This window comes from Pseudovibrio sp. W74 (genome assembly GCF_001623085.1).
Classification (GTDB): domain Bacteria; phylum Pseudomonadota; class Alphaproteobacteria; order Rhizobiales; family Stappiaceae; genus Pseudovibrio.
Genome location: NZ_LMCJ01000003.1, coordinates 105,077 through 154,149, shown reverse-complemented (window position 1 = coordinate 154,149; position 49,073 = coordinate 105,077). Strand labels below are relative to the sequence as shown.

Below are 49,073 nucleotides of genomic sequence, written 5' to 3'. Positions count from 1 at the left end.
CGGCTCGCAGTCCATACAAGGTACGGCGGCGAGCTAAGCCTCGCCTGCCGCTCTTACGATTTCACCAGTGCCTGCGCTGCAAGTTGCTGCATCATGTCTATGTAGCGAGTTTGCGTCCAGTTGCAGTCGATGCGCAGCTGTTCCCAATTGCGGACGGAGAGGATTGTGAGGAGCATATCGGTCGCTTCCACCTCGCTCATGCTGTCTGTTAGTGCGCCATCTACTTTGAGCGCCTGAACCGCCTTTTCGCAGCCATCACGGATGGCGCAGATTCGGTCATTCCAAGCAGCAGCTGCCTCTTCATCGGTCTCCTGCATGGCCATCAAAGCTTTGGCCACACCAAAAATCGTTGGGATGTAATTGCCCCAGGTTTCGACCCAGGCCTCCAGCCTTTGCGTACCGGATGCAGCGCTTCGGCTTTTAGCCAGCTTTGCGTCTATGTCGTGCACCTCATCCAGATAACGCGTTGTAGCGGTGAGTAAATCTGCCCGGTTGGGAAAGTGCAGATAGAGCGCTTGGCGGCTGATTTTTGCCGCCTTTGCGATGTCTGACATGCGCACAGCACTGCCGTTTCCGGCCTCCAGCAACTGCCATGTGGATTTTAGGATGCGATCACGAGTGGGATTATTCTGACTTGACATGATGTCAATATAGGTGCGATTGACACGATGTCAACTTGACATCATGTAAAGCAAGAAAGAATAGAGCCATGAAAGTTATCGTATTTGGTGCAACGGGCACTGTTGGCAGGCTTGCCACGGAGAAGATGCTGGCAGATGGGCATGAGGTGACCGCCTTTGCCCGCAGCCCGAGCAAACTGCAGATCGAGCATGAAAACCTGACGCTCCGGGCTGGTGATGCAGCGTCCCGCGATGTTGTCGCAGCCGCAATTCAGGGCCACGATGCCGTGGTGATTACGCTTGGCGCCGGCATGTCGCGCAACAGCACCATCCGGTCTGTTGGTACGCGCAATGTCATTTTGGGGATGCAACAACATGGGGTGGAGCGGCTGATTTGTCAGTCCACACTTGGAGCACATGAGAGTTGGTCCAATCTCAACTTCTTCTGGAAGCGGATCATGTTTGGCGCGTTGTTGCGACCTGTGTTCAAGGACCATGAACTGCAGGAAGAGCTGGTGCGGGTGAGCGGTCTAGACTGGACTATCGTGCGGCCCAGCGCGTTTGCTCCAGAGCTTGCAACTGGCAGCTATAAAGAGGACTTTCCAGCCACAGACCGACGTCTTTCTTTGAAGATTGCGCCTTCAGATATTGCCGGATTTCTCAGCCGTCAGCTCTCAGAGGTGCAGTACCTTCACCGTGCTGTGGGGATCTCCACTTGAGGTCTTATAGCGAGGGGCAACCGGAGTTAGATCAGAGATTTCTTGCATAAGCCGCTGCTTGTGTAGACCTCTTCAGCTGCCAAAACAGCTTCTTCTTTGCTGGCGCGTTGTCCGTCTTCGATGAACTCTGAGCCATCGCTTACAAGGAAGTACCAGACAATCTGACCTCCCTCCTCTGTGTATCTGTTCACCTGCATGAGTGCTTTGGGGTCGTCTGGTACACGGCCCACGCCTTTCCCGTCCCCAACCTTTGCTCCTTCGGCGGGACCCCAGATGTATTTCAGTTTTCCCACTTTCTCTCCCTCTGATACCTTTGCCATGAGAGCACCAACATAACGAGAATAAGCAATCTGAGAGGCTATTGTGCCAAGCGCCTTTGTTGCTTCCCCTCCGGATGCTCTCACAAGAGCTTCATGCAAAATCTGCCATTGCCACATAAGGGATGGGGGCATCGCCAACTCTTCCCAAAGCAAGATTGCCACTTCAAGGGACTGAAAGGAGCCGCCGATGAAAGTGTTTCTTTTGCCGTCTTTCTCTTTCCAGTAGAAGCCAGGTAGCCATTGCATGCTTCCGCTCCATATGTTCACTTTATGTTCTACATCAGCAAATACGTTTAAACAAGCCAGTAGAATGTACTGAGCGAGGGAAGGTTTCACCCTGTACGATGCCTGTGTTTTGCCCGGATTGAGCTCTGCAGTAAAAATGCAGCTTGCAAGACTCTTCTATTTTTCCGAGAGTTACGGGAAGACTCAAGGAACAGACCCATCATGAAAACAGAACGCGAAAAGATGGAAGCGGGTGAATGGTACACCTGCATCGATGACGAGCTGGAAACGCTGCGGCAAGCGGCCTACCACGCTATACATGAGCATCGTACACTGCACCCAAGCAAGCGTGGCTGGATAAGCCCTGCCCTGCGTGCGCTGCTTGGCAGTTCCACCGACAGCACAATCATCGAAGCGCCGTTTCATTGCGCTTATGGCATCAACATTCATTTGGGAGAACGGGTTTTCCTCAATGCGGGCTGCACCATTTTAGATACCGCGCCTGTGCGAATTGGTGACCAGACCATGCTTGGGCCGAATGTGCAGATCTATTGCGCCCAACACCACAAAGATGCAGAGAAGCGCTGTGCGGGACTGGAAATCGCAAAGCCGGTGACCATTGGCAAGCGGGCGTGGATTGGCGGGGCTGCGATCATCATGCCGGGCGTGACCATTGGCGATGAGGCCATTGTTGGCGCAGGCAGCGTGGTGACCAAAGATGTACCCGCCGGAGCCACCGTGGTAGGTAACCCCGCGCGGGTGAGAGGCTAACTCTCCAAAGAGAGAAACTGGCTGCCGGTTTTCCCATGCAGCCAGTTTGGATCGGGTCAGGCTTCCAGCGTTTGGTGCCCGGCCTCTGTCTTTGGGGCTGCTTGTCTCTTTCCAAACCACATTCTGCTGATGAGGCGATCTCGCAGGATAAACTGGTGAAACGCCCATCCAACAACATGCAGCACAAGCAAAGCGGTCAGCACGTTCGCGATGACACCATGGGCGACACGTGCCGGATACACTGTGAGGTCTGCGGGGAGTGGGGCTCCGGAACCGCCCAGCGTTATTGCAAAGAGATCTGCGTTATAGGCCATGACGAGACCAGAGAGCACCATACCTGCAACCAGCGCATACATGGCCCAGTGGGTCAGCCCAGCGGCAGTGTTGAGTGCGGCTTTTCCCGTGTCTGCTTTTGCAGGCTTTGTTGTTACAAAACGGGTGATGAGGCGCAGAAGGATGAGCACGCCGATGGTCATGCCCCAGATGATATGTCCAGTCATACCGGTGAGTTTTTGCGGGTCGGTGCTTTCCATAGCTGCCATCATGGGCCCTCCCACCACCAGCGCCATAAATATCATCAGGGCGAGGATCCAGTGCAGGGCTACTAAGGCCGGGTGATAGCGTGTTGTCATCGGGTGTTCCAATCATCAATCTTCAACGGAACCGGCAGTGGGTTCCTGATTATGTCTGGAGTGCATTTTACGTTACCTAATGAGAACAAGAATGATATAATAAGAAACAAGGCATTACTCTGATGTAACAAGAGAGACACCATGAGGTCACTGGATTGGGAGCTGTTGCCGTCTTTTCTTGCTGTTGCGCGGGCGGGCAGTTTGAGAGCGGGCGCTGAGTTGCTTCATACCAACTATGGCACTGTGAACCGCAATATTCAGGCTCTTGAAGCCAGTTATGGCGTGGCATTGTTTAGTCGCTCCACCAAAGGCTTCAAACTGACTGATGCCGGTGAAACTGTGCTTCCGTTTGCCGAGCAGGCAGAACAGGTGATCATCAATGCGCGCAAACGTGTTGAGGGGCTGGACAAAAGCGAAGCGGGGACGCTCCGCTTTTCTGTCACGCCCACGTTTGCCTATGATGTGATTTCTCCAATCATCAGCAGGTTTCAGGAGGCATATCCCGATATTCAGGTGGAGCTGAGGCTCACTTCTGCCGTTGAGGAGATCAACAAGGACGAGACAGATGTCTCTCTGCGTGCGGCCTATGAAGTGAGCGAGGATGTGGTTGCCCGCAAACTCTACCCCATAGCCATCGGCATCTATGCAAGCCAGGCCTACATTGACGCCGCGTTTGCGCAGTCCGGGTCGCAAGGCTCTGGTCTTTCCTGGATCGGTTGGCCAGGTGACGCACACACGACCAACTGGGTCGCTCAAAGCCCCTTCCCTCATGCTGACATCCGGCACATGGTGTCCGATGGATATATGCGCCTCCGATTGTTGAGAGAGAACTGCGGTCTCTCTTACCTCCCTGTGGTTTTTGAACGGTTCTTTCCTGACTTGTGCCGCGTGCCCGGCACCAAGACAGAGTTGGGGCAGTCGCTTTGGATTGTGCTTCATGCAGACCTGCGCAAAACCGTACGCATCCGCCGCTTTGTGGATTTTTTGGCTGAGGAACTCATGGCCCTGCGAGAGGACATGCAAGGCGAACTTTACAGGCGCTAAAGCAGTTCGCTTGAGTGCTGGTCACAATAAGCTCAATTGCAGGTTGGTAAAGCTGCGTATAGGCTGTGGGCATCTGATCATTCCAGCAAACATAAGTGACCTATGAAACTGTTTTACGCTCCCGGCACCATTTCAATTGCCGTTGCCATTGCCCTTGAAGAATCCGGTGTCCCTTACACCACGCACAAGATCGACTTTAAGAACCCGGAGGTCAGCCGTCCGCAGCTGTTAGAGGTGAACCCGAAGGGCCGTGTTCCTGTTCTGGTGACAGACCATGGCGTTTTGACAGAAGCCGGTGCGCTGCTCGATTACGTTGCTGATCTTGCCCCGGATGACAGTCTGAAGCCTTCGGATCCTTACAAGGCCGCCAAGATGCGGGAGGCCATGTACTATCTGGCTTCCACCATGCATGTGAACCATGCCCACAAACTGCGCGGTGCCCGTTGGGCAGACAAGGAAGCCAGCTGGGACGACATGCGCGCCAAAGTGCCGGAAACCATGACTGCCTGCTGCGCCTATGTGGAAGAGAACATCATCACCGGCCCTTACGTGCTTGGCGACACCTTCAGCATTGCTGATGCCTACCTTTACGTGGTCAGCACCTGGCTTAAAGGCGATGGTGTGGACATCACGCCGTTTCCAAAGTTCCACGCCTTCCAGAAGCTGATGGAAGAGCGGGATTGCGTGAAAGCGGTGAAAGCTGCGGGGATGCTGGGTTAGGTTCCTGACCCAAACAGGGCAGCTGCCGCTTTACATCCGAGGCAGCTGCTTTGCATTGGCTCAATACCAATTAGGCGTTTTAGTTGACCACCTCAAATGCAATTTCTCCGTTATGGAGAAAACAACATTTGGTGAAAACCGCCAGATCAACCGGATTGGGAAGACGAATATCAGACAGGTCCGGCAAGGGTTTCATTGCCAGATCAAAGTCCCTTTGAACCTGCGATATCAAGGTGATGATAATCCCTGTTTTCCTTGCAAACTCTTTGAGCTCATTCAGCTGCAAGGAGAGTTCGGGGTTTTGCCGTTTCTGATCAAGCAGCTGCAGGTAATCAATGACAACAAGCGTCTTTGAAGGCACATGCCGAAGTTCATTGATGATGTAGCGGGCACAAATCTCATCCGAGCAATCCAGATGGAAAGCCTCCCTCATCTGAGCAGGATTATAGCCGAGCTGGGACACACGCTTCAAAACATCTGCAGGCGTATACTCGAGGGTAAAAAGTAACTCTCGCCCCCTGCTCTACTGGCTTGAATAGCCAGTTCCAATCCAAACAGAGTTTTGCCTTGGCCCGGACGTGCAGCAATTAAAACAAGGTCTCCGCAGTCTAACTGGCGAAGGCATTTTTGAGCGCGGCCAGACCGTGAGCCAGAAACCGACAGATGGCTCCAGCTGCTATAGCCTTCTTTTTGCGCGAGCTGATCCAGCGCCGCATGCAGCGGCATGCCACTTTCGCGTGCGGTTAACTTCGCTTGTCTTTTCAGCTGGTGAACAGGACTGGACAGTTTCATTGAAGAACCCTCTCTTCAGAGCATACATTGCAGTCCCTCCTTATGCGCTTGCTCGAACAGTATGGTTCTGATCCTGACGTCCTACATGTGCAATGCTTCCCGGATTGGAGGGCGGAGGCTTGGACTTAGCCTTGCTGCAAGGATAGAAATCTGGCCTACCGCAATCAAGGGCCAGTTGTGCTTTTCAACATGCTGCTGAAAAGACCCGGCCTCTGCCGGTTGCTCAAAGATCAAGCCGATAGACAACTTGCTGCTCGTTAAATCGTTCAAGTTGCCGGGTTTGTTGCATGCCCAGCTTTTGTAACAGGCGGATGGAGCGGGTGTTTTGAAGTTGGGTTTCAGCGAGAAGGGATGCCAGGTTCTGCTCCTGCATAGCGAATGGCAGGAACGCTTTGAGGGCTTCCTCGGCATATCCCTGCCCCCAATGTTCCGGCAGGAATTCGTAGGAGACTTCCATGTCGTCTCCTTGATGATAAGGAGCTAGACTGAGCAGGCCGAGGAACTCGTTGGCTCTGCTGGATCGCACTACAGCATGATACACCCCTGCTTCAGCAACCACCCTTGCACATCGAGTTTCGATAGCTTCTGGGCTTTGCTTTCCTCCCAGAAACATTCTTGTTTGCTCATTGGCGAACAGTCGTCGGAGTGCGGGTTTATCTGAATGCGTTGGCTGGGAGAGCAAGCAACGTTTGGTGGCAAGATACATAGTCCCCTCCCCTACACCCCCAGCTTCACGACCACGTTGAGGAGGGTGTCGCGGAGGGATTGGACTTCTTCTTTGGTGAGGTTCTGGTAGATCACGCGGCGGTCGCCGGCCATGACGCTATCCATGGCTTTTTCGACGGTGGTTTTGCCTTTGTTGGTCAGGCGTACGATCTTGCTGCGTTTGTCGGTATCGTGATCAATGCGCGTGACGAGGCCGTCGGATTCCAGCTGCTTAAGGATTTTCGTCATGCCGCCTGAAGTCATCAGCAGAGCGCGGTACAAATCACTGGGGGACATTTCCCATGGCTCAGGACGGCCTCGCAGTGCCACCAGCACCTCAAAAGCGCCGTTGGTCAGGCCATAGACCTCCAGCTCTTTTGTGCAGTTCTGATCGAGGATTTCGCTGAACCGGTTCATACTCAGAAACAGCTCGGTTTCTACAGAGACAGCTTCTGGCCAGTTCTGGCGCATCTGTTCCAGGGCTTTGCCCATTGGGTAGGCTTTCGACATGAGATCCTCATCACAACTCTATCGGTTTTCTAAATTAAACCTTGCCAGAAAGATAGTTTGAATATATCTATCTAGAAAGCTACTTAGATAGATAGGTGTGACATGAGAAGTTTCTGGGACAGAGTTCGACACTCCGTGCTGTTTGAAGGGATCGCCCTTTCCATCGTCGCGGTGTTTGGAAGCTGGATTACTGGTCATTCCATTTCAGAGATTGGTGTTCTTGGACTGGTCATGTCCCTGATCGCCATGGGCTGGAACTTTCTTTACAACTGGCTCTTCGATAAATGGTATGTGGCCAACCGTGGTACCAAGCCAAGGACTGTTGCCTTGCGTATTGTGCACGCCCTGTTGTTTGAAGGCGGACTGCTTGGATTTGGTATTGTCGCAATCATGTGGTTTCTACAGATGAATTTTGCTCAGGCATTACTGCTTGATATCGGCTTTGCGGTGTTCTTTCTGGTTTACGCCTTTGTCTACAACTGGGTTTACGATCTGGTGTTCCCCGTTCCGATTGCAAAAGCCGTTTGAACGTGTGGTGCTGACATAAGAACGCAAGAAAAGCCGGAATAACGCAAATTCCGGCTTTTCCTTTCAAACCAACGCAAACTGGCTGTTTGATAGATCAGATGTCGTCGTAATCGACTGTTACATCATCTGTTTTCGGTCTGGACTGGCAAGTGAGCACGTAGCCGGCCTCAATCTCCCAAGGTTCCAGCGAGTAATTGACGGCCATGTCGACTTTACCGGAGACCACCTTGGCGCGGCAGGTGCAGCACATTCCACCTTTACAGGAGAACGGTGCTTCTATGCCCAACCGCAGGGCACCATCAATGATGGTTTCACCCGGCTCCAGAGTGACGTCGTGGCGTGCACCATCAACGATCATGGAGACCTTTGCTTTGTGGTCTACAGCGCTGGAATCCTTGGCTTTATGGGCTGCGTGCGGATCACCGCCATCAGCAGGCACAAAGAGCTCGTTATGGATGTGTTCCAGCGGAATGCCATGGCTTTGACAGGCGTGTTTGGCTGCCTCAATCATATCACCCGGGCCACAAAGGAAGACGTGGTCGATGCTGTTCTCACCAACGGCCTTGGTGATGAATTCCTCAATCTTTTCAGATGTTAAACGACCATTGAAGAGGCTCAGCTCCTGCTCTTCACGAGACAGAACATGGTAGACACTCAAGCGATCGAGGAAGCGATCCTTCAGGTCATCCAGCTGATCCTTGAAGATCACACTCTGGGAATTCTTGTTGCCGTAGAACAGGAAGAAATGGCTGTTCGGCTCATCTTCCAGTACAGCCTGCACCATGGACATGATCGGCGTGATGCCGGATCCTGCTGCAAATGCGGCGTAAACCCTTGCTTCTTCAGTGATTCCTCTTGGCAGATTGAAGCGGCCCATCGGGGTCATCACATCAATCTCATTGCCAACAGAGACATGATCCAGAGCGAAGCTTGAGAAGCGGCCACCCTCCACTTTCTTGATCGCAACGCGGATGTCATCATCCTTGGGAGACGAGCAAATGGAGTAGGACCGGCGGGTGTCTTCGCCATTAATAAATTCGCGCAGGGTGAGATACTGCCCTGGAATAAAAGAATAATCTGACTTCAAGTCCGCAGGAATTTCAAAGGCGATAGAGACAGCTTCCTCTGTTTCCTGATGGACTGACTTGATTTTCAATCTATGAAACCGTGGTGACATGGTTTCCTCCCTTACATCTACCGGAGCCTTTCAGCCGAGCGGGTCAGATGCACTTGAAATAATCAAAAGGCTCGGAGCAATCGTTGCAGCGGTAAAGCGCTTTGCAAGCAGTAGAGCCAAACTCGGAAATGCGACTGGTGTTGGCAGAGCTGCACTTGGGGCAACGGACTTGCTCCTCACCAAACAAGGCCCGGCGCGAGGCCTTGCCGTTTGGAGGTGCAATGCCGTAAACCCTTAGCTTTTCACGCGCTTTTTCTGAGAGCCAATCGGTGGTCCAGGCTGGAGTGAGGACCGTTTTAACGTCCACCCTCTCAAAACCAGCGGTGAGCAGAGCCGCTTCAATATCGAAAGCGATCATGCTCATGGCCGGGCAACCGGTGTAGGTTGGTGTGATGGTCACCTCTACAGAACCATCTGCCTGCACGTGCACATCGCGCAAGACACCAAGGTCCTCAATGGTGAGCACCGGCACCTCAGGATCGGGTACATCGCACACCGCATCCCAGGCCTTTTGATCTAACTCAAATCTCAGAATTTTCGCTGCAACTGCCATGGGTTAGCTCCCGATCACCACTGAGCTTGCGGGAACGAGCGCTGCAGGTACTGCATTGGCGACAGGATATGTCCCAGATGCTCACTGTGCTCGCCTTTACGGCCACCTGTCTGCATCCAGCTTTCAGTTGGACGTTCCAGATTGGCGCGTGCCAGAACCGTGTTCACCGTCTCGTCCCATAAGTGCTTGATAGACAGAGGGTCTATGGCAACTTCTTTGGCAACCAATGATGATACAACTTCGTCACACTCAAACATCTCGCCGGTGTACATCCAGAGGAACTCCAACGCATCACTGATGCGATTGTGGCTCTCCTCGGTGCCGTCTCCCAGACGGATCACCCACTCTGCAGAATGGCGCAGATGGTAAGCTGCTTCTTTCTCTGCTTTCGCTGCCAGTCCGGCCAGTTGTTCGTCTTTCGAGTTCATCATCGCCTCCCAGAACGGGTGCATGAACGCGGAGAAGAGGAACTGGCGCATGATGGCATATGCGAAGTCATCATTGGGTTGTTCGACCAGCAGAAGATTGTTGAACTCCCGCTCAACCCTATGGAAACACAGGGCATCTTCGTCGCGGCCTTTGCCTTCGATTTGCCCTGCATAGGTATAGAGCTCACGGGCATGGCCTATGAGATCAAGCGCAATATTGGTGAGTGCAATGTCTTCTTCCAGGTGAGAAGCGTGACCACACCATTCGCCCAGTCGCTGGCTCAGAATTGCGGAGTCATCAGCCAGCCGCATGCAATATGTAAATAGTGCCGTATCTGTCATCATGGCCTCCTTACATGTTCGCGACTTCGTCAGGCAACTCATAGAACGTCGGGTGGCGATAGATCTTTGAAGCTGTTGGCTCAAACATCTCGCCCTTCTCGTCCGGATCGTTCGCGATGATTGCTGCAGACGGGACAACCCAGATAGACAGCCCTTCTCCGCGGCGTGTGTAAACGTCTCGCGCTGCCTGCAGAGCCATCTCCGCATCAGCTGCATGGACAGAACCTGCATGTCTATGAGACATGCCATTGCGCGCTCTGATGAATACTTCCCAAAGTGGTGTTGCTTGTTCGCTCATGTTCTGCCCTCCCTTAAGCAGCTGATTTCTTTGCGGCTTGCTTTGCAGCGTACGCCTGCGCAGCCTCGCGCACCCAGGCACCGTCTTCATGTGCCTTGATGCGGTCTTTCATCCGCTGCTTGTTGCAGATGCCATTGCCTTGAATGGTGTTGTAAAACTCGTCCCAGTCCGGTTCACCATGCTCCCAGTGCCCCGTTTTCTCGTTAAGTTTGAGGTCAGGATCCGGCAGAGAAATGCCGAGAACCTTTGCCTGAGGCACAGTGGCATCGACGAACTTTTGACGGAGCTCATCGTTGGTAAAACGCTTGATCTTCCACTTCATGCTAGCGGCTGAGTGCTTGCTGTCCTTGTCAGAGGGACCAAACATCATCAATGCAGGCCACCAGAGGCGATTGACGGCGTCCTGAACCATCTCCTGCTGCTCTGCCGTGCCTTTCATCATGGCAACGAGAAGATCGTAGCCCTGACGTTGATGGAAGCTCTCTTCCTTACAGATGCGGATCATCGCGCGGGAATAAGGTCCGAAGGAACAGCGACATAGCGGGATCTGGTTCATGATCGCGGCACCATCAACCAACCAGCCAACAGCACCAACATCCGCCCAGTTGAGCGTTGGGTAGTTGAAGATGGAAGAGTATTTGGCTTTGCCGGTCAGCAACTGATCCACCAGTTCCTCGCGAGAAACACCCAGGGTTTCTGCGGCGGAATAGAGGTAGAGGCCGTGACCACCTTCATCCTGAATCTTGGCAAGCAAGATGGCTTTGCGCTTCAAAGACGGAGCCCGTGTCACCCAGTTTCCTTCTGGCAACATGCCGACCACTTCTGAGTGCGCATGCTGCGAGATCTGCCGGACCAACGTTTTGCGATAGGCTGCTGGCATCCAGTCGTTGGGCTCAATCTTCTCTTCACGATCAATGCGAGCTTGAAAAGCTGCAAGCTTCTCTTCGTCCTCAACACCAGCCTCAACTGCCGGGTTGTTCAATGCTTGCGTGTACATAGGTAAGGTCCCTCCCAAGAGCACACCAATGTTCGTTTCCGCTTCAATATGTCACAGAATATCATTCTAACAAGTATTTTCTGTAACATTTAAGGGTGCATTTTAGGACAATTCTAAATTCGCTAATGATTACAAAGGTTGGAACCGTTCAAAAAAAGCAGGTTCAGGAGATGGCAAAGCGCCCTCTGCATTCTTGGCGTTAGAATCAAGCCAGACCTCACCGTGATCTCTCAGGGTGTTGTAGATGCCCGCTGCAAGTTCTCGTGCGACGCTTCCCTCCCACTTATCTGGCAGGGCTTGTAAAGGCAGCTCAGGATCTCTGAGAACCAATCGCCGGAGGTCATGGATCAGTATGATGCGGATGATCAGGGCTGTTTCTGGCGCAACAGGAGCGCGGCCTCCACACTCAAGAAGCGCTTGCAAGCCGCTGTAATTCTCAATGAACTCGCGGTATCCCTGTTGCAGGCTCTCCAGGTTCCAAGCTTGCCGGGCAAGCTGCACGGCTTTGTCAGATGGCGCCGTGGATTGCATAAACACGATCTTTTCTGAGGATTTGGGCAGTTGCTGGCCGATGTCCGGTTTAATCAGCACGTTCGGCGCGATCACGCCAAAGCCCTGATCTGTCAGGCGTTCCCGGCGTTCAGCCCGCCCCTCCCCTTCACTCAGGATTGCCGTGATCCAGCTGCCATTCCCGTTCGCCGGACCGCGGGCATAAATGCGCGGCGTTGCCTGATCAAAAGCCTCGCGGCCCATTTTGGTAAGGCGATAGAACGAGTTGCGACCGATGCGTGTGCGCTCCAACCAGCCATCGGTGGCCAGACGAGACATGGCGGTGCGGACCACTCCGGAATTGATCCCAACCATCTGCATGATCTCGGTGATGTTTCCCATCCAGAGCTCGCCACCACGCGGAGCAACGCAGTCTCCAAAGATCGAGATGATCATGGACCATGAGCGGATTGGCTTTTGCGCGTGAAAGCGATCAATGAGCTTTTGTTGTTCCGTTTCGAGAATGCTCACGTTCACACGCCTTTTGAAGTTCAGAAGCTGCATATTTGTAAGGGGTCAATGCGCTTTTGTGCAAGTTTCTGTTTGAAAAGAGCAATAATGAGCAAGGCAAAGAAAAAGCCGGAGGCGTGTACCTCCGGCTTTAATTCATCTACTCAACAAGACCAGCTTATTTTGCAGTTGCGTCAGTGATGCGACCAGCCAGTTTAGGCTCGTATGCACCGCCCTGCGCTTTCAGGAAGTCAGCAAGTACGAACTCAAGGCCTGGGCCGTAGTCGTATGCGTTTTTACCTTCTGCTGCAAAGATCTTGTAGCCGTCACCACCGTTACGAACGTAGTTGTTGGTTGCAAGCTTGTAGACTTTGTCTGCTTCAATTGCAGAACCGTCTTCCAAGGTTACTTCAACAACACGCTCACCAGCAGGCTTGGATGCATCGAAGGTGAACTTCAGACCAGCAACCTGTGGGAAGCGTCCGCCGCCTTCTTCGATCTTGGACAGACCGTTTTCCAGAGCAGTTTTGATGAACTTACCCTGAAGCTCGAAGGTCGCCAGGGTGTTCTGGAAAGGAAGAACTGCCAGAGCTTCGCCCATGGTTACTTCGCCAGCGTCGATAGAAGCACGCAGACCACCACCGTTGGTGATTGCGATTTCAACGCCTTTGTCTTTGGTTGCTGCAATCATAGCGTCAGCTACGAGAACACCCATTTCACACTCACGTGCGCGGCAAGACTTGCGGTCACCATCTACTGGCGCTGCAGTTGCGCCGATAACTTCGGTGCGAATTTCGTCAAGCGGACCAGCAAGTTCTGCGATACGTGCTTTGGTTACTTCGTTTTCGGCAACCTTCGCGTCCATGATGATTGGCTCGCCAACAGCTTCGATCACGTCGCCGTTGTCGTCGAACTTCACGTTCAGCTCACCAAGGAATTTGCCGTAAGCGTATGCAGATACGATCGCAGCTTTCTTACCGTTTGGAGCTTCAACCCAAGTTGGGTATGGGCCTTCAGCACGGTCAGAAGTGTTGGACAGATACGTGTTGGTGTGACCGCCAACAATCACATCAATACCGTCTACAGCAGCAGCGATTTTCTTATCAACGTCATAACCGGAGTGAGACAGAACGATGATCTTGTTCACACCCTGCGCCTGAAGCTCAGCAACGTGTTTGTTAGCTGCTTCGATTGGGTCGTAGAATGTAACATGATCGCCAGGGCTGGACAGCTCATGAGTGTCATCTGGCGTCAGGCCGATGAAACCGATTTTTTCGCCGTCACGCTCAACGATAGAGGTAGGCTTCAGAACGCCGATCAGCTTGCCTTCTTTGGAGAAGTCAGCGTTTGCAAGAAGAACCGGGAAGTTCACGATATCCATGAAGCCACGCAGAACTTCTGGGCCATCGTCAAACTCATGGTTGCCGACAGTCATTGCGTCGTAACCAAGAGTGTTCATGAACTCAGCAGCAGCCTTACCTTTGTAGTAAGTGTAGAACAGAGAACCCTGGAACTGGTCACCACCATCCACGAGGATAGAGTTTTTAGCAGCCGCACGGCGCTCTTTGATTGCTGTTTCCAAACGGGCAGTGCCACCCAAACACTTGCCTTTTGCATCATCCTTTGCGGAACAATTCGAGTCGTACTTGTTGATTGGCTCAATGCGGGAATGGAAATCATTCGTATGCAAAATGGTCAGATCAAATTCTGCCATAGCCGGCGCGGAAACGCCAAAAGACAACAAAAGCGCAGTTGCGCCCAAGAGATGCTTTTTCATAGGTCTTGCCTTTATTCAATTGCCCCAAGCAATTTAACGAGACGGCTACGCGAGAATCTCTATATCCGCGCAAACCTCCCAAGAACACGCTCGGTACAATTGCCCATAACTGTGACAGGCACAAGACTAAAGGAGATATATTTCGCCATCTAACTGAAAAAAAATTCAGAGCCTGACTTTTTAATCGCGAGCCTTATTAGTACCTATTACAAGGGGTAGGATTGTTGAGAATCCTTATAATATATCAACTTGTTGGCTCAATAAATCAGAGGTAGAAAACACCCGAATTTGGTAAAATTTATCGAAAAAACCCTTAGGTTCTCGAAATATTTATCCCCAAATGCTCAGTGCAGAATACGTGAATTTTCTAGGTCAGTGATATCAGATTCAGAGAACTCTTCCTCAACCGCGGGTACGGAATAATAACCACTCAACCACTTGTTGAGATCCACCTGTTTACACCTGTCTGAGCAAAACGGCTTTGTTGCCTCTTGCGCTGGTTTCTCGCAGATCGGGCATTTTACTGATGGCTTCTTCATCATCTCTCTCAACTGCTAGTTTTGATCTTCGCAGATAAGGCTGTTCACCTATCCGGCTCAGCAGAGCATCTGCCAGTGCCTCTAGCCAGAAATCTTCAGGACATCAAGAGATAAAATCAGATCATTTTGATGGTTTTGTTGAATTTGGAGTAACGGAGCGTCGCCCCCCCCTTCACAACTGCAAATTATCTCCTAAATTTAAGGCGTTAAGCAGTTTAGGTGCAAACAACTTTGCAGCAATTAGAGTTCAGACTAAGATTAGCCATAGGCAGGCACTTTTGAACATGCTCGTATCCTTATCCGAATACCAGAACCACGTTTCAGGGATACACAATGAGTTCTGTATGGATTTGAAAGTATCTCGCGAACACCGGGGAAGCGTATAATGAACAATGAAGTTTCTTGGATCCTGACAGCGCACCTGGCCACCGCAGAACCGAAAGTCTTTGAAGGACTAATGGTGGAGATGGTGAAAGCAGTCCAGCAAATGCAGGGTGATACCACAGCTTATGTCTGGTACCTGAGCGAAGACGGGCAATCCTGCGAGATTTTTACGAGCTTCAAGGACAGCAACTCAGCAATGTTGCACCTGACGTGGTTCTCCAACACCTATGCCAAGCAGTTTATGGACACATTACACCCAACAGGCATGACAGTTTATGGCAAACCAACTCAGGAGCTGCGCAATGCTCTTGCAAGCCTGTCACCACGATATGTGCAAACTGTAGGTGGGTTTGCGCGTTAGCCTTCTCCTGCTTACGCAGCAGGTACGGCATCTTCGTCCCATGTTTTTTGGGTTGGATAGCCAGCTGACTGTAAGAGGCTTGCGGTCTCCAGCAGAGGCAAACCGACAACGCTTGGGTAAGATCCAATCACACGCGCAATGAACGCGCCAGCAAGGCCCTGAATAGCGTAGCCACCTGCTTTACCACGCCACTCCCCTGAGGCGAGGTACTTTTCTGTGTCATGAGAAGACAGACGACGGAAACGTACGCGGGTTTCAACCAGTTTTGTGCGAACCACGCCATCAGGCATGTTCACGCAAACGCCGGTGTAAACCTTGTGCATGCGACCGGAAAGCAGTTGAAGGCAGACGCTGGCCTGCTCCTTACTCTCGGCCTTCGGCAGGATGCGGCGTCCTACTGCAACAACTGTGTCAGACCCCAGGATGATGGAATGCGCTTTTTCGTCATCCCGGTCGATCAGAACACGTGCAGCGGCTGCTTTGCCGCGTGCAAGTCTTTGAGCCAGCGCGCGCGGGCTTTCCCCACGCACAGGCGTCTCATCAATGTCTGCAGGCAGGAGGAATTCCGGTTCTATACCAATCTGCTGAAGCAACGCCAGACGACGTGGTGACCCGGAGGCCAATACTAACGGCAGTTCTTTGGTCATATGCCAGTTCCCCGATGAATTACAGACCAGAGCTCAACTAAGGCAGGCTCATCATGAACCCGCGCTCAGTGGATCGCTTATTTGTAGCGATAGGTGATACGACCCTTTGTCAGGTCATATGGCGTCATTTCCACGAGCACTTTATCGCCAGCCAGAACGCGAATACGGTTTTTACGCATACGACCAGCAGTGTGAGCGATAATTTCGTGATCGTTTTCAAGTTTCACACGAAAAGTCGCATTAGGAAGGAGTTCGACGACGACGCCTGGAAACTCCAGCATTTCTTCTTTAGCCATTAGGATTCCTGATTAGTTAAATGGAATTTTCGCGGAACCTACCGGATAACTCGCCAAAAGTGAACAGGCTACCTCCATTTCTTGGAGGGCAGTTTGACGAGTTTTACCGCTTATTCCTTGTTTTGGGGTGGAAAACACATGCAAAGGCCACGCGTAGAGTATTTTCAGCAGCTTATTGCATACGTTGTTCTATCTTTCTCTTAAGCGTATCACGCACCGCTCTGTACGCATCCATGATCTGTGAACGGCTTCCTGTTGCCACTGTCGGGTCAATCGTCGGCCAGTACTCAACATCGACGTGCTGTGCGCGTGTCAGCTCCAATGCCATGTGGTGGGCCTCCGGAGCAAGCGTAACAATGAGGTCGAACCCGTCTTCGGCCAGATCCTCAAATGTTTTTGGATGGTGATTGCTCAGGTCCATCCCAAGCTCATCCATAACAGAGTCGACAAACGGATCACGTTCGCCTGCAAAGACGCCACAGGAGCGCGTATAGACCTGTTTGGGGTAGAGCAGTTGGGTCAAGCCCTCTGCCATCGGAGAGCGTACGGCGTTCATTCTGCAGATAAACAGGATGGAACTTGGCCGTGACATAAACTCGGCCATACTTACCCCCGGTGCTGCAAGGCGCAAATGAGCGTAAACAGTCGTCGGGCGGTTTGATGGTCGATGGTGATTTTCCCTTTCAGGCGCTCTTCCAATATGCAGGCGCCGTCGTCGTGTAGTCCACGACGCCCCATATCGATTGCTTCAATCTGTTTTGGTGAGGCACTGCGAATTGCATCGTAGTAGCTCTCACAGATCATGAAGTAGTCTTTAATGATCTTCCTGAAAGGGGTGAGCGAGAGGATGTGGGTTGCTATTTCGCTGCCCATTTCATCCCGAACTCCCAGCACAAGCTTACGCTTGATCATAGCCAGGTCCAACCGGTACGGGCCCTGATCGGGCCCGACCGGAGAAAACATGTTTTCCTCTACCAGATCAAAGATCGCAATTTTTCGCTCCCGCTCGACGTCTTTGTCGGCGCGCACAATAGAATCCGGATCAAGGACCACCTCAAAAAGGCGTTCTATTCCTTGTTGTCTCTGTTCTTCGTTTACAGGGACTTCCTTATTCATCAAGCGATCTTTTCCGTCCTGGATCAATTAACTAGTGGTTTAAGCGAATAGAGACTGAACGTCCATGCGCCTGCAGACCTTCCACTTCTGCCAGTGTGACGGCCGCAGGGCCGATCTGTGCGAGGTTTTCCGGGTTACAGCGCAGAAGCGAAGTTCTCTTTACGAACTCCAGCGTAGACAGACCAGAGGAGAAGCGTGCCGAGCGAGCCGTCGGCAGCACATGGTTTGAACCGCCCACATAATCGCCGATCGCTTCTGGTGTGTAACGTCCAACAAAAACTGCGCCAGCATTTCTCATTTTTGGCAGCAGTGCATCAGGGTCCTCAACACAAAGCTCAAGATGTTCTGGTGCAAAACGGTTGGAGAGCACCATTGCATCATCTAAATTGTCAACGGTGATGATCGCTCCGAAGTCATTCCAACTCTGACGCGCAACGTCTGCACGTGGCAGCGTGGTGAGCTGACGCTCCACGGCCTCTTCTACAGCCGCTGCCAGTTCTTCGCTGTCCGTGATGAGAATAGACTGCGCAACCGGATCATGCTCTGCCTGAGAGAGCAGATCGACGGCAACCCAGTCCGGGTTGTTATCTTTATCAGCCACGACGAGGATTTCGGATGGGCCAGCGATCATATCGATGCCGACAGTTCCGAACACGCGGCGCTTTGCTGCTGAAACGTAGGCATTGCCTGGACCAACAATCTTGGAGACCGGTGCAATTGTTTCTGTGCCATATGCCAGCGCCCCAACAGCCTGAGCGCCGCCTACGCGGTAGATCTCAGAGACACCAGACATTTTAGCTGCTGCCAAAACGAGTGGGTTGAGCACGTCATCAGGGCTTGGAACCACCATCACGATGCGCTCAACGCCAGCAACCTTTGCAGGCACGACATTCATCAGCACAGAGGATGGATAGCTGGCAAGACCGCCAGGGACATACACACCAACAGCTTCCACAGCAGTCCAGATGGCGCCTAGCTCTACGCCGATGGCATCTTTGTAGGTGTAGCTTTCGGGCAGCTGCTTTTGATGGTGGGAACGAATACGATCGTGGGCAAGCTGCAAGGCTTCCAGTGTTTCAGCAGGGATTTGAGCAACAGCTGTCTCTATCTCCGCTTCAGTTACTTTCAGCTCGTCCATAGATTTGGCCGACATGCGGTCAAATTTGTTGGTGTACTCGAGCACAGCTGCATCACCGCGCATTTCGACATCCCGCAGAATGTCGCGCACGATATGATCCACATCCTCTGAAGTTTCCCGCTTGCTTCCAAGCAGGGCACGAATTTCTTCTTCGAAACCTTCAGACTTTGAGGAGAGCTTAATCGCCACGTTATCGTTCCCAATTTACTATAGTTCCCGGGACTGTTCTTCCCGAGATGATGTCAGAATTTTCGAAATGCAGTCCAAGCCTTCAGGTTGTGTCGGGATTTTACGAAACTATCCCGCGCTTTCCAACTAGCCTTCTAGATCATGTTCAGGTCTGCTTTCAGTTTCCCAAACGGAGCCCAGATCTGCCAGTTGCGCTTCGATGCACTCGATATTTGCTGCAATAGCAGCCCCACCGGAAAACTCAAGCTTCAACTGACCAGCCGGTGCATTTGTCTCTTCAAACAACACACAGAGCAAAGACAGGACCATGTCTTTGTTTGTCTGGTTGATTTTCTGAGCTTTGACCGCATCCACCCGCGACACAGAAAGAACGGACCGTGCCCGCATTCTTCGTTTCTGGTTGTTTTCGTCTGTTTCCCAAAGGTATCGATTCATTGTCAGCACCAGGCGGCGCTCAGCAGGTAAGTACTTGATATCTGCTAGTTTCAGAACACTGTCCTGCACCATGGAAGAGATGATCTGCAAATCTTCCTGATCCAGCGCCATCAGCTTCATTGGTTTTACCTGTTCCATATTAATCCCTTGCAGATTTCCCTAGCCTCACGCACCGTATATAGCGCGAGACATCCTTACTATTACAACAATTTACAGAAAAACATCTATGAATGAACGCAGCAGATTTCAAGCATGAAGCTCTGATCCAGTTTCTTTGAGAATATCTCCATGAAAAAACCCGGACTGAAAAACAGACCGGGTTCAAATCATTTGCTTCGTTTTCGTTAGGCCGAGATACGCTCGATCACCGCACCGCAGCGAGACAGCTTCTCTTCCAGCCGCTCAAAGCCGCGATCAAGGTGATAGACACGGCTGACCGTCGTTTCACCTTCCGCCGCCAAACCAGCGATGACGAGAGAAACAGATGCACGAAGGTCTGTTGCCATAACCTGAGCGCCGCGCAGGGTTTCAACGCCCTCAACAGAAGCCACCTGCCCGTCCAATGTGATCTTGGCGCCAAGGCGTGCCAGTTCCTGAACGTGCATGAAACGGTTTTCGAAGATGTTCTCAGTAATCTTGCTCACACCCTTGGAGCGGGTCATAAGCGCCATGAACTGCGCCTGCAAATCTGTTGGGAAACCCGGGAACGGCTCAGTGGAAACGTCTACCGGGCTGATGCCAGCACCGTTGCGCTTAATTTTGAGACCCATATTGGTTTCAGTGATTTCTGTTCCGGTCTGACGAAGGACATCCAGTGCACCTTCGAGAAGATCGCCGCGCGCGCCTTCCAGAGTTACTTCACCACCCGTCATTGCCACTGCCATGGCATAGGTCCCGGTTTCGATACGGTCAGGAATAACCGGATGGCGATGTGCGCCTAGGCTGTCTACACCCTGAATATGGATTGTGTCGGTGCCAGCACCTTCAATCTTTGCACCCATGCCAATCAGGCAGTTTGCAAGATCGGTGACTTCTGGTTCCTGAGCGGCGTTTTCGATCACGCTCTCGCCCTTGGCCAGTGTCGCAGCCATCATGACTGTGTGTGTTGCACCCACGGAGATTTTCGGGAAGACGACCCGACCACCCTTCAGGCCGCCCTTGGCATCTGCCTGAACATAGCCGCGATCCATCTCTATATCAGCGCCGAGTGCTTTCAGACCGTCGATGAAGAAGTCAACCGGACGCGTCCCGATTGCACAACCGCCTGGCAGAGACACACGGGCTGTATGCATACGTGCGAGCAACGGACCGATGACCCAGAAGCTTGCACGCATTTTGGACACCAGCTCATATGGAGCTGTTGTGTCGACAATGTTGCTGGCATTCAGGTGAATGGTCTGGCCGGTCATTGTATCTTGACCTGCCCGTTTGCCGTCGACCGAATAATCTACACCGTGATTGGAAAGAATCTGAGTGAGAAGTGCGACATCACGCAAGCGGGGCACATTCTCAAGGGTCAACGTATCGTCGCAGAGCAGTGACGCGATCATTAAAGGCAGCGCAGCATTCTTCGCGCCTGAGATCGGAATAACACCATTGAGCGGATTGCCACCAACAATACGAATTTTGTCCATACTTCTATAACCCCAATAAAGCCCGCGGCGGGAAACACAAATTTGAAGAAGAATTGATCGTGTCCACTAACATCAGGGCTGTGGCATAAGCAAGGCAGCGCTTCTGCCTAGTTTCTTCCCCAACGGTTTTCCCCAATAGATCCTGCTGATATTTCGCATTAGCAGGACTTACAAGGACCGCAACATCCTACTCCGCCCAAAACCTGCAGTTTTCGGCGAGATTTCCATATATTTTCAATTTAGCGATAAATGCTAGATTTTTACTTAACGCCCTCGCGATTGAGCAAAGCGCATGCAGCAATCTCTAGTCTTCGTCAGTGTTCTTCTTAGCGGCCTGTTTTCTGCGACGTAGGTTGGCGCGTAAGGCTTCGGCCAAACGATCTGCTCTCGGGTCGCTTTTTGGCTTTGCTACGGACTTTGACTGGTTGCCCGTTGTTTCGGTTTTCTTTGAATCTGTCATGCTCAACAGGTACACGAGGACGGGATTGAAGCCAAGTGCCCTAATATACGACAAGTGCATGGCAATGCTCTCATTTCACTGTGTTATTCAGTTTCCACAGAACTGCCAATAAAACCCCTTGCAGGTTTAAAAGGGTTATGACATAAGCCTCCTCGTTCCGAGGGCGCTGCCTGCGGAGCACTTACCTCGTTGCAAAATACGCTGGTTTGGAAGATACGAGAAGCACTTAAGTGCTTCATATTTATGCGATGCTGCCGTAGCTCAGGGGTAGAGCACTCCCTTGGTAAGGGAGAGGTCGAGAGTTCAAATCTCTCCGGCAGCACCATTCTTCTAACAGCACTGCACAAATTTCGGCGCGCTGCCGTAGCTCAGGGGTAGAGCACTCCCTTGGTAAGGGAGAGGTCGAGAGTTCAAATCTCTCCGGCAGCACCATTCTTCTCAATAATCGATCATTTCACTAATTTGCGCCATGCACGCTGCTTTCTTGTTGCGCATTCTGTGAAATCTGATTTTAAAAAATCACTGAATTTTAGAACAATTTACAACTCTGCCGTGAGCCTTCTCTAACGCGCAGACTTTTCTGAGGGCAAGCAATCGCACTTATCAACGGTAATCCATCGATAATCCAAAGCGGTCGCGAAACAAACAAACTCACCCGAACACATAAATATCAGCTCAATGAAATAAAATTCCACGTTCTTGAGCTGAGCTCTACATGCCTTTGCGGCACTGTGCCTGAGATGCAACGTGCCACAATTCGACCAAATTTCATCTTGGAGTTGGTTTACATGTGATGGGAGTCCTGCGACGTTTCTGTGGTCTTGGGGGCGTATTGGGGTAGTTTTCCAACCAACCGTTTTACGGATCGGGGAAGAGGGTATGCCTCCCAAGCGCACTTGCATGAGCTCTCGCGCAAGTGTCCGCTGATATTCATTTTGTTGGAGTTTCAGGAGGTAAAAATGGATCAGGCAGTCATCGACGCAGATGTCCCGACAGCAGCACACGGAAAGTTTTCCGAAGCAGAGTTACAGATGCTTCGCTACCAACTTGAGGAAGCAGAGTTCGCCAAACTCATTCGATTGGTATCCAGTCTTCCATCAGAGAAATGGGATCAAGCGATCAAGGCCCTCTCCGCTCTGTAGGTGTCATAGATGATCCACCTTGGGGGCAACTCAACGCCTCCGAGGAGGTTGTTGCATGCCTCATTGCGAAAAAGAAAACTCAGACCATCGTGGCTGAGTTCGCCTCGCCAATGATGCTGTTTCCGTCCCAGTTCTTTTTGTGTCCGCGGATTTCACGCGGTGCTGGGCCGAAATAACCTGCTGTTTTCACAAAGTCTCTTGGCTGAAGAATAATCGATGCAATGCGTTGATAGAGCGCTTTGGCAGAAATCGGCTTACACAGCAACTCGTGGATGCCCAGCTTTCTGGCTTCGATAATGCGGCTGCGTTCGGTATGGGCCGTGACCATAATAATCGGGATATAAGCGTACGGATTATTCTGGGTACGGATCATGCGTACCATGTCTGCCCCGTCGAGAATTGGCATAACCCAGTCGAGAATCAGGATATCCGGATTAGCGCGATCCATCGCTTCCAGACCAGACGCTCCGTCTTCCGCTTCGACGATTTTCCGGGCTCCAAAACCTTGAAGCATTGTACGCAGGATTGTGCGCATATAAGCGCTGTCTTCAACCACCAAAAACGATAAGGATGAGAGGTCTATACTCACGCAGTCATGCCCCGGTCACTTGATGTAACCCAATTAAATTAGAACAGAAATTCAGTTATTAGTTACAACGTGTGGCAGAGAACATAACAAATTGCAAGACTGCCCAATTATAGTTCTATGTCAAAGACTATGTCTGCGATATATATAGGCTGATATGCGTTAGGTGAAAAAATCCTTTGATAAATCCGCAATTCCATGGACCGCGTCAATGTGTCCTTCGACAGGGATAAGGATTATCGCTAAGTTTAGGCTAACTCTAAAGTATCGCCGAATAATACCGCCGCAATATAAGGGGCAAAAAATGGACTACCAAAATATCTTCAATGAGGCGATTGCTTCTTTGAAGGATGAAAAACGGTACCGCGTATTTGCTAATCTCGAACGCATTGCAGGGCGTCACCCACACGCACTGTGGCGTAAAGAAAATCAAAACCTCCGTGAAATCGTCATTTGGTGTTCAAACGACTACCTGGGGATGGGCCAACACCCTAAAGTTATTGATGCCATGACAGAAACCGTTCAGCGCATGGGAGCTGGCGCAGGCGGTACGCGTAACATCTCGGGCACGAACTACCCTCTGGTACAGCTTGAAGAAGAACTCGCAGACCTCCACGGAAAAGAAGGCGCCCTCGTTTTCTCAAGTGGTTTTGTTTCCAACGAAGCGTCCATTTCGACAATTGCAAAGTTGCTTCCTGATTGCCTAATCCTGTCTGACCAGCTGAACCACGCTTCCATGATTGCGGGTGTTCGCGGCGCAGGGACTTCTAAGAAAGTATGGCGTCATAATGACCTTGAGCACCTTGAAGACTTGCTCAAGTCTGCTGGGAACGACCGCGCAAAGCTGATTGTGTTTGAATCCGTGTACTCCATGGATGGCGATATCGCACCGATCGAGCGCATTTGTGACCTAGCCGACAAGTACAATGCGATGACCTATATCGACGAAGTGCATGCTGTTGGCATGTACGGTCCGCGCGGCGCAGGTATTGCTGAACGTGACGCGGTCATGGATCGCATCGACATCATTGAAGGAACACTGGCGAAAGCATTCGGTGTGATGGGCGGTTATATCACTGCCTCTCAGACTATCATTGATGCGGTTCGCTCCTATGCTCCAGGCTTCATCTTTACCACTGCTATTCCTCCAGGACTTGCTGCGGCAGCAACAGCTTCCATCAAGCACCTGAAGGAATCCGGTGTAGAGCGCGAAGGTCAGCAGCGTCAGGCACAGCGCACAAAAGATGTACTGAAAGCAGCAGGCCTCCCTGTGATGCCTTCTGACACGCACATCATTCCAGTGCTTGTTGCTGATCCTGATCTATGTAAGCAGGCAACCGATTTGCTGTTGGATAAGCATGGCATCTACATTCAGCCAATCAACTACCCAACAGTTCCACGCGGCACTGAGCGTCTGCGCATCACTCCGGGCCCAGTCCACAACGATGCCCTGATTGATCATCTGCGCGATGCTCTGGTGGATGTATGGCAGACTCTTGAGTTGCCATTCACCGATGCTCCAGCGGAAGAAGATCTGGATGCTGCGCAAGGTCAGGCTGTTTATCAGTTTGCTGGCGGCTAAACGCCACCTCAATTCATTGCAAAAGGCCGGCAAATTTGCTGGCCTTTTTTGTTGCTTTCAAAGCTGCATAGAAAAAGGCTTGAAGCGGGTCGCTTACAAGCCTCTCATTTCATTTCTCTTATCGCTAAATACAGCTCGTGACGCTGAGGTCCCTACTCAGGAAACCTTGCGTTTAGCAGCTTCTACCGGTGTACTGTTTTCCTGCAAATCACCATCATCCAGTATACGCCATTTCGGCCCTTCCATATCATCATACTGACCAGAGCGGAGGGACCATAAAAACGCTACCAAACCTGCGCCACCAAGAAACAACGCAATCGGAATGAGGTAGATTAAGACTTCCATAGTTCTGTTCAGGCCTCCGGATTGGGCTGAGTAGATGAGCCTGCGAGCATTCTCAGGCGTACAGCGTTGAGCGTCACAATAATGGAAGAACCCGACATAGCCAAGGCTGCAACAAGAGGTGTGACAAAACCTAGCACTGCAAACGGCACTGCAATCAAGTTATAGACAACAGAAATGGCGAGATTTTGGTTCATCACCCAACGCGCTTTCTTCGAGATTGTCAGTGCGCTCATAACGGGCGCAAGATTATCTCCCAGGAAGACTGCATCTGCAGCTGCCTGACTGACGTGAACTGCTGAAACGGGCGAGATGGATACGTTTGCTGCCGCGAGCGAGGGTGCATCATTGAGGCCATCACCAACCATAAGAACCTTCTTGCCTTGTGCTTTCAGCTTTTCGATATGGTCGATCTTGTCTTGAGGCTTCATAGCAGCTTGCCAACTTTCAACACTAAGCATCTGCGCTGCGTGTTCGACTGCACCTTTATGGTCACCACTGAGAATTTCAATTGTGTAGCCCGCAGTTTTGAGCTTCCGGATCGTTTCAGTTGCCCCTTCCCTCATAAACTGGCCAACGGGAAGCAATTGTGCAGGCTTGTCTCCAGATTGGAAAGCGACAAAGGAGGCATCCGGTTGCTGCGTTTTTGCTTGTTCGAGCTGCTCATCAGAAACACCACAAAATGCGGGAGAGCCTAGCTTCGCACACATTCCATCGACGACAGCTTCCACCCCTTTGCCCGCAATCTCTTTTGCATCTGGCAGTGCTTGTTGTGCGCCGGTTGCTTTTGCGATGGCCTGAGACAATGGATGTGAAGAAGACAGAGCAAGACGACCCGCCAGCTCTAACTGTTCCGCCGCGAGACCATGCTCCTTTGAGAGTGAAGCTTCTGGCAATGTCAGTGTGCCGGTTTTGTCGAACACAATGGTATCAACTGTCGCCAGACGCTCAATCGCATCACCAGCGTTCAGCAGCACTCGTTCATTAAAGAACAAGCCGCTTGCCACAACCTGAACTGCCGGAATTGCAAGCCCCAAAGCACAAGGGCATGTGATGATGAGAACAGAGATCGCGATGACCAAAGCCGGTTGCCATGCCATGCCGAGCATGATCCAGCCCACGAGTGTCAGAAGCGCAGCGGCGTGCACAACGGGCGCGTAAAGCTGTGAGGCGCGATCTGCGATATGAACGTACTTGGAGCGACCTTCCATAGCCGTTTCCAGAAGTCTGTTCACTTCATCAAGCAGTGTGCCTTTTGCAGCAGCTGTGACTTCAATCTCCAACACGCCGTAGGTGTTCATGGTACCTGCGTAGACGAGGTCCCCTTCCCCAACGGGCTGCAACAAGGTTTCGCCTGTCACCAGACTCTGATCGACTTCTGATGTGCCCGTGGAGATCTTGCCATCGACAGAAATGCGTTCGCCAGCTCTGACCAGAACACGATCACCAATAGACAATTTGGACAGAGGCACATCGAGTGCGCTGCCGTCCTGTTGTATCTTAGCAGCACTCTCGGCTTTCAAAGTCGCGAGGTTTTCCGCAAAAGAACGCGTTTTTCTGCGCATGAGATGATCACAATAACGGCCAACGAGCAGGAAGAACAACAGCATCACTGCGCTATCAAAATAAGCGTGCTCTGCTTCCTGAACGGTTTGCCACATGGAAAGGCCAGTTGCGAGCAACACCCCGATTGTGATTGGCACATCCATATTCAAACGGCCTGTCTTCACAGCCATGTAGGCACTGCGGAAGAAAATGCGGCCAGAGTAAACAACGGTTGGCAGTGCGATTAGCGCGGAAATCCAATGGAAGAAAGACCGGGTCTCAGGATCAATGTCGGATGCGTTACCAGACCAAATTGAGATGGACAACAGCATGATATTCATTGCTGCAAATCCAGAAACGGCCAGTGCGCGCAAGACCTCTTTGCCCACAGCATCGCCGCGGGATTTTACCTGAGCAGGATCAAAAGGATACGCTTTATAGCCCAGCCTTTGGAGAAGATCGACAATAGGAGATGGATTGGTCTTCTCTCCATCCCAGTCCACTGAAAGACGGTGGGATGACAGGTTTACGCGTGCTTTTTCTACACCATCCAATTTCTGGAGGCCACGCTCGATTTCGTACATACATGCAGCACACGTAATACCGTCAACGGCAAGGTCCATATGAGCCTTACCGTCATCGGTATTTGTTACGAATGCAGCCCAATCCCTTTCAGGCGCAGACATGCTATTACCGCCTTACTCAGCGAAGAAAATCTTGTTTTTGGAACGGAAGATCGGAAGTGTTTTGTCACTTCGATCCGCGATTTCTACGACCACGTTCCAGTTGCCCGCACCAATGCCAGATGCATTGGCTACATATTCACCCGCGGAGCGCTCAGACAGAACAAGATCCTGATCAGCTGCGGTGATTGTTGGGCGGTGCAGTTTAACGGTGACCATTTCGCCAGTGATTGGAGCACCAGCTTTGTCTTTAGCCAGAACGCGAATATGGGCAGAGCCATCACCGTTGCGTTCAATGGCAGCATTTACGCTCCAGTTCAGAGCGGCCTGAGCATTCGCCTTGGCGATTTCTTTGTTGTATCGCTGGCTTACCTTGTAGGAGCTATCGACTTCCAGTCCTGGGAAGGTGTCGAGCGCAATATAGATCATAACAGCATTCATAGCGGCGATAGCACCGAAGAACGCGATAAGGCTGAACAGAACCATGCGGCCGGTAATCTGCCGTGGCTTGCGTGGAGACTTGTGGTCTACAGCCATTGTCATATCCTAGCTCCTTTTGGCGGCTCATAAGATGGGGGTGAGCTTCGCCTTTTGATTGTTAAAGTGATAAGGGGCGTACCCCTTATCACGCAAGTTTAATTAGGTGCTTTTACAGCCTGTGACGACTATTTGCCGGGTGCCCGGAAGAAGTCGCTGATCACTGTTGTTTCACCCGTCTCTGTGTCCACCAGCTTAAAGCTCATAGGCAGAGAGCTTGGCATTTCAACGCCAGCTGGAGAGAACACCAGTGCTCGTACAGAACGGGTCGTATCAGCATCTACCGACAAGCTCAGCTGAGTATCCTTTGTCACGTCAGCCGCATTCTTGTGAATGCCCACAACCTCAAAGATAGCCCCTGTAGGCATATCCTCAACGCTAAGCGTGAAAGATTGCTCGTTGTTGTGTTTGTTCAGCAGACGGAGTGAGTAGCCGTTTCTGAAGGACCCGTCACTTTGTTTAACATACAGCGGGTTCCGGTCATGAACGACAGACAAACTCGTCATGGAGCGATTGAGCTGGGCGTACAGCATCCCACCTGCAATCAACGCAATGATTGCTGTATAGACTACAGTACGAGGACGGATCAGACGGTAAACTGCTGTCTCACCTTTCTCACGACGCTCAATGTTATCGTCCGTGTCATATGCGATCAGACCCGTTGGCTTTCCAACCTTGGTCATGATTGAGTCACACGCATCAATACACAGACCACACTGGATGCAATCGAGCTGCGCGCCTTTACGAATGTCGACACCAGTCGGACATGCATAGAAACACTGATTACAGTCGATACAATCACCAGCTGGCAAGCCTTCTGCGATGCGCTTTTTGCTCTCTTTCAAGTGACCACGAGGTTCACCACGGTCGTAGCGATACGTCACATTGAGCGCATGCTCATCCGTAAGAGCTGCCTGAATACGTGGCCAAGGACACATATACACACAGACCTGCTCACGCATGTGACCAGCCAGCGAATAGGTGGTGAACGTCAGGATACCGATCCAGACATAAGCAGAAAATGCAGCCTGACCGGTTGCCAGATCATACACAAGGGTTGGAGCATCCGCGAAGTAAAGAACCCACGCCCCACCAGTCCACCAGGCAATCATCAGCCAGAGGAAGTGCTTCGTTCCCTTTTTGAGAATTTTTTCTGCATTCCAGGGCTGTTTGTCCAGCGTAATCCTTTTGCGGCGATCGCCTTCAATCACGCTTTCTACGCGGAAGAACAGGTCTGTCCAAACTGTCTGCGGGCAAAGATAACCGCACCAGAGACGACCCGCGATAGCATTCATCAAGAACAGACCAACAGCTGCAATGATGAGCAATCCGGCGAGGTAATAGACTTCCTGTGGCCAGATTTCGAGAAAGAAGAAATAACCTCTTTTTCTCTCAAAATCGACGAGAACAGCCTGATCAGGGAGCAAAGGCCCTCTGTCCCAACGGATGAAGGGAGTAAAGTAATAAATTCCAAGGGTAATAAAAAGGATTGCCCATTTGATTTTCCGAAAACGGCCATTTACCTCCATAGGGTAAACTTTAGCCGCTGACGCGAACCAGGCTTCGTCCTCTTCTTTATCGATGGGTTCAACTTGGCTAGACATAATGTCTTCCTCAGTTGGCGATGTGCTTTGTGCAAGTGAAGCGAGGGCACTTACGCGTCCTCGCTTGTGTCGTCATCTCAAAAATATTCAGAGATCTTATTGACCGCCACCGAGTGAGTGAACGTACACAGCCAGTGATTTAACTGTGGTTTCACCCAGACGATCGATCCATGCAGGCATCACACCGTGACGTGGTGCATTCACCTGCGCGATGATGTCTTCTACGGACTTGCCATAGAGATAGGTTGGTGCTGTCAGGTTCGGAGAACCTGTTTCCAGATCACCCTTAGCGTTTTCCATATGACAGGCAGCACAGTTCTCTTCATAGATCACTTTGCCTGCTTCCAGATCAACGCCTTCTTGTGTTGGAAGACCTGCTATAGAACCAACATAGTTCGCAACCTGAACAATCTCTTCTTTTTCAAGCAGCTCATCACGGCCGAATGCAGGCATTTCCGCATACCGGGTTTCGTCATGTTCTGAACGAACACCATAAGAGATCGTGGTTGAGAGGGTGTCCAAGTCACCACCCCAGATCCAGCTGTCGTCCTGAAGGTTAGGATAGCCTTCAAAGCCTGTCGCACCAGTTCCATGACAAGGTGCACAGTTGTCACCGAATGCCACTTCACCCTGAGCCATAGCAAACTCGAGCAGTTCCGGAGTATCACGAATTTCTTCGAGAGATGCTTCGAGAAGCATCTTGCCGGTTTCTGCGCGCTCTGCAGCCGCTACATCAAAGTTCTCCGTTGCAACCGCACGCTGGCTGTAGTTCAGAAGACCTTTTGTATAGCCGTTGACCAATGGCCAACTTGGCATGAGGATCCAGTAGATTACGGACCATACGATGGTGCCGTAGAACATATAGAGCCACCACTTAGGGAGCGGATGATTGAGTTCCTTCAGGCCATCCCATTCGTGACCAGTGGTTTCGACACCCGTTACCTGGTCGATTTCCTTTTTGTGTTCAGCCATTAATCGTCCTCCCGCAGCGGGATCTGTGAAGCATCGTTAAAGCGCTCCCCATTGCTTGGCCAGCAAGCGTAAAGAACTACGCCTGCAAAGATTGCCATGAAATAGAGCAGGCCACCAGTTTGCGCGAAGTGTGCAAGAGCGGTGTAAGTCGCGTCCATCATCTTCTCCTTAGCGCAAGTTGGCTTTTTCGTCGTAGAGGCTAAAGTCTACGAGTGTGCCAAGCATCTGCAGATAAGCCACAAGTGCATCCATCTCAGTCACTTCTTTGGCGTTGCCGTCAAAGTCGCGGATGAGAACATCTGGGTAACGCTCTTCGAACGCTTCCGCTGCATCACTATCAGGCTCGGCCTGAGCGAGGAGATCCACTTTTGCGCTTGCGATCTGTTCCTCGGTATAAGGAACACCATACAATGCATTCACTTTCAGATGGTTCTCGATCTCGATCGTAGAGAGCTTGGCATCCATCAGGAATGGGTAGCCAGGCATCACTGAGGTCGGAGACACTGAGCGTGGGTTGATCAGGTGATCACGCTGCCACTCATCAGAGTACTTGCCGCCTACACGAGCGAGGTCAGGACCAGTACGCTTAGAACCCCATTGGAATGGACGATCGTACATGGATTCCGCTGCCAGCGAGTAGTTGCCGTAGCGCTCCAACTCGTCGCGCATTGGACGGATCTGCTGTGAGTGACATGCATAACAGCCTTCACGCACATAGATGTTACGTCCAACAAGCTCAAGCGGAGTGTAAGGGCGCATGCCCTCAGTTTTCTCAATCGTGCTTTTCAGATAAAAAAGAGGCACGATTTCCACGAGACCGCCGATTGAGATCATGATGATGATGCCAACAATCAGGATCAGCGAGTTTTTCTCGAAGATTTGGTGTTTTTTCCAAGCAGACATTCGTGATCTCCCGATTATTCCGCTGGCGTCAGAGCAGGTTGACCTGCACCTTCGCTCTCAACTGCTTCACCGGCACGAACTGTCATTACGAGGTTGTAAACCATAACGAGAGCACCTGCGAGGAAGAGCAGACCGCCGAATGCACGCATGACATAGAACGGGTACATCGCATCAACTGTTTCGATGAAGGAGTACTCAAGGAAGCCGAGGCTGTCGTAAGCACGCCACATCAGACCCTGCATAATGCCGGATACCCACATTGAACAGATGTAGAACACGATGCCAAGTGTAGAGACCCAGAAGTGCCAGTTAACCAAGCGCAAAGAGTACAATGACTTATTGTAAAGCCAAGGAACCAGGCAATACAGAGCACCGAAGGAGATGTAACCAACCCAGCCGAGTGCGCCAGCGTGTACGTGACCAATCGTCCAGTCAGTGTAGTGTGACAGACCGTTCACAGCACGAATGGACATCAGAGGTCCTTCGAAGGTCGCCATGCCGTAGAATGCAACGGAAACAACCATCATACGCAGAACAGGATCTGTCCGCAGTTTGTCCCAAGCACCTGACAGAGTCATCAGACCGTTGATCATACCACCCCAGGAAGGCATCCAAAGGATGATGGAGAAGGTCATACCGAGCGTGCCCGCCCACTGAGGCAGAGACGTGTAGTGCAAGTGGTGAGGACCAGCCCAGATGTATAGGAAAATCAGAGCCCAAAAGTGCACGATTGACAGACGGTAAGAATACACCGGACGCTCAGCACGCTTTGGAATAAAGTAATACATGATTGCCAGGAAGCCAGCAGTCAGGAAGAAGCCAACAGCGTTATGGCCATACCACCACTGCACCATCGCATCTTGAACGCCGCCCCAAACAATATAGGATTTAGTCGAGTAGATGCTGACAGGAATAGACGCGTTGTTGAACAAATGCAGAACTGCAATTGTCACGATAAACGCGAGGTAGAACCAGTTCGCTACGTAAATGTGAGCTTCTTTGCGACGCCAGATTGGCCCCAAGAATGTCAACAGGTAGGCCACCCAGACAATAGTCAGCAGCAAATCTGCGTACCATTCTGGTTCGGCGTATTCTTTACTCTGTGTAACACCAAGCAGGTAACCTGTACCCGCAACAACGATGAACAGATTATAACCCAGAACAACAAACCAAGGCGAAATCGTACCCATCAGACGGGCCTGACACGTGCGCTGCACAACGTAGAACGATGTTGCAATCAACACGTTTCCGCCAAATGCGAAAATCACGGCTGAAGTATGGAGAGGACGGAGACGCCCAAAATTGGTCCAAGGCAGATCAAAGTTCAACGCTGGGAATGCCAACTGCGAAGCGATAATCACGCCGACGGAAAAGCCTGCGATACCCCAAAAAACAGAAGCCCAAGTCGCAAATTTTACGGGCCCCATATTATAGTTCGGTTTGCCGTTAATCTCTAACGGTGCCGGACTGTTATTTCCGTCGAAGTATCGGCGAAAAATAAAGAAGATACCCGCCAGTGATGCTAATGCAATCAAAGCGGTATGAAATGCCAAGACCTGATCCCAGGTTTTCCCTGCAATGATCAGACAGAAAATCGCTGCTACCAAAAGAAGTACGGTGTAACCGCCTTCTTCAAGTGACAGATATCTGACTTTCCGCTCACCCATGATGTTCGCCCCATATAAAGTAAACAAGTTCGTCCAGATAGGACTACTTGAGCGTAGTTCTATGGGTGGCAAATTGCCCCGCCCTTGATACATGTCAAAAAGAACTCGAACAAAAAAAATAAAATTACTCTAATTCGCAACTACACCCCCCATTATTGGGTTTTCGTCATATATTACATGAATTTAGGGCAAGATGCGTTGTTTTGGCGCAGCTTGAAGCGAGTTTCACTGGTTCCTGAGAAAGTTAGCGTAATTTGATAGGTGAAGCGGAGGCGGCACGCATACATAGAATCATGATTAGCTAGATAAGTTCTCAATTTCATACCGCAGCGCACCAAACTCTCGCAGCGAAACTCGACCTAGGTGGCAACCGAATTTTCCGTAGGATCTGTTTTTTGCGCGCAGGTTGGCCCCAGCACGTATCTGGTCACAACCGGCATGAACGCTAAAAGTCCCATAAAGCGAGCTAACTGGTGGGTGGCAACGAACACCGGATCAATGTCCAGCAGGATCGATATAAGAAGCATTGCTTCCATACCTCCGGGAGCAAAGGCCAGAAAAACCTTATCGAATGAGATGTCCAGAGCCCAAGACGTCACCAGCGCCCCTGTTAGCGCAACTGACAGACTGATCGCAAACACCACAAGAGACGTGCCAAGCATGGGCTTTAGGGTGCTGCTTTCCATTTTCCCAATATAGAGGCCTACATTGGTTCCCATGATTACGTAGCAAGGTATGGCAAGCCAAGCAGGCAAGGTAAACTCTAAAATCCCCGTGGAGTTAAGAGCAGCACTGGCAAAGAATGCCCCGGTGAGCAGCCCAGCAGGCGCCTTCAGCCTTAAGGCCAGCATTGCAAAGATCGTGCAGATCAGAAGAGCAGCTATGAGTTCAACTACAACCGTTGGACTGAACGCCACTTCGGCATCTTTAGTTATAACGTCGGCTACCTCATTTGAATCGACCATATTTGTGACAATCAAAGGCAGAACAGCAATCAAAATGAAGAGGCGCACGAGCTGGACAATCATAATTCGGTCCATGGGCGCTCCCCTCTCAAGGGCGAGCGCAGCCGTCATTCCCAGTGCGCCCGGCAAACCTGCGAAGAATGCCTCATCCCTACCCCATTTGCATTTTTTGTAAGCGTAAAGGTAGACCGTTGTGGTGATGCCGCCGACAACAGCACCCAGTGCTAACATCGACAAAGGCCACAAAGAGGCCCCCTCCCAGAAATCTGGAGAGACAGCAGTCCCCATTGCAGCTCCGATAAATATGGAATTTGTGGAGGTTAGATGCTTAGGAAACGTGAAATCCTGATTAGCGATCAAAGGCAGAGAAAGAGATTTCGCCAGAACCAAGACAACCATCGGCCCTGCCAGAAAACCAGCAGGAAGAGAAAGCAGTTCAAAGACAGCTGCTCCTGCCCCTCCAAGCGCAAGAACTCCAATTAAACTCAGAATGTCTTTTCCGCTCACGGCTTTACCTCCTCATGTCGTCACGACACAAGAAGTACAAATCGCAATTCATATGATCAATCTTGATAGAACCAATCAATATATAATTTCAATCAGAGAGTTTAGAACTGTTCGCAAACAGCCACGAATTGCTTGAAGGGACTTGAGTTTTTTAAAAACTCAGTGTTGTTGACAGGGATCAAAGTTCAATTAGTCCATTTGCGTATGGTAGCGTCATGACCGATCTAGAGCAAAAATATGCGTCCTTGAACGTACCCCGTTATACCTCCTATCCAACAGCTCCTCACTTCAGTGAAGCTGTGACGCCATCTCTCTATGGTGACTGGCTGGAGAGTATTCCTCATGACACTCCTTTGTCGCTTTATCTGCATGTGCCGTTTTGTCAGGAAATGTGCCATTACTGCGGATGTAACACCAAGGCGACACGCAAGATGGCGCCGGTGCTTGCGTATGTGGAGTTGATGCTCAAAGAGATCGACCTTGTGCTGAAGCGCCTTGGTACAGGCCGTCTGGTGCACCACATCCATTGGGGTGGCGGCACACCAAGCCTCGTTCCGCGCGAAGCCTTTCTGAAGATTGTCGAAAAGCTGAAGGACAACTTCGTTTTCTCCGAGGACATTGAGCACGCGATCGAGCTCGATCCGAGAACCGTTGGTGATTATCTGGCCGAGACACTTAAGATGGCTGGCATCACACGGACCAGTCTGGGCGTTCAGGACTTTGATGAAGACGTTCAGAAACAGATTGGCCGCATTCAGCCCTACAAAACAGTGATGAAGGCTGTTACCGCTCTTCGTAATGTTGGATTGAACGATATCAATTTTGATTTGATGTATGGGTTACCGGGACAATCTGAGCAGACAATTCGCGAGACAGTTGAGTACACCAAAGAACTTGCGCCGGGCCGTGTTGCTCTGTTCGGTTACGCGCACGTGCCTTGGTTCAAGAAACACCAACAGCTGATCAAAGAAGAGAACCTGCCAGGCGCGAACGAGCGTATCCGTCTTTCAGACGTTTCTCGCGATGCGCTTGTCGATGCAGGCTATGAAGTGATCGGTCTTGACCACTTTGCTCTGCCAACGGACGAGATGGCAATCGCCTTGAAGGAAGGCCGCCTACGCCGGAACTTCCAAGGGTACACCACCGACACTGCTGATACCTTGATCGGCTTCGGTTGCAGCTCCATCGGCTTCTTGCCACAGGGCTATGTGCAAACGACACCATCAGCTCGCGAATGGGAGCGTATGGTTGTTGATGATGTACTGCCGATCAAGAAAGGCATTGCCGTTGATCAGGTCGATCTGTGCCGTGCTGAAATCATCATGCAGCTGATGACCTACTATGAGGTCGATTACGCAGCCACTGCAGAAAAGCACGGATTGCCCGTCAGTGAGTTTGACAGCATTCCAGCTGAGATGCAGGAAATGATCGATGATGGCGTTGCGACCCTTGAGGGAACGGTTGTTACAGTGACAGATGCAGGCCGACGCTATGTTCGCGTCGTGGCAGCGGCGTTTGATACTTACCTTGCAACTCAGCAAGCACAGCACTCTGTCGCGGTATAATCCCGATCTGATCCAAAGATGAAAGAAGCGGCCTTTATGGGCCGCTTTTCTTTTGTCCATACAACAAAAAAGGCGCTGAGTTTTCAGCGCCTGTTTCATTCATGTACTGCGGATGCCTTATCAGGACATCTTTGCTCTAGAAGTGAGCTTCTTAGTGCATACCAGTCAGCTGACAGATGCCACAAATGTTGGTGATGTGGATGCTGTCCTGTTTTTCAACCTTGATCAGGCCGCGACGCTTCAACTGAGAGATCACACGGCTTACGGTTTCAATGGTCAGGCCGAGATAGTCGGCAATTTCCTGACGGGTCATGGACAGTGCAACAGTCTTGGTATCTGGTCGACCCTCTTCATTCGGGCCTGAGCAGCCGTGTCCACCACGGTTTGGCACCAAGCTCATCAGGAAGGTAGAAACGCGCTCCAGTGCGGATTTACGGCCCAGCAGAACTGTGTGCTCGTGAAGGATCTCCATCTGGGACAGCAAGCAACGATTTACATAGTGCTGCATCATCGGAGAAGTAGAGATCTCGCGGCTTTCGAAAACCTGCAGCTCAACTTCGGTCAGCGCTTCAGCCGTGCAGTCAAAGAAGTCACGGTTAGAGAAACCGAGCATATCGCCTTCACGCAGAATATAGACCACCTGGCGACGTCCGTCCGGAAGCAGCTTGTAGAGCATCATAACCCCACGCACGACTTCATAGAGGCGCTCTGCCTTATCACCTTCATAGAAAAGCACGTCATGCGCAGACAAACGCTGCTTACGACCAAGATGCTTTCCCGCGGCTTCTGGCTGCTTGAAGTTTTCCTGACAACCGTTGAATGGTGCCTGGCCATCAAGGTCGCTAAGCTTTGTCAATGTGGCCGATACCATAATCCCTCCTCGCGGATATCTCCGCAAACATCGTGCCTGGGCAAGTAGCGAGAACTATTCGTCTATTCTCTAAATGCCGCTTGGCCATGGCAAACATCCGTCATTGCTTGCCTGACCTGTTGATGCAGATTTACTGATTAGAATGCAACGTCAAAATACGCATTAAAACTTATGGAGCAGGTTCATATCTTAGTAATTTGATCTGAAACAATCGAAATTTTGCGTTAGATCAAGTTTACACGTACACCAATAAATCCTGTTCTTTCAATGGCTTACGAACAACAGGCGTTGTGGTGATTTTTGGCAAATCTCGCGTGATCTTCCAGAGAGGCTGGCCGCTGATTGCGACAATTTGTGGCGCCTCATCCAAAGCAGCAACCTTCTCAATCAGATCAGATCCCGCCAATCCGGGAAGGTGCAGATCAACAAAGACAGTGTCATCTATACGAGGTGAAGCATCTGAGAGAAACGATTCTCCATCTGCAAAAGCAGCGCATGAGAGTTCGAGGCTCTCAAACATCCTGGCAATTGCATCTCGCACAGATACATCATCTTCGACAATATAGATCACAACAAACCCCAGCGTTGTTCTCGTAGCTCATGAGACAAAGCACAAAGGTGCAGCACTTTGTCTCACCAGTCACCATAACCAAGCGCCGGGGTCTTGTAATGCGTAGTAACACTCGGGAATAACAAGATTGGCCGAAAGTATAGCCAGTCATTCCCTATGAAGTTGCGCTACATCAAGCAGCTGGTGGCTCACCTGTGAGGACGATGCGGACGAGATCCGCAGCATTACGTGCACCAAGTTTTTCCATGATGCGCGCGCGGTGAACTTCAACAGTACGTGGAGAGATCTTGAGGTTTCTACCAGCTTCCTTATTGGAAGAACCAGCAGTGATCTCAGTCAGCACCTGACGTTCGCGTGGCGTCAAAGTTTCTGCGCCAGGGAATGTCAGTGTATTTGCACCACTCGCCTGCGCGTTTCTGGAAACAGCTTCACGCACACGGGAAATGATAGATTCAACGTCAAATGGCTTTTCAATGAAGTCGTAAGCGCCTGATTTGATCGCTTCAACAGCCATTGGGATATCACCCTGACCGGAAATGATAAAGATTGGTGCAGGGAAGTTCTCACCATTCAGGCTTTTCAGAATATCAATGCCTGAGCGTCCTGGCATATGAACGTCAAGAAGAACACAGTTCGGTGTTTCTTCTTCTACCCCACCAAGAAACTCTTCAGCATTCGCAAAGGATTTTACGCGAAACCCTTCTGTTTCAAACAGCAGAGAAAGCGCGTCGCGAACCGCTGGGTCATCGTCAACAATATGGATCACAGACGGCATGGTCATGATTGCTCAGGTCCTTATTCTTGTTGTTCTAAACAACAGCTTCAGCTTAGCTTGTTGCTTTTGAGTTTACCGGGAGCCTCAAAGTGAAGGTTGCACCTTTACCTTCCTCATATGGCTCAACAAGTAAATCGCCACCATGGTTTTGGGCTATACTCCGAGAAATCGCAAGTCCAATACCTAAACCGCGCCGCTTTGTCCCAGTAAAGGCCTTGAAAAGGTGCGACACTGCTTCCTCATCCAGCCCTGGTCCGGTGTCCATAACCTTAACAAACACATTGTCATCGTCACGTTCGACAGAAACAACTACTTGCTTAACAGGTTGATCCTTTACGGCTTCGCCTGCATTTCGGATCAAGTTTACAAGAATCTGTTGTATTTGTACGGAGTCCAACTCAAGCTGGTAGTTATAGTCCACGAAAGTAGAGATGAACTCGACATCATCCGCTTCGTGCCCTACCCGAACGAGTTCAAGGCAATCATCAATGAGTGTTGCAAGACCGGTTCCGATGCATTGCGGAGCCTGCCGTTCGACAAAGTTACGCATTCGCTGGATGATCTGACCAGCACGTTCAGCCTCCACCACAGCCTTATCCATCAGGCTGATCATAGGATCATCAGGCTGATCGGCAGCTCTTGCACGGCGCGCTGCCGTTTGCAGATAGAGCATCAGAGCCGTGAGTGGCTGATTAACTTCGTGTGCAATCGCCGCGCCCATTTCGTCCAGCGCGTTCACTCGGGTCATCGTCACCAGGTTAGATTGCAGCACACGAAGGCGTTCTTCATATTCCTTGGTTGCCCGTAGATCTTTCAGGACGCCAATGAACTGATGACCGCTTTCTGTCTGAGCTTCGCCAACGGACAGCTCTATTGGAATTTCGGTTCCGTCTTTATGGCGACCGACGACTTCGCGGCCAATGCCGACAACTTTCGGGTCTCCGGATTTCAGATAGTTCCGAATGAACTGGTCATGCTGCTTAGCAGTGGCGCTCGGCATCAGTGTGTTGACATTCTTGCCAACGACTTCGGCGCTCTTGTAGCCAAACATGTTCTCGCAAGCACGGTTATAGATCAGGATCGTTCCATTATCATCGATGACGATGATGCCATTAACGGCTGTATCCAGAACACTGTGCAAGCATGAAGAGGAGACCATAGTAGTTTCCTAGTTGTTGTAGGCGTACCCGTACGCTTATCTAAACGGGTATCTAGATGGGTATTTTGACTAATCAGCTATCCCATGGCCTGAGCTAGGTCAATCACCTAGCCTGCGACTGATTTAACGATTAATTCCCGCTAATTCATTGATATATTATATAGGAGACGAGCATTCTCTAAACCTGAGCGTGTAAATCTGGAGTTTGAAGACATTGGAAGCGAGGCTGCCCTCCGGCTAGATAATGCATTTACCTATTGTAAAACCCAGAGAACCCTTAGGTTAGTTTATGTAAAATATTATTTTACGAGTTTTGGGTCGCGACGCAAAATCATTGCGGAATTTGGAATAAGACTAAGTAGAGTAAACCAAAAGTAGTAAGCGTGTTCACCTATACGGCGCGTATATGTCGCAGCATATATCATACTCTGAGCCCGGGTTTTCCACCGTAGCACAACGTTTCTGGCTCTTTTCGCGCGGTATCGAAGCCCCTTCCTTGAGTCGTGTGCGGCAATTGAAATTTTATTTCGCACTCACAAATCGGGGTCAGGAGATCGGATCTGATGGTTTTGTGCCAGTTCTGTAAGTGCTTTGAAGTTGGCACGTATTGAAAACTCATGCTGCAGTTGCAAAAGGTTCAATCGCAATCCGTTGAGAAGCAACAGCTCATCATGACCATGCAAACGTTTGTGAACCGGTAGGCTACAAAAGATCTTCGAGACCTGTGTAGCCGCAATGTCTGCAACACTGCGGGCTGGCACTAAAGCATCCGTACGCATTTTAGTCGACATGTTCTGAGCTAAGGCATTCCATTCCTGCGCAGAGCAAACGGAAGCTTCCTGATGCTCAACCAAGATTTCCTTGAGCAGTTGCCCGATCATGCCAGCAAGATCCTGCGGGTCCATTCTCGTTTTTTGCCGCAACACAATGAGAGCCATTTCGCCCACGAGCTCCACAGTGATGGAGAAGGAGCTCCAGCGGGAGGCTTCTAGAGCCTGCTGAAAATCGTCCTCATCAAGCAGTGTCTTCCAATGGACACCAGCCCGAGAGCGGGAGTATTCCTGCACATTCTTGTAAGTCAGATACGCCGCACTGCGCCCAAGATACCCCTTTAACTTAACAAGGGTATCCAAGTCGGATCTATAAAAGAAGAAAGCATAGATGCGCTTCAGCCAGCTTGGACTGTCGAGAGATACATTCTCGATATTTTCAAAGGCACCCAGCAGGTTCTCTTTGGTAGAATTGCGTTGTTGTCCCAACTCATAGCCTTTCGTCGCGGTCGGAAAAATCTACGGTTACAAAGACGCAATAACTCGTATTGAACTCTTGCCTTTCACAAAAGATCGGTCAACTGTGCAACATTGAGAGACAAAAAACACTTAATGGAAGTAACGGACCTACCAGTCCGGCGGGGGAAGCATGCTTCAAGGTTGGATCGTAGTCCTTGTCGCTTTGGCATATATACTGCTCTTATTTGTTATCGCGAGTTACGGTGACAAAGTCGCCAAGAACCGCGTTAAAAAGACAAGAGGGCGGCCACTCATCTATGCCCTCTCGCTCTCCGTTTATTGTACATCATGGACATTTTTTGGATCTGTCGGATCTGCTTCGAGAAATGGTTTCGAGTTTATTGCCATTTACCTCGGGCCTATCCTCGTGTTCGCTTTTGGGTTTCCGCTGATCCTGCGGGTGATCCAACTTGCGAAGGCAGAAAAGATTACATCCGTTGCCGACTTTATTGCCGCTAGGTATGGCAAAAACCCTATGGTTGGCGCGATTGTCACATTGATCGCCTTTATCGGCATGATCCCCTACATCGCCCTTCAACTGAAGGCGCTGGATCTGTCTGTCGGCACGATTGTGCTGCATCCCTTGTTGTCACTTGATGATGCGGAGATTTCGATCTTTGGTGATGAGACACTGATGATCGCCATTTTTATGGCTGTGTTTACGTGGTTGTTCGGCACCCGTCATATTGATGCAACCGAGCACCAAGAAGGCCTGATGCTGTCCATCGCGACTGAAGCTGTTGTTAAGCTCGTTGCTTTTCTTGCGATCGGTATTTGGGTTACCTTCATGCTGTTTGATGGGCCATGGGATCTCCTGCACGCTTCCTTTGCCAACACCAACAGCTCACAGGACCTGTTCACGAATATCAATGCCAGCAAGTGGGCAGTTATCACGCTCCTGTCTTTATTCTCGATTGTGCTTCTGCCGCGCCAGTTCCATGTGACAGTGACGGAATACAACAGTGAAGCTGAGTTGAAACGGGCGACATGGCTGTTTCCAAGCTACCTGATCGCCATCAATCTGTTCGTCGTGCCCATTGCCCTTGCAGGTATGACTATTTTAGGCAACACGGTCGACCCGGACATGTTCGTGCTGGCGCTGCCTCGTGCTTATGATGCTGACTGGTTGACCCTGCTCGTGTTTATTGGTGGTCTTTCTGCAGCAACTGCCATGGTGATTGTGACCACCGTCGCGCTTTCCATCATGGTTTCCAATGATCTGGTGATGCCGATTATTCTGCGCCGGCGTAGTGAAGACGAGATTATCTCGACTTCGGGCGAAGACATGAGCCAGCTGGTGCTGGGCATTCGGCGCATGTCGATCTTCCTCGTCATTCTTGGAAGTTATGTCTACTACCGCGTTGCGGGTGATAGTGCGGCTCTTTCGAGCATCGGCCTTCTCTCTTTTGCAGCAATTGCGCAGTTCGCTCCTGCCTTTATCGGCGGCTTGATCTGGCGCAGAGCGACGGCGCGCGGCGCGATTGCCAGTATGACGGCTGGATTTGCAGTCTGGTTCTACACTCTGCTGCTTCCAGTCTTTGCGCGGGAGAGTATCTTTGGCTCAAACATCCTTAGTAACGGCCCGTTCGGCATAGGGTTCCTGAAGCCTGAAGCATTGCTTTATCTTGATATGGATCCGTTTGTGCACGGCGTACTCTGGAGCCTTTTGTCGGGACTGCTGTTTTACGTGGTCTTCTCACTCACGCGGCAACCAACTGCGATTGAACGCATTCAGGCCAACACCTTTGTACCCACTGGGATTGCACAGGCCCCCGCCCTACGGAAGCTGCGGACAACAGTGACGATCGGAGATCTACAAGCAACGATTTCTCGTTATGTTGGAGAAGAGCGGACACAGCGCTCCTTTGATACTTATGCTGCGGAGCATCGCATCACGATGGACAGCAGCGAAGAAGCCGATGCCGTGATCCTGCGTTTTTCCGAGCAACTGCTTGCCAGTGCAATCGGATCAGCGTCCGCACGACTGGTGCTTTCTCTTCTCCTCAAACGGCGGGACCCGGGCACTCAGGAAGCCATCAAACTGCTGGATGATGCGACCGAGGCCATCCAATATAACCGCGATCTTTTGCAGATCGCGCTCGACCAAGTGCGGCAGGGTATCTCCGTTTATGACAAGGATCTGCGTCTGATCTGCTGGAACCGGCAGTATCGCGAGATGTTGATGTTGCCGGCGAAATTTGGACAAGTCGGTACTTCGCTTGAGGAGATGATCCGCCATATTGCAGAGGCAGGCGAGTTTGGTGATGGCGACGTGGACGAGATTGTCGGTCTGCGCATGCACAATTTCATCAATCGCCAAGAGACCTATCAGGAGCATCTGGTCAGCACTGGAACAGTGTTGGAAGTGCGCACCAGCCCAATGCCCTATGGTGGCCTGGTTACCAGTTACACTGATATTACTGAGCGTGTTTTTGCAGAGGAAGCTCTTGCCCGAGCCAATGAGAATTTGGAGCAGCGGGTTCGGGACCGGACCGAAGAGCTGACGAAGGTGAATGAGCAGCTCGAGGCTGCCAAGAAGACGGCTGAGCTGGCTTATCAGGACAAAACGCGGTTCCTGGCTGCTGCAAGCCATGACATTTTACAGCCGTTGAATGCAGCGCGACTTTATTCTTCTACTCTGACTGATCGTTTCATGGACGGAGACCCGGAAGACCGCAAACTGGTTAGCAATATCGAGGCATCGCTGGAGTCAGTAGAAGAGATCATTGGTGCGGTCCTCGATATTTCCCGTCTGGATACCCGAGCGTTCAAGGCAGAGATTTCGACATTCCGCCTTGATGATATTCTCAATCCATTACGCGTAGAGTTCACTCCAATTGCCAAGGAAAAAGGGCTCAAGCTCACAATCCGCAGCACAGATGTTTGTGTGCGCTCAGATCGACGTCTTTTGCGGCGTTTGCTGCAGAACCTCATTTCGAATGGGTTGAAGTACACCACAAAAGGTGGCGTCGTAGTTGGTGTTCGCAAGATTAAGAACAATATGGCAAATATTGAGGTCTACGATAGCGGGATCGGCATTCCAGAAAAGCAGCAGGAGCTGATTTTCAAGGAATTCCGCCGCCTTGATGATGGCGCACGCATTGCCTCCGGGCTTGGGCTTGGCCTTTCTATCGTGGAACGCATTAGTAAGGTGTTGGCGCTCAACGTGGCACTCAAATCTCAGGATGGGAGAGGCTCTCGCTTCTCTCTTGCCATTAAAGAGGCCATGAGTGTACCAGTTGCTGCAAAGCAAGCTCAGCCCAGTGCTATCGTCAGTCAGCTGGCTGGTCTCAATGTGCTGGCTATCGATAATGAACCGCAGATTCTGGAGGGCATGGAGTCTTTGTTGCGTACATGGAAATGTAACGTGCTGACGGCTCCAAATGCGCAGGATGCTGCCAAGGCAATCTATGCCAGCAAGACGCAACCAGACATCATTCTGGCAGATTACCATCTGGATCAGGGAACTGGCATTGAAGCCGTTGTGCACCTGCGCTGGAAGTTTGGCGTGCACTTCCCTGCCATGCTTATTACGGCAGACAGAACGGCAGAAGTGCGAACAGAGGCCTCTGACAAAGATATGGAGATGATCCATAAGCCGCTGAAACCAGCTATACTGCGAGCACACCTGATGCGGTGCAAGGCAGCTCTCGGGGACACATGATCTTTCAGGGGTGACACATTTGGCATTGCCAACAAAAAAGGCGCTCCAAAGAGCGCCTTTTTTCGTAGATCAACTCGAAGAATACCTAGCCAGCAATGCTTTGCCACTGACCAGCTTCGATCTTTGCCGCTGCAATGACTGCCTGTGTCCGACTTTCAACGCCAAGCTTCTGCAAAATAGCAGAAACGTGTGCTTTTACAGTCGCTTCCGATACAGACAATTCATAGGCGATCTGCTTGTTCAGCAAACCTTGCGAAAGCATCATCAACACGCGCACTTGCTGCGGTGTTAAAGAGGCCAGACGCTGAGCCATTTTGGTTGCTTCATCAACGGTGTTCAGGTCAATGTCTGGTGGAATCCAAACGCCTCCCTCCAGAACTACTGAAACACCATCCTGAATAACATCAATACCAAGTGACTTTGGAATATACCCGGACGCGCCAAACTCAATGGCACTGCGAATTGTAGTCGGATCTTCTGTTCCGGAAACGACAACAATTGGCACACCCACATATTGAGCACGCAAGTACATTAATCCAGAGAACCCTCGCATGCCCGGCATGGACAGATCCAAAAGGATCATGTCTACGTCTTCCTCCCGATCGAGCGCAGCGGTGACTTCATCAAGGCTCCCAGCCTCGATAATCTTTACCGATGCGAACTGTTTCTCGATTGTTTGACGCATTGCACCACGGAACAGCGGGTGGTCATCAGCGATAATAAAGCGGTGGACCGCGTTGTGCACGCTGTGCTCCTCCATTTCTTGTCGTGGACTGCCTCCAATGACCTTCGATCCGTCTCGTCGAAATAAGATCATCAGATGTACAGTTTTCGACGCCTCGGGAGCTTGAACGAGATTTTCGCAGCTCTCCCAAAACGCCACGATAGATATTTTACAACCTTAGAACTCCTTGGAGTCTCAACCAGTCGCATCCCCCTATACAAAAGCATTATGCGAAACAGGGAGGTGCTGGCAAGCATGAAGTTGATTGTTTTCACTCATCTCACGCACTTTTACCACAAAACCGTCAGTAATCATTAAGATATTGCAAGAAGGCATGCATAGAACTCAAGAGTTGCTCCCAAAATATGGGTCTCCCAAATCCTGCGTTTTTCTGTTTTCTGAACTTCGAGGATTGGGGATTAGTATTAGGTAGTAGAATTTTAGTCTAGCGGTTCGCTTGCGGGACTGTAGAGTATGTATACGTTGGGTAATCATTACTGGAGGTGGGAGTGCGTACACCAAATAGAGTCGCCTATTGGACCAAAACACGTGCACTCATGGCTGCAACGCTCATTCTCTGGCTCATCTTCTTTGGCATCGCTGTCTATTATGGAGCACCCGGCTCTTATCCCAATGCGCATCAAAATGAGCTGAGTGGGCTTTTGGGTTCTCTATCAAACAGTTATGTGTGGGGATGCCTCCTATTTTTTGTCGCCAGTATCCTGATCTCGTGGTTTTGCGGCGCACAGGACAGGCTTGATGAAAGCAACACAGGCTCTTCGCAGCAGCAGGGGAGCACATCATGACACTCTCCAGCCTCGATCCTCATCCTTCACAATACAAAGGCCTTCCGCTTGCGCTTTGTCTGTTCACGCTCGCACTCTTTTTGCTGACCGGTCTACTCGCCGTTATGGAAAAAGCTGGCGTTGTTGTCGTGCTCATCGAAGCGTTGATGGCTTTGCTGCCATTGCTGGTATTTGCCATGGTGGGTATTCTAGCGCGGACTATGAAGCTCTCTGAGTATCATTGGGGCGGCAAGAATGTGCCGGCAAGCTTGACGGGTGTAACCTTAGCTGCGTGCTTTGTTGGTGGCAGCTTCTTTCCGTTGTTCCTCTCTATGGTTTTCTTGCCAGAATACATGAGCTTCCCAATTGTATTAGGATGGGTGAGCAGTCTTGTCTTATGTGCGGTGCTCTTTGCCTCTCCTCTCAGGAAGTTTGGTTCGGCGACGGTTCCGGAGTTTCTGGGTGTCCGTTTGCAGAGCAATTTGGTGCGGTTGATTGCCAGTGGTCTGGTTGTTCTCGTTGGTATTCCTCTCCTGTGCACCGAGATGCTGATTGGTGGTCAGGTTCTGGCAACATCTCTCAACGCGACCTCAACGACGGGCATTCTGCTCTTTTCAATGGTGTTGCTCATTTCTGTTGTGCTTGGTGGTATTAGCGGAGCTGTGTGGACACAGGCTCTGCAAGGTGTGCTGATGGTGTTTGCCTGCCTTTCGCCAGTCATCCTGCTTGGTTTAGACCAGCTAACCTCACCTATGGTTTCCGAGAATGTTGGTTTCACCAGTGTTGTCAGTACTTCGCTCACAGAGCAACTCACCGCGATCATTGATATTGAGAATACAAGTATCGGCTGGTTCCTGATGCAGGGGCCATATGCTGGCGGTCTCTGGCCGTTGATTGGCACAGCTCTCTTCTTTGCTATTGGCATGGCTAGCCTTCCCCACTTTCTCAGCAAGTTCCAGGGAACAGGAAGTTCAGCATCTGCTCGTCGCGCTGCCGGATATTCTCTTTCTTTCCTTTTGCTTTTGATGGTTGTTGGGTCGGCCTATTTCCTGTTGCTAGCGGATGAACGGCTTCAGAACCTGCTTGGACCGAATGCACTTGATCAGGGCCATCAAAGCGGTCTCATTGCGGCGCTGATCAGGTCTGGGATTGTTGCAGCAGCACTTGCTGCAAGCTCTGCACTCTTGATGGCGCTTTCAACAAGCGTTTCGCGAGATCTCATTGAGGTTTTGGTGTTGCCGCGTGCCTCACTCAACCAGAAAATCGTGCTGGCACGTGTTGTGGTTCTGGTGATTTGTGCCTTTGTCACCTATCTTGCCTATAGCGAGAGCTTGTTATTTTTGGACATGTTGACATTGTCGCTTTCCCTTGCAGCGGCTGCCTTCTTTCCTGTGCTTGTACTTTCATGCTGGTGGAGCAGATTTCACGCGACAGCGGCATACAGCGCAATGCTCTCAGGTAGCTTGGCAACCCTGTTTTACGCTCTTGCCGTGACCAGTGGTTCCACTGGCTTCTGGTTTGGTTTTCCTGCTGAGATGGGCGGATTGCTCGGCGTGTTCTTAGGATTTGCCGTCGGAATTTCACTCTCCTACGTTACTTTTTCCGAGGATGAGCGTCATTTTTATCTGGCAAGTTTATTGGAGCAACCAGGCGAACGAGACCTCTCGATAGATCTACCTGACACTTCTGACAAGGATGAACCAGAAGAACTCATAGAGATTAAGATGTAATTTTCAGAAAGTTGTAAGTAAACTCTTACAAGCACTGACCGTCGTTTGTAGTCCATTTACGCCGATTCCAATTTACAACTTCCGCTAAGTCGAATTCAATAGAGCTGCGTCTATAGTTTATCTCCAATAGAAGCCTAGGAGAAACCTATGGACGCTTTACAACGTGCTGCCCGTGCCAGTGTTGCTCGTATCTGCGGATTTTATTGCCTCGGCGTGCTCCTGATTATGGCAGCGCTCAGCTTTGATCCGGCCAGTTCTTTCCGTACAGGCGCTATGCTTGCAATCACTCTGAGTGCTGTTCTTATTTACAAAGCCTGGATTATGCCAAACGGTAAGCATGACGGCGATGATGCGTGGGCCCTGATCAAGGGACAGGACAGCAGCGGGCAAGACCCAAACAGAATGCAAAGCGACGCGCTACGCACCGCCTATCATGAGTATTCCAAGCGGGCGATGGTTATCGCTCTGGGGCTCTGGTTCGTCAGCGTTGTAGCTAGTATTTCTGACTGACTGCTGTCAGTCGTCAGGAACCAAGATAATGCAGAGTCATGGAGCGTCGATGCGGCGCTCTTCTATGTTCGATCAGGTAGATCCCCTGCCAGGTCCCCAAATCCAACTCGCCGTCGACCACCGGTATTTGCAGAGATACTCCTGTGAGCATGGTTTTGATATGCGCAGGCATATCGTCCGGGCCTTCATAGGAATGGAGCCACCCACCATTTTCAGGCGCGAGATTTGCCAGAGCCTTTTGCAGGTCCTGCAAAACTGTCGGATCAGCATTATCCTGAATGGTGACAGAGGCCGAGGTGTGCCGAACGAACAATGTGAGCAGTCCATCTTTTAATTGGAGTGACTTGGCCCAATCCCGGATCTCTTTGGTAACTTCATAAAAGCCCAATCCCTCCGTCATGAACACCAGTCGTCCCATGGACTGAGAAAGCTGCGTCTGACCACTATCAATGGTCCAGACTTCGCAGCTGTTCTTCGTTTTTGACCAACCCGACATGCTCGAAATCCATCCCCTTATTATTCGTTAATTAAGATCGTGTCGTTGTCATTGACGCGAGATTGCGCGACAACTTCTATAACAAACATATTGGCAACATTTTATTGTCGCTTCCGGAGAAACTACATGTCTGAGAATTTCGCTCCTCTGTCGATAAGTCAAGAGGCCGTCGCTGAAGCAAAGGCATTTAACAAGGAAATGACGGAGCAGCTGCGCGCGCTTCCTGATCCATGGAGTTTCCCCCCTACTGTCACCCGTGAACGCCGGTTACAGGGGCTTGGTGCGTTTCCTATCCCCACCTACTCGGAGCAAGCTGAAGATCTGGAGATTGAAGGGCAGCATGGTTCTATTCCCCTACGGCTCTTCAAAGCTGATAAAAACTCATCAAAAGGTGTGATAATTCATTTCCATGGTGGAGGCTTTGTTTTCGGCTCTGCCTCCTTTCAGGATCCTTATCTGGAGAGCATGGCAAATAACACTGGGCTTGACGTAGTTTCAGTTGAATATCGCCTTGCTCCGGAACATCCTTTCCCGCAAGGACCT

The 49,073-nt window shown here is 50.9% G+C and carries 54 protein-coding genes and 2 tRNA genes; 16 read left to right on the top strand and 40 right to left on the bottom strand.

The genetic code is table 11. From position 1 onward, the window contains the following. Window positions 1-53: 53 nt before the first annotated feature. A complete protein-coding gene (locus tag PsW74_RS03120; RefSeq protein WP_063287362.1) occupies window positions 54-641 on the bottom strand; it encodes a TetR/AcrR family transcriptional regulator in 588 nt (195 codons plus the stop codon). A gap of 68 nt (window positions 642-709) precedes the next feature. On the opposite strand from PsW74_RS03120, the gene PsW74_RS03115 reads away from it, so the two are divergent. Further along, the gene (locus tag PsW74_RS03115; RefSeq protein ID WP_063287361.1) at window positions 710-1,339 is read left to right on the top strand and encodes an SDR family oxidoreductase; all 630 of its coding nucleotides are present in this window, start codon (window positions 710-712) and stop codon (window positions 1,337-1,339) included. 26 nt (window positions 1,340-1,365) lie between these two features. Here the strand turns inward: PsW74_RS03115 and PsW74_RS03110 are convergent, their stop codons facing one another. Next, window positions 1,366-1,905, bottom strand: a complete 540-nt coding sequence (locus PsW74_RS03110) for a hypothetical protein (protein ID WP_063287360.1) — start codon at window positions 1,903-1,905, stop codon at window positions 1,366-1,368. A 198-nt stretch (window positions 1,906-2,103) separates the two neighbouring features. Here PsW74_RS03110 and PsW74_RS03105 point away from each other — a divergent pair, with 198 nt between their 5' ends. Beyond that, the gene (locus PsW74_RS03105; protein ID WP_153041676.1) at window positions 2,104-2,655 is read left to right on the top strand and encodes a sugar O-acetyltransferase; all 552 of its coding nucleotides are present in this window, start codon (window positions 2,104-2,106) and stop codon (window positions 2,653-2,655) included. 56 nt (window positions 2,656-2,711) lie between these two features. Here the strand turns inward: PsW74_RS03105 and PsW74_RS03100 are convergent, their stop codons facing one another. Beyond that, a complete protein-coding gene (locus tag PsW74_RS03100; protein WP_082830458.1) occupies window positions 2,712-3,287 on the bottom strand; it encodes a cytochrome b/b6 domain-containing protein in 576 nt (191 codons plus the stop codon). Window positions 3,288-3,428: 141 nt separating this feature from the next. Between PsW74_RS03100 and PsW74_RS03095 the strand changes: the two genes are divergently transcribed. Next, window positions 3,429-4,331: a LysR family transcriptional regulator gene (locus PsW74_RS03095; RefSeq protein WP_063287358.1), complete on the top strand. Its 903-nt coding sequence runs from the start codon at window positions 3,429-3,431 to the stop codon at window positions 4,329-4,331. 102 nt (window positions 4,332-4,433) lie between these two features. Then, the gene (locus PsW74_RS03090) at window positions 4,434-5,051 is read left to right on the top strand and encodes a glutathione S-transferase family protein (RefSeq protein WP_063287357.1); all 618 of its coding nucleotides are present in this window, start codon (window positions 4,434-4,436) and stop codon (window positions 5,049-5,051) included. A gap of 79 nt (window positions 5,052-5,130) precedes the next feature. Here the strand turns inward: PsW74_RS03090 and PsW74_RS30190 are convergent, their stop codons facing one another. From PsW74_RS30190 to PsW74_RS03075, 4 genes are all read right to left on the bottom strand, one after another. Further along, window positions 5,131-5,514, bottom strand: a complete 384-nt coding sequence (locus PsW74_RS30190) for a DNA helicase (RefSeq protein ID WP_343286482.1) — start codon at window positions 5,512-5,514, stop codon at window positions 5,131-5,133. A 5-nt stretch (window positions 5,515-5,519) separates the two neighbouring features. Beyond that, entirely contained in the window at window positions 5,520-5,843 is a 324-nt protein-coding gene (locus tag PsW74_RS30185; protein ID WP_343286481.1) for a hypothetical protein, read from the bottom strand. A gap of 223 nt (window positions 5,844-6,066) precedes the next feature. Continuing rightward, window positions 6,067-6,549: a GNAT family N-acetyltransferase gene (locus PsW74_RS03080; RefSeq protein ID WP_063287356.1), complete on the bottom strand. Its 483-nt coding sequence runs from the start codon at window positions 6,547-6,549 to the stop codon at window positions 6,067-6,069. Window positions 6,550-6,560: 11 nt separating this feature from the next. Further along, complete coding sequence (locus PsW74_RS03075; protein WP_063287355.1) at window positions 6,561-7,058, bottom strand: MarR family transcriptional regulator; 498 nt, start codon at window positions 7,056-7,058, stop codon at window positions 6,561-6,563. 102 nt (window positions 7,059-7,160) lie between these two features. Here PsW74_RS03075 and PsW74_RS03070 point away from each other — a divergent pair, with 102 nt between their 5' ends. Then, complete coding sequence (locus PsW74_RS03070; protein WP_082830457.1) at window positions 7,161-7,586, top strand: PACE efflux transporter; 426 nt, start codon at window positions 7,161-7,163, stop codon at window positions 7,584-7,586. 94 nt (window positions 7,587-7,680) lie between these two features. On the opposite strand, the gene paaE is transcribed toward PsW74_RS03070, so the two are convergent. The 8 genes from paaE to yacG all read right to left on the bottom strand — a co-directional run bounded on the left by paaE (window position 7,681) and on the right by yacG (window position 14,699). Then, window positions 7,681-8,763: a 1,2-phenylacetyl-CoA epoxidase subunit PaaE gene (paaE, locus tag PsW74_RS03065; RefSeq protein ID WP_063287353.1), complete on the bottom strand. Its 1,083-nt coding sequence runs from the start codon at window positions 8,761-8,763 to the stop codon at window positions 7,681-7,683. A gap of 43 nt (window positions 8,764-8,806) precedes the next feature. After that, window positions 8,807-9,316: a 1,2-phenylacetyl-CoA epoxidase subunit PaaD gene (gene paaD, locus PsW74_RS03060; RefSeq protein ID WP_063287352.1), complete on the bottom strand. Its 510-nt coding sequence runs from the start codon at window positions 9,314-9,316 to the stop codon at window positions 8,807-8,809. A 14-nt stretch (window positions 9,317-9,330) separates the two neighbouring features. Beyond that, window positions 9,331-10,089 carry a 1,2-phenylacetyl-CoA epoxidase subunit PaaC gene (gene paaC, locus PsW74_RS03055; protein ID WP_063287351.1) on the bottom strand — a complete coding sequence of 253 codons (759 nt, stop codon included), beginning with the start codon at window positions 10,087-10,089 and terminating at the stop codon, window positions 9,331-9,333. A 7-nt stretch (window positions 10,090-10,096) separates the two neighbouring features. After that, window positions 10,097-10,384 (bottom strand): 1,2-phenylacetyl-CoA epoxidase subunit PaaB, encoded by a 288-nt coding sequence (gene paaB / locus PsW74_RS03050; RefSeq protein WP_054664467.1) that lies wholly within the window; start codon window positions 10,382-10,384, stop codon window positions 10,097-10,099. A gap of 13 nt (window positions 10,385-10,397) precedes the next feature. Continuing rightward, entirely contained in the window at window positions 10,398-11,381 is a 984-nt protein-coding gene (gene paaA / locus PsW74_RS03045) for a 1,2-phenylacetyl-CoA epoxidase subunit PaaA (RefSeq protein ID WP_063287350.1), read from the bottom strand. A 129-nt stretch (window positions 11,382-11,510) separates the two neighbouring features. Continuing rightward, the gene (locus tag PsW74_RS03040) at window positions 11,511-12,401 is read right to left on the bottom strand and encodes a PaaX family transcriptional regulator C-terminal domain-containing protein (RefSeq protein ID WP_063302326.1); all 891 of its coding nucleotides are present in this window, start codon (window positions 12,399-12,401) and stop codon (window positions 11,511-11,513) included. Between the two features lie 157 nt (window positions 12,402-12,558). Beyond that, on the bottom strand, window positions 12,559-14,157 hold the full coding sequence (locus PsW74_RS03035; protein WP_063287348.1) for a 5'-nucleotidase C-terminal domain-containing protein: 1,599 nt from the start codon (window positions 14,155-14,157) through the stop codon (window positions 12,559-12,561). Window positions 14,158-14,501: 344 nt separating this feature from the next. Continuing rightward, the gene (gene yacG, locus PsW74_RS03030; protein WP_063287347.1) at window positions 14,502-14,699 is read right to left on the bottom strand and encodes a DNA gyrase inhibitor YacG; all 198 of its coding nucleotides are present in this window, start codon (window positions 14,697-14,699) and stop codon (window positions 14,502-14,504) included. A 382-nt stretch (window positions 14,700-15,081) separates the two neighbouring features. On the opposite strand from yacG, the gene PsW74_RS03025 reads away from it, so the two are divergent. Further along, complete coding sequence (locus PsW74_RS03025; RefSeq protein WP_057464984.1) at window positions 15,082-15,441, top strand: hypothetical protein; 360 nt, start codon at window positions 15,082-15,084, stop codon at window positions 15,439-15,441. A gap of 11 nt (window positions 15,442-15,452) precedes the next feature. Here PsW74_RS03025 and PsW74_RS03020 read toward each other — a convergent pair whose 3' ends face one another. From PsW74_RS03020 to PsW74_RS02985, 8 genes are all read right to left on the bottom strand, one after another. Next, window positions 15,453-16,088, bottom strand: a complete 636-nt coding sequence (locus PsW74_RS03020; protein ID WP_057464983.1) for a Maf family nucleotide pyrophosphatase — start codon at window positions 16,086-16,088, stop codon at window positions 15,453-15,455. A 77-nt stretch (window positions 16,089-16,165) separates the two neighbouring features. Then, window positions 16,166-16,384 carry a translation initiation factor IF-1 gene (gene infA, locus PsW74_RS03015; RefSeq protein WP_008549604.1) on the bottom strand — a complete coding sequence of 73 codons (219 nt, stop codon included), beginning with the start codon at window positions 16,382-16,384 and terminating at the stop codon, window positions 16,166-16,168. Between the two features lie 172 nt (window positions 16,385-16,556). Beyond that, entirely contained in the window at window positions 16,557-16,988 is a 432-nt protein-coding gene (locus PsW74_RS03010; protein WP_208980475.1) for a low molecular weight phosphatase family protein, read from the bottom strand. A gap of 2 nt (window positions 16,989-16,990) precedes the next feature. Beyond that, window positions 16,991-17,500: a UPF0262 family protein gene (locus PsW74_RS03005; protein ID WP_057464982.1), complete on the bottom strand. Its 510-nt coding sequence runs from the start codon at window positions 17,498-17,500 to the stop codon at window positions 16,991-16,993. Between the two features lie 31 nt (window positions 17,501-17,531). Then, window positions 17,532-18,827: a histidinol dehydrogenase gene (gene hisD, locus PsW74_RS03000; RefSeq protein WP_063287346.1), complete on the bottom strand. Its 1,296-nt coding sequence runs from the start codon at window positions 18,825-18,827 to the stop codon at window positions 17,532-17,534. Window positions 18,828-18,953: 126 nt separating this feature from the next. Then, a complete protein-coding gene (locus tag PsW74_RS02995; protein WP_057464980.1) occupies window positions 18,954-19,400 on the bottom strand; it encodes a DUF2948 family protein in 447 nt (148 codons plus the stop codon). A 206-nt stretch (window positions 19,401-19,606) separates the two neighbouring features. Further along, a complete protein-coding gene (gene murA, locus PsW74_RS02990) occupies window positions 19,607-20,896 on the bottom strand; it encodes a UDP-N-acetylglucosamine 1-carboxyvinyltransferase (RefSeq protein WP_063287345.1) in 1,290 nt (429 codons plus the stop codon). 304 nt (window positions 20,897-21,200) lie between these two features. Further along, window positions 21,201-21,416, bottom strand: a complete 216-nt coding sequence (locus PsW74_RS02985) for a hypothetical protein (protein WP_063287344.1) — start codon at window positions 21,414-21,416, stop codon at window positions 21,201-21,203. Between the two features lie 190 nt (window positions 21,417-21,606). On the opposite strand from PsW74_RS02985, the gene PsW74_RS02980 reads away from it, so the two are divergent. From PsW74_RS02980 to PsW74_RS02970, 3 genes are all read left to right on the top strand, one after another. Continuing rightward, window positions 21,607-21,681: transfer RNA gene (locus tag PsW74_RS02980), tRNA-Thr, on the top strand. A gap of 32 nt (window positions 21,682-21,713) precedes the next feature. Further along, a tRNA-Thr gene (locus tag PsW74_RS02975) sits at window positions 21,714-21,788 on the top strand. Window positions 21,789-22,315: 527 nt separating this feature from the next. Then, a complete protein-coding gene (locus PsW74_RS02970; protein WP_057464977.1) occupies window positions 22,316-22,498 on the top strand; it encodes a hypothetical protein in 183 nt (60 codons plus the stop codon). Window positions 22,499-22,577: 79 nt separating this feature from the next. On the opposite strand, the gene PsW74_RS02965 is transcribed toward PsW74_RS02970, so the two are convergent. Continuing rightward, window positions 22,578-23,087, bottom strand: a complete 510-nt coding sequence (locus tag PsW74_RS02965; protein ID WP_082597066.1) for a response regulator — start codon at window positions 23,085-23,087, stop codon at window positions 22,578-22,580. A gap of 301 nt (window positions 23,088-23,388) precedes the next feature. Here PsW74_RS02965 and hemA point away from each other — a divergent pair, with 301 nt between their 5' ends. Then, window positions 23,389-24,666, top strand: a complete 1,278-nt coding sequence (gene hemA / locus PsW74_RS02960; protein ID WP_057464975.1) for a 5-aminolevulinate synthase — start codon at window positions 23,389-23,391, stop codon at window positions 24,664-24,666. A 156-nt stretch (window positions 24,667-24,822) separates the two neighbouring features. Here the strand turns inward: hemA and ccoS are convergent, their stop codons facing one another. From ccoS to PsW74_RS02915, 9 genes are all read right to left on the bottom strand, one after another. Then, complete coding sequence (gene ccoS, locus PsW74_RS02955; protein WP_057464974.1) at window positions 24,823-25,011, bottom strand: cbb3-type cytochrome oxidase assembly protein CcoS; 189 nt, start codon at window positions 25,009-25,011, stop codon at window positions 24,823-24,825. An 8-nt stretch (window positions 25,012-25,019) separates the two neighbouring features. Next, window positions 25,020-27,239: a cation-translocating P-type ATPase gene (locus PsW74_RS02950; protein WP_063287343.1), complete on the bottom strand. Its 2,220-nt coding sequence runs from the start codon at window positions 27,237-27,239 to the stop codon at window positions 25,020-25,022. 12 nt (window positions 27,240-27,251) lie between these two features. Further along, on the bottom strand, window positions 27,252-27,779 hold the full coding sequence (locus tag PsW74_RS02945; RefSeq protein WP_063287342.1) for a FixH family protein: 528 nt from the start codon (window positions 27,777-27,779) through the stop codon (window positions 27,252-27,254). Between the two features lie 122 nt (window positions 27,780-27,901). Next, a complete protein-coding gene (gene ccoG, locus PsW74_RS02940) occupies window positions 27,902-29,302 on the bottom strand; it encodes a cytochrome c oxidase accessory protein CcoG (RefSeq protein WP_063287453.1) in 1,401 nt (466 codons plus the stop codon). 171 nt (window positions 29,303-29,473) lie between these two features. Next, window positions 29,474-30,349, bottom strand: a complete 876-nt coding sequence (gene ccoP / locus PsW74_RS02935; protein WP_057464971.1) for a cytochrome-c oxidase, cbb3-type subunit III — start codon at window positions 30,347-30,349, stop codon at window positions 29,474-29,476. Beyond that, window positions 30,349-30,507: a cbb3-type cytochrome c oxidase subunit 3 gene (locus PsW74_RS02930; protein WP_057464970.1), complete on the bottom strand. Its 159-nt coding sequence runs from the start codon at window positions 30,505-30,507 to the stop codon at window positions 30,349-30,351. Before PsW74_RS02930 ends, ccoP begins: the two co-directional genes overlap by 1 nt. Window positions 30,508-30,517: 10 nt before the next feature. Continuing rightward, on the bottom strand, window positions 30,518-31,252 hold the full coding sequence (gene ccoO, locus PsW74_RS02925; RefSeq protein ID WP_063287341.1) for a cytochrome-c oxidase, cbb3-type subunit II: 735 nt from the start codon (window positions 31,250-31,252) through the stop codon (window positions 30,518-30,520). A 14-nt stretch (window positions 31,253-31,266) separates the two neighbouring features. Then, window positions 31,267-32,919, bottom strand: a complete 1,653-nt coding sequence (gene ccoN, locus PsW74_RS02920; RefSeq protein WP_057464968.1) for a cytochrome-c oxidase, cbb3-type subunit I — start codon at window positions 32,917-32,919, stop codon at window positions 31,267-31,269. A 359-nt stretch (window positions 32,920-33,278) separates the two neighbouring features. Next, the gene (locus PsW74_RS02915; RefSeq protein WP_063287340.1) at window positions 33,279-34,391 is read right to left on the bottom strand and encodes an AbrB family transcriptional regulator; all 1,113 of its coding nucleotides are present in this window, start codon (window positions 34,389-34,391) and stop codon (window positions 33,279-33,281) included. Window positions 34,392-34,606: 215 nt separating this feature from the next. On the opposite strand from PsW74_RS02915, the gene hemN reads away from it, so the two are divergent. Continuing rightward, window positions 34,607-35,956, top strand: coding sequence for an oxygen-independent coproporphyrinogen III oxidase (hemN, locus tag PsW74_RS02910; RefSeq protein WP_063287339.1), 1,350 nt, complete (start codon window positions 34,607-34,609; stop codon window positions 35,954-35,956). A gap of 151 nt (window positions 35,957-36,107) precedes the next feature. Here hemN and PsW74_RS02905 read toward each other — a convergent pair whose 3' ends face one another. The 5 genes from PsW74_RS02905 to PsW74_RS02885 all read right to left on the bottom strand — a co-directional run bounded on the left by PsW74_RS02905 (window position 36,108) and on the right by PsW74_RS02885 (window position 40,591). Next, complete coding sequence (locus PsW74_RS02905) at window positions 36,108-36,827, bottom strand: helix-turn-helix domain-containing protein (RefSeq protein WP_063287338.1); 720 nt, start codon at window positions 36,825-36,827, stop codon at window positions 36,108-36,110. A gap of 235 nt (window positions 36,828-37,062) precedes the next feature. Continuing rightward, entirely contained in the window at window positions 37,063-37,398 is a 336-nt protein-coding gene (locus PsW74_RS02900) for a response regulator (RefSeq protein ID WP_057464964.1), read from the bottom strand. A gap of 172 nt (window positions 37,399-37,570) precedes the next feature. After that, complete coding sequence (locus PsW74_RS02895; RefSeq protein WP_181952038.1) at window positions 37,571-38,173, bottom strand: response regulator; 603 nt, start codon at window positions 38,171-38,173, stop codon at window positions 37,571-37,573. 52 nt (window positions 38,174-38,225) lie between these two features. Continuing rightward, on the bottom strand, window positions 38,226-39,332 hold the full coding sequence (locus PsW74_RS02890) for a PAS domain S-box protein (RefSeq protein WP_057464962.1): 1,107 nt from the start codon (window positions 39,330-39,332) through the stop codon (window positions 38,226-38,228). Between the two features lie 533 nt (window positions 39,333-39,865). Continuing rightward, window positions 39,866-40,591: a hypothetical protein gene (locus tag PsW74_RS02885; RefSeq protein ID WP_063287337.1), complete on the bottom strand. Its 726-nt coding sequence runs from the start codon at window positions 40,589-40,591 to the stop codon at window positions 39,866-39,868. Between the two features lie 160 nt (window positions 40,592-40,751). On the opposite strand from PsW74_RS02885, the gene PsW74_RS02880 reads away from it, so the two are divergent. Further along, complete coding sequence (locus tag PsW74_RS02880) at window positions 40,752-44,285, top strand: PAS domain-containing hybrid sensor histidine kinase/response regulator (protein ID WP_208987807.1); 3,534 nt, start codon at window positions 40,752-40,754, stop codon at window positions 44,283-44,285. Window positions 44,286-44,370: 85 nt separating this feature from the next. On the opposite strand, the gene PsW74_RS02875 is transcribed toward PsW74_RS02880, so the two are convergent. After that, complete coding sequence (locus PsW74_RS02875) at window positions 44,371-45,030, bottom strand: response regulator transcription factor (RefSeq protein ID WP_008550072.1); 660 nt, start codon at window positions 45,028-45,030, stop codon at window positions 44,371-44,373. A 488-nt stretch (window positions 45,031-45,518) separates the two neighbouring features. On the opposite strand from PsW74_RS02875, the gene PsW74_RS02870 reads away from it, so the two are divergent. The 3 genes from PsW74_RS02870 (at window position 45,519) to PsW74_RS02860 (ending at window position 48,034) form a co-directional block, all read left to right on the top strand. After that, a complete protein-coding gene (locus PsW74_RS02870; protein ID WP_208987806.1) occupies window positions 45,519-45,815 on the top strand; it encodes a hypothetical protein in 297 nt (98 codons plus the stop codon). After that, window positions 45,812-47,524, top strand: a complete 1,713-nt coding sequence (locus PsW74_RS02865) for a sodium:solute symporter (RefSeq protein ID WP_063287336.1) — start codon at window positions 45,812-45,814, stop codon at window positions 47,522-47,524. Before PsW74_RS02870 ends, PsW74_RS02865 begins: the two co-directional genes overlap by 4 nt. Before the next feature lie 147 nt (window positions 47,525-47,671). Continuing rightward, complete coding sequence (locus PsW74_RS02860) at window positions 47,672-48,034, top strand: hypothetical protein (RefSeq protein WP_063287335.1); 363 nt, start codon at window positions 47,672-47,674, stop codon at window positions 48,032-48,034. A gap of 13 nt (window positions 48,035-48,047) precedes the next feature. Here the strand turns inward: PsW74_RS02860 and PsW74_RS02855 are convergent, their stop codons facing one another. Continuing rightward, a complete protein-coding gene (locus PsW74_RS02855) occupies window positions 48,048-48,452 on the bottom strand; it encodes a secondary thiamine-phosphate synthase enzyme YjbQ (protein WP_206599909.1) in 405 nt (134 codons plus the stop codon). A gap of 204 nt (window positions 48,453-48,656) precedes the next feature. On the opposite strand from PsW74_RS02855, the gene PsW74_RS29230 reads away from it, so the two are divergent. Continuing rightward, window positions 48,657-49,073, top strand: a 417-nt coding sequence (locus PsW74_RS29230) for an alpha/beta hydrolase (protein WP_208987805.1), incomplete at its 3' end; no start/stop codon positions are given.

Bases quoted from the DNA above. Each gene is read 5' to 3' on its own strand.
- PsW74_RS03020 (WP_057464983.1), bottom strand. From the start codon at position 16,088: ATGACCAAAGAACTGCCGTTAGTATTGGCCTCCGGGTCACCACGTCGT.
- PsW74_RS03025 (WP_057464984.1), top strand. From the start codon at position 15,082: ATGAACAATGAAGTTTCTTGGATCCTGACAGCGCACCTGGCCACCGCA.
- PsW74_RS03075 (WP_063287355.1), bottom strand. From the start codon at position 7,058: ATGTCGAAAGCCTACCCAATGGGCAAAGCCCTGGAACAGATGCGCCAG.
- ccoS (WP_057464974.1), bottom strand. From the start codon at position 25,011: ATGGAAGTCTTAATCTACCTCATTCCGATTGCGTTGTTTCTTGGTGGC.
- PsW74_RS03110 (WP_063287360.1), bottom strand. From the start codon at position 1,905: ATGCAATGGCTACCTGGCTTCTACTGGAAAGAGAAAGACGGCAAAAGA.
- ccoG (WP_063287453.1), bottom strand. From the start codon at position 29,302: ATGGAGGTAAATGGCCGTTTTCGGAAAATCAAATGGGCAATCCTTTTT.
- hemA (WP_057464975.1), top strand. From the start codon at position 23,389: ATGGACTACCAAAATATCTTCAATGAGGCGATTGCTTCTTTGAAGGAT.
- PsW74_RS03005 (WP_057464982.1), bottom strand. From the start codon at position 17,500: ATGAATAAGGAAGTCCCTGTAAACGAAGAACAGAGACAACAAGGAATA.
- PsW74_RS03035 (WP_063287348.1), bottom strand. From the start codon at position 14,157: ATGAAAAAGCATCTCTTGGGCGCAACTGCGCTTTTGTTGTCTTTTGGC.
- hemN (WP_063287339.1), top strand. From the start codon at position 34,607: ATGACCGATCTAGAGCAAAAATATGCGTCCTTGAACGTACCCCGTTAT.
- murA (WP_063287345.1), bottom strand. From the start codon at position 20,896: ATGGACAAAATTCGTATTGTTGGTGGCAATCCGCTCAATGGTGTTATT.
- PsW74_RS02880 (WP_208987807.1), top strand. From the start codon at position 40,752: ATGCTTCAAGGTTGGATCGTAGTCCTTGTCGCTTTGGCATATATACTG.
- PsW74_RS02950 (WP_063287343.1), bottom strand. From the start codon at position 27,239: ATGTCTGCGCCTGAAAGGGATTGGGCTGCATTCGTAACAAATACCGAT.
- PsW74_RS30185 (WP_343286481.1), bottom strand. From the start codon at position 5,843: ATGAAACTGTCCAGTCCTGTTCACCAGCTGAAAAGACAAGCGAAGTTA.
- PsW74_RS03010 (WP_208980475.1), bottom strand. From the start codon at position 16,988: ATGGCCGAGTTTATGTCACGGCCAAGTTCCATCCTGTTTATCTGCAGA.
- PsW74_RS02995 (WP_057464980.1), bottom strand. From the start codon at position 19,400: ATGGAACAGGTAAAACCAATGAAGCTGATGGCGCTGGATCAGGAAGAT.
- paaB (WP_054664467.1), bottom strand. From the start codon at position 10,384: ATGAGCGAACAAGCAACACCACTTTGGGAAGTATTCATCAGAGCGCGC.
- PsW74_RS02985 (WP_063287344.1), bottom strand. From the start codon at position 21,416: ATGCACTTGTCGTATATTAGGGCACTTGGCTTCAATCCCGTCCTCGTG.
- ccoN (WP_057464968.1), bottom strand. From the start codon at position 32,919: ATGGGTGAGCGGAAAGTCAGATATCTGTCACTTGAAGAAGGCGGTTAC.
- PsW74_RS03100 (WP_082830458.1), bottom strand. From the start codon at position 3,287: ATGACAACACGCTATCACCCGGCCTTAGTAGCCCTGCACTGGATCCTC.
- ccoO (WP_063287341.1), bottom strand. From the start codon at position 31,252: ATGTCTGCTTGGAAAAAACACCAAATCTTCGAGAAAAACTCGCTGATC.
- PsW74_RS02945 (WP_063287342.1), bottom strand. From the start codon at position 27,779: ATGACAATGGCTGTAGACCACAAGTCTCCACGCAAGCCACGGCAGATT.
- PsW74_RS02890 (WP_057464962.1), bottom strand. From the start codon at position 39,332: ATGGTCTCCTCTTCATGCTTGCACAGTGTTCTGGATACAGCCGTTAAT.
- paaC (WP_063287351.1), bottom strand. From the start codon at position 10,089: ATGATGACAGATACGGCACTATTTACATATTGCATGCGGCTGGCTGAT.
- PsW74_RS03115 (WP_063287361.1), top strand. From the start codon at position 710: ATGAAAGTTATCGTATTTGGTGCAACGGGCACTGTTGGCAGGCTTGCC.
- paaE (WP_063287353.1), bottom strand. From the start codon at position 8,763: ATGTCACCACGGTTTCATAGATTGAAAATCAAGTCAGTCCATCAGGAA.
- PsW74_RS02970 (WP_057464977.1), top strand. From the start codon at position 22,316: ATGGATCAGGCAGTCATCGACGCAGATGTCCCGACAGCAGCACACGGA.
- PsW74_RS02905 (WP_063287338.1), bottom strand. From the start codon at position 36,827: ATGGTATCGGCCACATTGACAAAGCTTAGCGACCTTGATGGCCAGGCA.
- PsW74_RS02865 (WP_063287336.1), top strand. From the start codon at position 45,812: ATGACACTCTCCAGCCTCGATCCTCATCCTTCACAATACAAAGGCCTT.
- infA (WP_008549604.1), bottom strand. From the start codon at position 16,384: ATGGCTAAAGAAGAAATGCTGGAGTTTCCAGGCGTCGTCGTCGAACTC.
- PsW74_RS03070 (WP_082830457.1), top strand. From the start codon at position 7,161: ATGAGAAGTTTCTGGGACAGAGTTCGACACTCCGTGCTGTTTGAAGGG.
- yacG (WP_063287347.1), bottom strand. From the start codon at position 14,699: ATGATGAAGAAGCCATCAGTAAAATGCCCGATCTGCGAGAAACCAGCG.
- paaA (WP_063287350.1), bottom strand. From the start codon at position 11,381: ATGTACACGCAAGCATTGAACAACCCGGCAGTTGAGGCTGGTGTTGAG.
- PsW74_RS02860 (WP_063287335.1), top strand. From the start codon at position 47,672: ATGGACGCTTTACAACGTGCTGCCCGTGCCAGTGTTGCTCGTATCTGC.
- PsW74_RS03090 (WP_063287357.1), top strand. From the start codon at position 4,434: ATGAAACTGTTTTACGCTCCCGGCACCATTTCAATTGCCGTTGCCATT.
- PsW74_RS03095 (WP_063287358.1), top strand. From the start codon at position 3,429: ATGAGGTCACTGGATTGGGAGCTGTTGCCGTCTTTTCTTGCTGTTGCG.
- PsW74_RS02855 (WP_206599909.1), bottom strand. From the start codon at position 48,452: ATGGGACGACTGGTGTTCATGACGGAGGGATTGGGCTTTTATGAAGTT.
- PsW74_RS03120 (WP_063287362.1), bottom strand. From the start codon at position 641: ATGTCAAGTCAGAATAATCCCACTCGTGATCGCATCCTAAAATCCACA.
- ccoP (WP_057464971.1), bottom strand. From the start codon at position 30,349: ATGGCTGAACACAAAAAGGAAATCGACCAGGTAACGGGTGTCGAAACC.
- PsW74_RS02930 (WP_057464970.1), bottom strand. From the start codon at position 30,507: ATGGACGCGACTTACACCGCTCTTGCACACTTCGCGCAAACTGGTGGC.
- PsW74_RS03080 (WP_063287356.1), bottom strand. From the start codon at position 6,549: ATGTATCTTGCCACCAAACGTTGCTTGCTCTCCCAGCCAACGCATTCA.
- paaD (WP_063287352.1), bottom strand. From the start codon at position 9,316: ATGGCAGTTGCAGCGAAAATTCTGAGATTTGAGTTAGATCAAAAGGCC.
- PsW74_RS02895 (WP_181952038.1), bottom strand. From the start codon at position 38,173: ATGCCGTCTGTGATCCATATTGTTGACGATGACCCAGCGGTTCGCGAC.